This window comes from Methylobacterium sp. TK31 (genome assembly GCF_055361545.1).
The window spans coordinates 1,962,880-2,017,743 of the sequence record NZ_CM143964.1 but is presented as its reverse complement, the minus strand read 5'-3'; the positions used below and the strand labels follow the sequence as shown (position 1 = coordinate 2,017,743).

Here is a 54,864-nt window from a genome sequence, read left to right as displayed (position 1 = left end):
TCCACATGATCCGCCAGAACGCGGCAGGCTCGGTGCATGTCCTGGCCCGGATGCTCGACGTGCTCACCCGCGTCGCCGAGGTCGAACGCTCAACGAACCGGACCGCGGAACTCGCCCGCCACGCGGACCTCGTCATCGCTGCGGCAAGGCGAGACGTCGCCGATCCGCGCGACCTCGCCGACTTGGAGGAACGTCACCGCCGATACCACGCCGGCACCGCCTCGGAATGGATCGCCGGCCGTTCCACGACGTCGTAGGGCCGGGCTCGGGTGATGCTCTCCCCTCAGAGGGCCAGGCCTGCATGCGCCCAGAACAGGTAGTAGGTGGCCACCATCAGCGCCGCGTAGGCCGGCACCAGGAACGCACCCAGCTTGAGCAGGTCGGTTGAGGTCCAGGCCTGACGCTCGCCGCCCTGGAAGACCAGCAGGGCCTTGGAAGAGACCGGCAGCGTCAGGCAGTAATCCATCCCGACATTCGCCAGGAACGCGACCGCGACCGGGTTGAGGTGGAGCGCCTGCGCCAGGAGGAGAAGGGGCGGCAGCAGCGCCGCCACCCGCGCGGTGTGAGAGACCATGTAGAGGTGCGCCGACAGCCCGAGCGCCGTCAGGCCGAGCAGGATCGCGAGGGTCGGGCTGCTGCCGGTGATCCCGCTCGCCGCCAGGGTCGATCCGATGAGCCACTTGGCGGCGCCGGTCGAGATCAGGGCGCGGCCGAGCACTAGCGATGCGGCGATGAACAGAATCAGTGACCAGTTCACGGATTCGACGCCCTCGTCCCAATCGAGCACGCCGACCACCGGCATCGTGAGCAGCACCGCCCCACCAACCGCCACCGTCGCGATGCCGAACGGGTGAAGACCCTCGGTCAACCAGAGGCCGAGCATTGCCGCCACGACCGCGCCCGTCCGCCATTCGGCGCCCGTGAGGGGGCCGGCCGGAGCGTCGACCTCCCCGATGTGGCGGGAGCGCGTCTCGCGGTCGAGGAAGAGGCGACCGATGAGGAAGGTGGTCATCAGGCTGGCGGCGACGCCGAACGGCAGGCCCCAGAGCATCCACTGGCCGAAACCGATGGTTCGGTCGGACAACCGCTCCAGCAGGTCGACGGCGACCAAGTGCGAACCGGCGCCGGTCAGGCTGCAGATCGTCGAGGTGAGGATCACGGCGGGGATCAATAGTCCGACGGCGCGTGCGACGCGCTCGTCGTCGTCGGCCTCGATCAAGCTGCGGTAAAGCGGGAGGAGCACCGTGGCCCGTCCGGAGGTCGACGGAATCAGGAAGGCGAGCGGGATGGTGCCGAGCGTCATGCGCCACATCAAGGCGCCGACCGTCGTTCCGCGTCCGACGATGAGCGCGGTAAGCCGGCCCGCGAGACCGCTCTTTTCGACGGCCGCGCCGAGGACGAAGGTGCCGATGACGAGCCACACCACCTTCGAGCCCAGTCCGTCGATCAGGGCCTGTTGCTCGACCGCCCGCGAAGCGACGAGGGCCATGGCGGCGGCGACCGCGACGTAGGCCCCGCTCAGTCCGGTCATGATCCAGAGGATGGCCGCGCCGCCGAAGGCCAGCAGCGCGGCCCGGGCCGGCCAATCGAGCCCCTCCGGCAGGGACACGGCCGCGCACAGGGTCGCGAGAGCGACCACAACCGATAGAGTCCGTATCCGCATCGCCTCAGTCCTGGCCGGCGCCGACGGACGCGCGTCCTTGTGCCGCCCCCGCAAGGAACGTCCGCATCATCTGCTCGGCGCAGCGCTGGAGCTGCTTCTCGACGTCGCGCATGGCCTCCTCCAGGGACTGGGGCCGGCCGATCACCGAGAAGTACGCGCAGACGCCCTCGTCCAGCACGTCGTCCGAGCGCTCACCCAGTTCGCCCGCCAGTACGATCACCGGCTTGCCCGCGGTCTTGCCCCGCCTGCCGATCTCCGCCGGGATCTTGCCGCGGGCGCTCTTGTAGTCCAGGCCGCCCTCCGCCGTGACGACCAGGTCCGCCCAGGCCACCGCTTCGTCGACGTCGAAATGGGGGAACAGCACGTCGAAGCGCGATCCGAGCCGGGCGCCGAGCAGGGCATGGAGGCCTGCTCCGGCACCCCCGGACGCACCGCCCCCCGGCATCAGGCGGACGTCGATGCCGCAATCGCGCTCGACGACCTCGGCGAAACGGTCGAGCGCCCCGCTTATGGCGAGGACATCCTCCTCGCTCGCACCCTTCTGAGGGCCGTAGACCCGAGCGACGCCCTGCGGGCCGGTGAGGACGTTCTCGATGTTGCAGGCGACTTCGACCGAGACGTAATCGAGCCTCGGATCCCGCCCCGCGAGGTCGATGCGTTCGAGCTCGGCCAGCCCGAGCCCACCTTCCGGAATATCCATGCCCGCGCCATCGAGCAGACGGACTCCGAGCGACCGCGCGAGCCCCGCGCCTCCGTCGTTGACGCCGGAATCCCCACACCCGACGATGATGCGCTCCGCCCCGGCGTCGAGCGCGGCAACAATCAGTTCGCCAACGCCGCGCGTCGTCGTTCGCATCGGATCACGTCTATTGCGGGGGACGCGGCTCAGTCCGGCGGCGGCGGCGAGCTCGACGACCGCGTTCCCCTGAAATGAGCCGCCCAGCATGGCGAAGGACGCCTCCAGCGGCTCGCCGAGCGGCCCCGTCACGTTCTTTAGAATGAGATTGCCGTTCGACATGCGGGCGAGCGTCGCGGCCGTGCCTTCGCCGCCGTCGGCAAGGGCCAACTCCCGCACCTCGACCATGTCTGACGCGCGTCGAAGACCGCTGGCTATCGCGCTCGCGACATGCTCGGCGTCGAGGCATCCCTTGAAGCCCGAAGGAGCCACGAGGACACGGATGCTCATGGCGGTGCGGCTCCCTGCGCTACGTCGCTCGCTGCGTGACGGGCGACTTGCCTATGATGGGAACACGCCGGGATGGTGCCCGGCGGTTCTTCGGGCTGTGGTGGCTGTATCGCTCGGAAGGTTCGGACGCAGGACTGCCATACGACCTCGGCCAGCGTCATGGATTAGTCAGGGGCAGGCATGCCGGGCGCCGTCGTTGCCGAGGTAGGTACCGCTCGATGCGTCGTAGGATCGGAAGCGACGTGCGCATCCGGCCACGGCCTCGGAACTCGCCGCCCCCTGTGCCTGGGAGTTGGCTATGGCTCCGCCGATGATGGCCCCGGCGGCGAGACCGGCCACGCCCGCGCCGACGGCCGCACCGATGCCCGGCCCGCGACGATAGCCATATCCCCGGCCATAGCCACGACGGTAGCCGTAACCCCGCCGGAAGCCGCGGTGCCGGTGTCCGAAGCGCCGGAACTGCACGTAGGTGGTCAGCAAGGTTCCGACCGACAGCGCCTCGATGGGGGCGGTTGCGGGCCCGGCGACCGCCGGCTGTCCGAGCAGGGACGCCGCGACCGCGGCGGCGAGAGTAAACGAGAGCTTCATCGAGACCAGATTCCTGAATGGGCGCCGCATGCGATCCGGCACCGGTGCGGCCGGGGATGCGAGTGATCGAACCGGCGGAAAAAGGATGTCTGTCCGCAGCGGTCCGAAGCTCACAAACACCTGCCCGTCCCGGACGTTCCGGGCAGCCTGTCCCGCGGTCGCTGCGCAGGTCCTCAATGATATCCTGCCGTGCTCTCTTCTGCTCCTTGACCTTCCAACGGTTGGAAGCCCCATCTTGGGTACTTGGCGCTCCGTGCGACGCACGCTGGGAAGCCGACCTCTATCATCGCGTCATCGGGGGTCAGACAACCTGTCCCCTGGCGCTTGCCGAAAGGATTCTCCGATGCTCGACACCACCCGCAGGGCCACCGTCCATCGCATGGTGATGGAGAAGCACGTCTGTCCCTACGGCCTGAAGACCAAGGACATGCTCGAACGCGAGGGCTTTCGGGTCGACGACTACTGGCTCACGACGCGCGAGGAGACCGACCGCTTCAAGGCCGAGCACGGCGTCAAGACCACGCCGCAGACCTTCATCGCGGGCGAGCGCATAGGCGGCTACGACGACCTGCGCCGCCACCTCGGCAAGCCGGTCGCCGATCCGAAGGCGACATCGTACACGCCCGTTGTGGCGGTGTTCGCGGTGACTGCACTGATGGCCATGGCAGCGAGCTACGCTGCCGTCGGCACGCCGCTGACCGTGCGGGCCGGCGAATGGTTCGTCGCCTTCAGCATGTGCGTGCTCGCGATCCTGAAGCTGCAGGACGTCGAGAGTTTCTCGTCGATGTTTCTCGGCTACGATCTCCTGGCCCGGCGCTGGGTGCGCTACGCCTACGCCTACCCATTCTGCGAGGTACTGGCCGGCATCCTGATGGTCGCGGGAGCCTTGAACTGGCTCTCGATCCCGGTGGCCCTGTTCATCGGCACGGTCGGCGCGGTCTCGGTGGTCAAGGCGGTCTACGTCGAGAAGCGTGAGATCAAGTGTGCGTGCGTCGGCGGCTCCGGCAACGTTCCGCTTGGCTTCGTCTCGCTGACCGAGAACCTGATGATGGTCGCCATGGCCGTCTGGATGCTGGCGATGGATCATTGAGGCGTCCGGCTCGATGATGATCCGCGAGGCGATCTCCCAGCCGGGGCAAGCATCATCACCACCGCGTCCGTGGTGGCCTACACCCCGCCCCTGATCCTGCTGGAATACGCGACCACCAAGGCCGGCATCGTCGCCTTTACTAAGGCACTGGCCAAGCAGGCGTTCGCGAAGTGCATCCGCGTGAACTCGGTGGCGCCGGGTCCGTTCTGAACGGCGCTGCAGCCATTCGGGGGCCAACCGCAGGAGGCGGCCGAGAAGTTCGGGTCCAAGGTTCCGTTAGGTCGCCCGGGCTAGCCGGTCGAGCTCGCGCCGATCTACGTCTTCCTGGCGCTCCATGAGGCGAGCCTCGTCACCGGCGAGGTCTACGGCGCCACCGGAGGCAATGGGACGGCGTAGGCCGAGCTCGCGAGGACGGGATCAGGCTTGACCTGATCCCGTAGTGGGACCGTCGGGCGACCATCCCCGTCCTTTGCCAGGCTCATGTGGCGGCCATCGGCGAGTTGACGTGCTTGGCGGGTGCCGCGGTCGGCAGCGCGAACCGGAACGTGGTCCCAGTACCGATGACGCTCGTGACGGTGAGGGTGCCACCCTGTCGCTCGACAAGGTCCCTACACAACAGGAGCCCGAGGCCGCTTCCGCGCTCGCCCGCCGTGCCGTTGGTGGTCGTCCGCCGGTCGAGCCGGAACAGGTCCTCGACCTTGCCCGCCGGCATTCCGACGCCGCTGTCGACGACCCTGATCTCGACGCCGCCATCGAGCCGTTCTGCCGTCACCCTGATCGTGCCGCCGGGCAGGGTGAACTTGACCGCGTTGCTCACGAGATTGCGCAGGACCGTGGCCAGCATATCGCGCTGGGCGCAGGCAAGCAGCCCGGCGCAGTCCATCGAGAGCGTGATACCCTTGTCGGACGCCGCCTCGGCGCTCCCCCGAACCACCTCGCGCGCGACCGCATCGAGGTCGACGTCGGTCAACGTCACCGCCATCGTGTCCATCTGCAGGCTCGCCCAGGAGAACAAGCTCTCCAGCAGGGCGTAGGCCTGGCTCGCCGCATCGTTGATGCCCTTGGCGCGGCGTTCGATCGAGGCGTGGTCCTTGGAGGCGACCGCCATACTCAGGACCTCGGACAGACCGAGCAGGGCCTGGAACGGGTTGCGAAGGTCGTGGGCGATGATCGAGAACAGCAGCGTTTTCTGGCGGTTGAGGGTGTCGAGTTCGAGCGACTTGGCCTCGGCCTCGCGCCGCGCCTCGTCGAGTTCGGACTGGAACCCACGCCGGGCATCGGCGTAACGAATCGCCCGGGCGAGGCTCGATGGCGTCGCCTCCGCCTTTGCGAGGTAATCCAAGGCGCCCGCGCGCATCAATCGGAACGCCAGATCCTCGTCGGCCTCGCCGGTGAGCATCAGCACCGCGTGACCTTCGCCCGGCAGGGCGAGGAGGGAGCCGAGGAGGTCGAAGGTATCGACGTCCGGCAGGCGGTAGTCGAGGAGAACGCAGTCGAATGCGCCCTCCCTCGCCAGGCGCAGGCCGGTCGTGCCGTCCGGCGCCTCGGTCAGGTCGTGCTTGAGCCCCGATTTCTTGAGGGCGCGGCGCACGGATGTCCTATCGACGGCGTCGTCGTCGATCAGGAGGATGCGGGTCCGGGACGCCACGACGGTGTCGCGACCTATTGCGGGAACTCGACCACCTTCCAGAAGTGCTCCAGCATGGAGACGGCCTCCAGGAAGGTGTTGGCCGGATCGCGCTTGACGATGTAGCCGGCCACGTTGTGCCCGTAGGCCCTCATCCGGTCCTCGTCTGCCTTCGACGTGGTGATCATGAAGACCACGGCCGTGCGGAGGTTCTCGTCCCCACGGATCTCCTCAAGGAACTCGATGCCGTTCATCCGCGGCATGTTGAGATCGAGGAGGATGAGGTGGGGCTTGGGCAGCTTCGTGTGCCCGTTCTGGCCCCGGAGGATCTCCAGCGCTTCGATGCCGTCGCGGGCGACCGTGATCGGGTTGCCGATCTTGCTCTTCTTGAAGGCGCGCTTGAGGCCCTGGACGTCGACCTCGTCGTCGTCGACCAGCAGCAGGTTAACCGTCGAACCCATCCGAACTCCCCTTCGCACCGTCCTTCGGCCACGTGAAATGGACCGAGAGGCCTCGTCCCTCGCGACCCTCGGTCAGCCAGACCTTGCCGCCCTGTCGCTCGACGAGTTTCCGGACGATGGCCAGACCCATGCCGCTGCCCTCGACCTCGTCGCGGGGCCGCAGGGTCTGGAACATACCGAACACGCGCTCGCGGAACTGCTCCGGGATGCCGGCACCATCGTCCGTGACCACGAACTCTACCATATCCGCCGCGGGGTGCGCATCGAACCAGACGTGGCCGTCCCCCGGATGGTCATGGTGCTTGATCGCGTTTCCGATCAGGTTCTGGATCGCCTGGGTCAGGGGGGCCTTCGCCGCATTCAGCGTCGGAAGGTCGTCCGCGGCGATGACCGCAAAGCCGTCGGGAGGGCTCACCAAAAGCCCTAGATCCCCGACAAGCGCTTTCGTGTCGACTTCCGTGAAGGCAACGTCGGCGCGACCGGCCCTCGAATAGGCCAGCAGGTCATCGAGGAGGCTCTCAAGGCGTCGGACCCGGCTTTTCAGGAGCTCCATGTTGGTCTGGACGTCGCCGGTCAGCGCGCCTTCGAGGTCTTCCTCGATCCAGCCGACGAGGTTCTCGATGCCGCGGAGCGGCGCCTTGAGGTCGTGCGAGGCGACGTAGGCGAACTGCTCAAGCTCCTCGTTCGTACGGCGCAGGTCGCGGGCTTTCGAGGCAAGCCGCGCCTCCATGCGCTTGCGCTCGGTGATGTCCGTATTTGTCCCGTACCAGCGAACGACGCGCCCCTCCTCGTCGAGGAAAGGGTTGGCGCGAGACAGGAACCAGCGGTATTCGCCCTCTGCACTCCGCAATGGAAAGGTATCGTTCCAGGGCTTGCCGGCCACGAATGCATCCGAGATGCGTGCGACGACCCGGTCGATGTGATCGGGATGGTGGACGGCCTTCCAGCCCCACCCCTGCATCGTATCGATGGTCGTGCCGGTGAACTCGTACCAACGTTGGTTGTACCAAAAGATGTTGCCTTCCGCGTCCGCGATCCAGGCGAGTTGAGGAAGCGTATCCGCGAGATTGCGAAAATCCGCCTCCGAAGGTTCGTGGATGTCGGGGAGCGGCCCACCGGGACGGTCGACGTCGACGCACGGCGTATCAATCGCAGCTTCGACGGCAGCATTCGGGCGCCCGCGGAGTATGTCTGGCCGATGACCGTTCGCCCGCGAGACCCGACGTCCTTCGAACTGCGCCATGACCTGCCCGGCGAGCGCGCGAAGGCATTCTGCTTGTTCGCTCGTCAGCCCGTCCGGGCGGACGACCGTGTCGATGACGCATAACGATCCGAGCGAGTGCCCCTCGGGTGTGACGAGGGGTGCGCCGGCATAGAAGCGAATTTGCGGTCCTCCCGTGACAAGGGAATTTTCCCGTGTCCGCTCGTCGCTGGTCAGGTCCGGGATGACCAAGAGATCCTTCCGACCGAGCGTATGCGCGCAGATGGAGGTATCGAGGCCCGTCTGTTCAAACGGAAACCCGGAGCGTGCCTTGAACCATTGACGGTCCGCGGTGACGAGGCTGATCAAGGCCACCGGAGCGGCGCAGACGGTTCGGGCCAATAGCACGATGTCGTCGAAACCCGGCTCCGACGGCGTGTCGAGGATCTCGTAGCTGTCGAGGGCGGCGAGGCGTTCGGTTGACCAAGGTCCATCTGTCGGGTCAGGGCTGCGCGTCAAGGGTCCGTCCATGTGTTTCCGGCTCCGGACTGCATGCGGCGGCGATGACGCGGCGGAGCATTCGACCGATCTGGTCGGCCGAGTACGGCTTGTGTAGCAGATCGAAACCGTGGTCGTCCTCACGGGCGAGAACGTGGCTGTAACCGGATGCAAGAACCACCGGCAGGCGCGGCCATCGAACCCTGATCGCCTTGGCGAGTTCGAGGCCGCCCATGCCCGGCATCACGACATCGGAGAACACCGCGTCGAAACCCACCCCATCGGTGGTGAGGTGAACGAGGGCCTCCTCGGCGTTCATGGCCCAATGCGTATCGTAGCCGAGGTCCTGTAGGATTTGCGTCGCGAACCGGCCGACTTCGACGTTGTCCTCGACCACGAGGATGCGTTGGCCATCCACGGCCACCGGGGCCTCGGTCTCGTTCTCGCTATGCGACTTTTCGGCGGGCGCGACCGTGATCTGCGGCAGGTACAGCGTGAACCTCGTCCCCTCGCCTGGTTGGCTTTCCACCTCGACGTCACCACCCGACTGCTTCGCGAACCCGAAAACTTGGCTGAGCCCGAGACCGGTACCCCGACCAACTTCCTTCGTGGTGTAGAATGGCTCGAAGATCCGCGGCATCACATCCTGCGGGATGCCCCCCCCGGTATCGATCACCGACACGGCGACGAATGGACCAACCGCCGCTGCGTGGCCTCGGATCGATGGAATCGGCATCCCGCAGGAAACCCGCATCGTCAGGGTGCCGACACCATCCATGGCGTCACGCGCGTTCACCGCCATGTTCACCACCGCAGTCTCGAACTGGTTCAGGTCGGCACGGATGAAGCAGGGTTCGTCCGGGACCTCGATGCAGAGGTTCAGACGGGTTCCCCCCAGGGTATCGAGCATGTCGCCCACGCTGGACAGGCGTTGGCCCGTGTCGAACACCTCAGGCGTAAGCGCCTGACGCCGGGCGAACGCGAGGAGTTGCCCGGTTAGCTTTGCGGCCCGGTCGACCGCCTCGGAGACCGCGTCCATGTACCGGCGCCGACGGTCCTCGGCCAAGTCCGGGCGTCGCAGGAAGTCGACCGAGGAGCGGATGATGGTGAGAAGGTTGTTGAAGTCGTGCGCAACGCCGCCGGTGAGTTGGCCGACCGCCTCCAGCTTCTGGGACTGACGCAGGTCCTGCTCGATTCGCTCGCGTTCGACTGCTTCTGCCTGAAGCCGGAGATTGGCGTCAGCCAACTCGGCCGTGCGGGCGGCGACCTGGGTCTCCAAGGTGGTGCTCGCCTCGCGCAGAAGCGCCGCCTGTGCCTCTAGCTCGGCGTAAAGCGCGACCACGCCCCTATTCGTCTCGGCGAGTTCGCGATTAAGGCGCTGGGCCTCCTCCTCGCGTTCGGCGAGTTCAGCGAGACTTCTCAGGAGTTCGCGGTTCTGCTCACGGAGTGCCAGGATCGGCTCATCCGTGCGTGAACGTCCGACCTCTTCCGCAAGAACCGCCAACGTCTTGCCGCCGAACGTCCCGGTACCTGAAGGAATACGCTTGCCGAAGGTGACGACGGTACCCTGTCCGATCACGGAGTGGATCTCGAAAAGGTCCATCAACCGGCGAGATCCGGTGATGCCTATGCCGAGCCCCGTCATCGAACGGTAGCGGCCCTCCAGGATCGCATCGAGATCGGCTATACCGGGGCCGCGGTCCTCGATGCGAACGGCAAGGGATTGCGCATCCGCTTCTTCGTCCACCCCATACACCACACGGCCACCACCTGCGTAACTATAGGCATTGCGAGCGATCTCGGAGACCGCCGTGGCGATGCGCGTCTGGTCTTGAACGCTGAAGCCCAGATGCGCACCGAGGGCGCGCACGCGTTGGCGTACCGTGATGATATCCTCTTCCCGCTCGATCAGCGTCGTGAGTAGCGGCCATCTCATGGGACCTCGCCCCTCACGACGAGCACGGTAGCATCGTCACGTATTCGGGCAAAGTCGCGGTAGATCACGCCGGCCACGAGGCTGGGATGGGCGGCGGCGAGTCCAGGATATGCTTCGAGAGACCAACTGGTGACGATGCCGTCGGAAGACAGGACAAACAGACCGGCGGCATCGAGTGGATAGTCAAATTCCTGAATGCGACGCGCCACGTGTCCCGCCGTGCCGGCTAGCGATACCGTTCGCTTGGTCTCGCCGCGGGAGACGACGGCCCCCGCCACGTTTCCGATCCCGGCGAACGTTAGCTGGCCCCTATGCCAGTCGTAACGGGCGACAGAAACCGCCCCTCCGCGGGTATGTCGCATTCCACCATGGACCGCGGCGAGGATCTCGCCGGGACGTTCATCTTGGTGCTTGCGGAACAACCTGATCGCCTCCTGGGAGGCTTGCGCCGCGATTGGGCCGTGCCCCAGTCCGTCCGCCAGAATGACGGTCCAGCCATCGGGGCGTTCGTGGACCGCATAGGCATCGCCGTTTGCGATCTCGCCGCGGAGTGGAACCGCCACCGCGCCGAAGCCCGGCAGGGTCGATGGCTGCGGACACGCGCGGTCCGCCGAAAGTCGTGCGGTCACCGCTGTGCCCTTCCCGGGCCAGGAAACCACGTCAAATGCGTCGGACAGGCGCTTGACGGCACCAAGTCCCGTACCTCCGCTCCCGCCGGTGGAATGCCCGTCTCGGAGCGCGTGGACGGGATCGCCGAGACCAGGCCCCTTATCGATGGCGAGCACTTCTATGCCCATCCCAGTCGTATCCGCGTAGGTACCGACGAGGATCTCCCCGGGCACGCCGTACTTGACGATGTTGGTGGCCAACTCGGTCGTCACGATGGCGACGCGCCCGGCGGCCGTTTCGCCGAAGCCGTGACTTTCGGCCATGGCCACGGCACGACGACGCGCCTCCGCCACCTGGCTCGCTTCCGTCACGGTGACCGGGATCATGTTCACTTCCAGCGCGCGATCATGACGCGCGTGCCGACGCCAGGCGTCGACTCGATATCGAACTCATTCGAGAGACGTTTCGCTCCGCCCAGGCCGAGCCCGAGACCGCCGCCGGTTGTAAAATGGTCCGTCAGTGCCTTCTCAATGTCCGGTATGCCCGGACCCTTGTCCTCGAAAGTCAGGCGAAGGCCTTTCCTGGCTCCAACCTTAAGGATTTCGGTCGTGACCTCGCCGCCGCCTCCGTAGTCGAGCGCATTGCGCGCAAGTTCGCTAGCCGCGGTGATGATCTTGGTCTGGTCGACGATGCCAAGGCCAATTTCGACGGCCAAGGTCCGTACCCGCTGCCGGACGCGTACGACGTCGTCACCGCTGCGGATTGGCAGGACCTCAGTCTTCGTGGCGGTCACGGTCGCTCCCGTGACCGAGGGCCTCATCCTCCGACAGCCGAGCCTGGATGATTGCCATGCCCCTTTCGACGTTCAATGCGGTCCTGATACCCGTAAGCTCAAGGCCGAGTTCGACCAGCGTGATCGCAACCGCGGGCCGCATGCCGACGATCACGGTCTCGGCATCAAGGACACGTGCGATGGCGGCGATGTTGTCGAGCATACGACCGATGAAGGAATCGACGATTTCGAGAGCGGAGATCTCGATCAGGACGCCACGCGCGCCGGTGCTCACGATCCTGGTGGTGAGATCCTCCTCCAAGGCGAGGGCGAGGCGGTCGTGCATGTCGACCTGAATTGTGACGATGAGCGCGCCACCAAACTTGAGGATCGGGATACGGTCCATCGGACTACCGTCCGTCCTCGGTTGCGCCAAGCAGCGGTGGCTTCTGGCGGACGACCGTGCGGCCGGTCCGCTTCAGCGCCAGGGCGAATGCATCGGCCAGCGTCGCCTTAGAGACGACGTTCAACTCGACGCCGAGATGCACCATGGTCTGGGCGATCTGGGGTCGGATGCCGGAGATCAGGCAGTCCGCTCCCATTAAGCGCGCGGCGGCGACCGTCTTTAAGAGATGCTGCGCCACAAGCGTGTCGACGGTCGGCACGCCGGTGATGTCGATGATGGCTATTTCCGCCTCCTCGTCGACGATTGCCTGGAGCAGGTTCTCCATCACGATACCGGTCCGGGCACTATCCAGGGTTCCGATCAGCGGAAGTGCCAGGATGCCGTTCCAGAGGCGGACGACCGGCGTCGAAAGTTCGGCGATCTCCTGACCCTGACGCCCGATGATTTCCTCGCGGCTGGCCAGAAACACTTCCATGGTGTGGAGGGAGAGCTGGTCGAGCACCTTGCTCGCCGACCAAGTTCCAGCCGCTACTTGTCCGGCGTCCTCTCGGGACACGCGATTCAGCGCGTCGAAGATCGGCTCCTTGAGCGAGAGCACAAAATTCGCCGTGTCGGTAGGCGTGAAGCCTTGGATCGCCCGCGAACGCGAGATGTCGCCGAGGGTGTCGTGTAACGACGTGAAGGCATCGCCGTTCGCATCGGTCCCACCGGACGCAAGCGCCTCCCGAAACTGTCTGAAAACTGTCTTGGCCTGCGTGGTGAGTTCGGCCTCGCGGATGCGACCTGTCTGGAGCGAACCGCTGGCCTTCAGCAACCCGACCCAAGCTTCGAGGATCGCGCCTTCCTCCCCGGTGACCGCCCTGGTCAGGGCCTCGGTACCGTCCATCCCCATTCTGCTATTCCCTTGGTAGAACCGGCTTCGATTTTGACCGCGTTTTAGCCCACACGGCTCGACCTCGATAGCTCTTTCGGTCGCGCACACAGTCGCGTGGGAGCCTTTTCCCTTGCCGCAGAAACGCTTGTTCAACCATCGAGTTCGTTCCGAGTTGGCAACCAATGCTCCCAGCCTCTGTTGAGAAGCCATGTCGACGAAGCGTTCTCTTCCCACCTCGGTCGTCCTCGTCGTCGAGGATGACGACCTCGTGCGCATGAACGCGGTCGACATGCTCGAAGAACTCGGCTTCCTTGTGGTTGAGGCCTGCCACGCCGACCAAGCATGGCAAATTTTGGAGACTCGGCCGGACATAGGGGTGCTTTTCACAGACATCGACATGCCCGGGTCGATGTGCGGGTTAATCCTTGCACAAAGGGTTTTTGCCTGCTGGCCGCATATCCGCCTCGTCCTGACCTCAGGACGACACCGCCTCTCCGATGACGAAATCCCGGACCATGGCTTGTTCGTGCCGAAGCCCTACGGAACATCGGAGATGGTCGAGGCCATCCATAGCGCATGCTAATGCGACCACTGACGTCGCAAGATTTTCACAACGAAATACATGAATACTTGTTACTCACGAGCTATATGTCGTCGATTTCGTTCGATAATATTCTCGTCTTAGAGGGATTTTATCTACCCGTGTATTTGGCGGACTACGCAGATTCAACGTTGAAATTCTCAACTCCATCACCTTGTCGGAACCGATGTTTCGAAAGAGGACCCGGCTGGCATCAGAAGCCCCCCGCTTCGCACAACTGGTGTGATCGCGCCGTGACGTCGGTCTTTGGACTAGATGAAGAGACGACGTGAAATCATGGCGGATGCAATGTCTGGCCTTGCTAGAGCCGGCGATATCGTAGGGCTCCTGAAGGATCGAGTTTGGTCGGCGGCGTCCCTTGGCCCCCCCGAAACCTGGCCGCCGGCATTGGCGACCGCGGTAAGCCTGATGCTGGGTTCGCAGCAGCCGGTATCGGTGGTTTGGGGGCCCGCACTCACGTTCCTCTACAACGATGCCTATCTCCCCATCGTCGGCACCAAGCATTCGGCCGCGTTCGGCAAGCCGTTCCCGGAGGTCTGGGCGGAGATCTGGGACGAGTACCAACCCATCATCCGAGCCACCCTCGCAGGCGAGGCGCAGCACTTCGTCGACCGTCCCGTAGCCATATCGGGCCGTTCGAAGCCCATCGGTTACTTCACTTTCTCCTACACGCCACTCCGAGACGAAAACGGTGCCGTCGCAGGCTTCTACTGCGCGGCCACCGAGACCACTGATCGCGTGCTTGCGGAAAGGCGCGGAGCTGCCGAGGCCGCACGACAGCGTAAGCTCTTCGAGCAGGCTCCGGGGTTCACGGCCATTCTCGATGGCCCGGAACACGTCTTCACGTTCGTCAACAAGGCTTACCTGCGTCTTGTCGGCGAGCGCGATCTCGTCGGCAAGACCGTGCGGGATGCGCTCCCCGAGATCGCGGGACAGAATTTTTACGAACTTCTCGATTCCGTGTTCTCTACAGGCGAACGCTTCGTCGCGTCGGGCGTGCCAATCCTGCTGCGACGGTCGGGATCGGCCACCGAGGAACGCGTCGTCGATTTCGTCTACGAGCCAGTCAAGGACGAGGACGGCGGGGTCACGGGCATCTTCGTCCAGGGGTTCGACGCGACCGAGGCACATGCGGCCCGAAAGGCTCTGGAGGCGAGCGAGCGGCGCTATCGTACGCTGTTCGAGAACATCGATGTCGGGTTCTGCATCGCCGAGGTGAAATTTGCCGAGGACGGACGGGCCATAGACCACCGCGTGCTTGAGGTGAACCCCGCATTCGGACGGCACACCGGCTTGGTCGACGTGGTCGGTGGCTGGGCGACGGAGGTGGCTCCGGGGATCGAGCAGGAATGGCACGACGCCTACGGGCAGGTGGCGCGGACGGGCCGGCCCCTGCGCTTCGAGCGGGAGGCCAAGCCGCTCGGACGCTGGTACGACGCCCACCTGTTCCCGGCGGGGACGGCCGACAACCACGTGGCAATGCTGATCGTCGATACGACGAGGCGGCAGGAAGCCGATGCGCGACTGCGCGACCTGAACGATACGCTGGAGGAACGGGTCGGGGATCGGACGCGCGAGCGGGACCGACTGTGGCGCAACACCCAGGACATCCAGCTCGTCATCGACGGAGCCGGCGTGTTTAGGTCCGTCAATCCGGCCTTCACCACGATCCTCGGATGGCTGCCCGACGAGGTGATCGGCCGTCCCGTGTTCGATTTCGTCCTCCCGGATGACGAGGCCGTCACCGAGGACGCGCTCCGGCATGCCCGGACCGACGTGCTACCCGTCGTCGAGAACCGCTATCGCCACAAGGATGGCGGCTTCCGATGGATCTCCTGGGTCGCCGCGCCCGAGGGGGACCTGATCTACGCGAGCGGGCGGCATATCACGGCCGACAAGCAACAGGCGGAAGCGCTCGCCGAGCGTACGAACTCCCTGCAGATCGCAAACGCGCGCCAACGCGCGATGTACGACGCGACCCGTCAGCTCATCGGCGTACTCGACCTCGACGGCACCCTTCGCGATGCCAATCGCGCCAGCCTCGATGCCATTGGCGCCGAACATGGTGACGTCGTCGGCAAGCCGTTCGCCGACACGCCGTGGTTCAGCGGCACGCCGGGCATGCCGGACATCGTGCGGGGGGGTATCGCCGCCGCAGGGGCCGGCGAGAGCATCAGGACAGAGCTGGCGCTGCAACTGCCCTCGGGGGAGACGCGGATCTACGATTTCCGGATGGCGCCGGTGCGCGACAGGACCGGCGAGGTCGTCGAGATCGTGCCGGAGGCGACCGACGTCACGGAACTGCGGTCCGCCGAGGAGGCCCTGCGCCAGTCCCAGAAGATGGAGGCCGTTGGCCAACTCACGGGCGGCTTGGCGCACGACTTCAACAACCTGCTGGCCGGCATCTCGGGCAGCCTGGAGCTAATGCAGACCCGCATGGCCCAGGGACGGTTCAACGACGTCGAGCGCTACATGGCGGCCGCCCAAGGCGCTTCCAGGCGCGCCGCCGCGCTGACCCATCGTCTCCTCGCCTTCTCGCGGCGCCAGACCCTCGACCCGCGCCCGACCGACGTGAACCGGCTCGTCAACGGCATGGAGGAGATGGTCCGGCGCACGGTCGGTCCGGCCATCCACGTGGAGACGGTCGGGACCGCCGGCCTCTGGACTGCGCTGGTGGATCCTCCCCAGCTTGAAAACGCGCTGCTGAACCTCTGCATCAACGCCCGCGACGCGATGCCGGACGGGGGTAGGCTGACCATCGAGACCGCCAATAAGTGGCTGGATCGATCCGCGTCGCAGCGGCACGACATCCCCGAGGGGCAGTACCTCTCGCTGTGCGTGAGCGACAACGGCACCGGCATGTCGCCGGAAGTGATCAAACGGGTGTTCGAGCCGTTCTTCACGACCAAGCCCATCGGCGAGGGCACCGGCCTCGGCCTGTCGATGATCTACGGCTTCGCCAAGCAATCCGGCGGGCAGGTTCGGATCTACTCCGAGCTCGGCGAGGGGACCACGGTCTGCCTTTACCTGCCGCGACACCACGGCGAGGGAGAGGCGGAGCGGGACACCGTTCCCTCGACCAGGGTCGCCCGCTCCGAGCAAGGCGAGACGGTGCTGGTGGTGGACGACGAACCCACCGTACGGATGCTGGTGACCGACATCCTGGAGGATCTCGGCTACACCGCCATCGAGGCCGGCGACAGTTTGGCCGGGCTCAAGGTGCTGCAGTCCGACGTGCGCATCGACCTCTTAGTCACCGATGTCGGCCTGCCGGGGGGCATGAACGGCCGCCAGATGGCCGATGCGGCCCGCGAGACCCGTCCCAGTCTTAAGGTGCTGTTCATCACCGGCTACGCGGAGAACTCGGTGCTCGGCAACGGGCACCTGAAGCCCGGTATGGCGGTGATGACCAAGCCTTTCGCGGTCGACGCGATGGCGGCGCGCATCCGCGAGATAATCCTGTCCTAAGGCCCACCGTCCGGTCGCCTCAAACAGAATGTACGAGGCCTTGGCGTGGCGGCACCCAGCTCAGGCGAACGGTCAACGCCGGTATTCGGATAGACCCTGACGTTGAGCCAGGCGGCTATCCTTGAGTGGTGTCGAGCATGGAACCGGCGCCGTTACCTGCCAACCGAGACCGATGATGCGGAATCGGCGGAACCAGCGCGTTCCCGGCTGGCGAGCCGAATGGGAGGCATCCCAACGATGTCGTAGGTCGCGGAGGCGATGCCGATGCCGGCCTCGTCGAAGCCCGCTAGGATGTCCCGGCTCATGGCGTCCTTGGCACCACGGATCTGGTGCGTTCCGAGAATGAAGCGCACGCTCAGTTCCAGCCAGTTGTCGGTGATCCGGTAGTACACCCGGGGCACGAGATCGATGGGCTCGACACCGAAGCGCTCCTGCAGGCGCGTCTTGGCCACCGCCGGCATGGCGTCGGCGTCGATGGCATGCGCCTTGGCAGCCTGCAGCAGGATCGCCTCGGCCCGCGCGCGGTCGTCGGTGTAGGTGATCGGGATGACCATCTCCTCCCAGATGAACGGGAAGTCGCGGGTGTAGTTGTAGACCGGGTCAGAGAAAATCTTCGAGTTGCTCACGGTGACGATGCGGCCGGTGAACTGGCGGCTCTGCACCCACATCGCCGGCGAGGCGCCCTGGACGGACGGCGGCTGGCCCATCTCCATGATGGTGGTTTGGATGAAGCCGAGGCGCATCACGTCGCCGCGGACGCCGCCCATGGAGATGCGGTCGCCCACCGTGAAGGTCGCGCCCCTCAGGATGACGAAGTAGCCGGCGAGCGAAGTGACGACCTGTTGTAGGGCGAAGGCGAGGCCGGCGGAGACGAGGCCGAAGGCGGTGGCGAGCCGGGTTGGGTCGTTGAACCAAATCGAGAGCAGGCCGAGGATCAGCAGGACCGCCGCGAGCAGGCTGATGCCCTGACGCGTCCAAAACTTGGTCTGAACGCTAGAATGGTCGGTCCGGCTGAGGATCAGGCCGACGAGGGCACGCAGAGCGATCCCGCCGCCGACGACGACGGCGATGAACACCAGGGAGAGCAGGAGCTTCTGACCGTTCTCGGCATTCACGCCGACCCAATCGATACCAAACAGATGCACGGTGTCACGGTCCTCGGTTGGGCGTACGCGTCGGCGCGGAAAGCCTGGTCTCGGCCAGGGTCATGCCAACCCCTCGGGGTCGACAGTCGACGATGCTTGGACTTTCGCCGCGACCTTGCGGACCACGGCTTTGGTCCCGGCAGAAAGTGACCGTCATGCCCTGGATATCCGCCGGGCGCGCGCGCTGACCACATCGGCGCGTGCCGGCTGCTCAAGAGACCAGGACCCGGGATGTTCCGAACGCCGGAGACGACCATGGGTCACGATGACGTTGGCGCGACCCCCGGCAACCGTTCGCTCACGCCCTCGTTATGGGCCCGGAGGCGGCACGAGCGCGACCGCCTCGACGGCCCCGGCATCGGCGACCGCCAGCTTACCGCGCACCGTCAGGTCGCTGACGAAGGCGAACTGGTCGCGCATGTCGAACGGATAGGCGCGCAGCTTGTAGTGCGTGCCCCAGGGCTCCTCATGCAGCACCACGCGAACCGGCTTGTCGTAGTTCAGGTAGGGGCTCGTTAGGGCGACGTCCCGGAGCAGCGAGCGCAACAGGGCACCGTCGTGGCGCGGGAGCAGGTAGAAGTCGGCCACGCATTGCAGGGTCTGGGCGCCGTCGTTCGAATTGGTGATCCGGTCGGTCCAGATGGTGGAGTGCGGGACGGTCACCGCGTTGTCGTCCGGGGTCTGGAGCAGGATCGCGCGGAGGCCGACGTTGCGGACCTCGCCGTAGTCGCTGCCGACCTTGACCCAGTCTCCCGGGCGGTAGGGCCGCTCGACGAGCGCGACCACGCCGGCGATCAGGCTGCTGACATAGTCCTTGAATGCGAACCCGATGGCGACGCTCGCCGCGCCGGCGATGACGAGGAAGTTCTGGAGCGTGATGTTGAAGACGATGGGCACGATCCAGACGATGGCCACCACCATCAGCAGCAGCCGGGCGATGGGCACCGCGGCCAGCAGGTAGAGGCGGAGCCGGCTCGGTCCGCGCTCGGCCAAGAACGGGAACGTGCTCCGCACCAGCCAGATTGCGGCCCATGTCCCGGCGACGATGAGGCCGATCTCCCAGAACCGGATGTCCTGGAGGCTGTGGACCAGCTGCACGCCGCCGTCCTGGACGTCCTGTGCCGTCGCCATGCCGTTCATACCTGTCCCAACGGAAAGCCCGCGGCCTCCAGCCCGTCCCGGATGGCGGGATAGGCCGCGGCCCGGCAGGCGAACCGGTCGCCCTGACGCTCCAGGAAGCCCGCACGGACCAGGATCGGGACGACGTTCGATTCCCCCACCACCGGCAGGACGAACCGCAATTCCTCGGGAGTCAGCGGTCCGTGGATCAGCAGCGCCTGCAGGACGTGGAGCGCGGCATCGTCGTCCGTGCCCGGCAGGAGGTATTCGTCGAGGGCGGCCACCCACAGGGTCTGCTCGCTGGCCTGCCCGTCCGTGACCGCCGCCTTGACGTCGTCGGCGACGCCCTCGTCGTCACCCGAGCGCAGGCTTCGCCGCCACAGGTGCCAGGCGACCCAGGGCACGCCGAGACTGCGACCGGCGAGCTTGCGCAGGTAGTCATTGTCCGGGGCGCCGGTCGCGTCGGTGGCGAGAACGTCCTCACCCGTTCCGGGCAGGCGGAAGCGCATCGCGCCGGTGGCCTCGGAGGTCGAGAGCTGGACGAACCACGCATGCAGGCGCGGCGCGTCGAAGGGCCTGATCGTCAACGCATCCGGCAGGAGCGCGTCGGCCCCGGTCGCCTTGCCCAGGAACGCCCAGGCCCAAGCGTTGCAGCCGACGACCACGGGTCGATCCAGGGCGTCGATGGCCGCCAGCAGCGCTCGCACGGCCCTGAGGCCGTCCCGGTGTCGGAGGAACCAGTCCTCCAGCCGGGGGATGACCAGGACGCCCGTCCCGTCGAGTTCGGGCAAGGCCGGCGGCACCGACGCGACGAGTGATTGTCGCGACGGTGCAGCGAGGATCTGATGGCCCGCTTGCATCGCCCACGTTTCGATGACTGCATTCTCGTCGCAGGGAGGAAGCACCACCGTCAGGACGTGGGAGGCCGTCGGAAGGCGGCCCAGCCATCGCTCCGCTGTCGCCTGGATCTCCGCCAGGACGGGACCGCAGGCGGGGGGCGCCACGATCTCGTTGAGCCGCTGCAGGGTCGCCTTGTGCAGCTTGTCGTCGGCGATGAACGGCTCGGACCTCTTTTGATGGAACAGGGCGACCAGCCGTCCGAGGTAACGTCTCGCGATTTCCTCGTTCGGGACCGAGGGCGCTTCTGCGTCTTCGATCGGGATCAGGCCTGCCGTATCGTCCCTCTCCGCCATCGCCTCGCCGTATCCCATGCTCGCGCCTGACAACGTCAACCGCCAAGGTTCGTTGCTAAAGGGACCCTGTCCCGTCCGTACGCGGCGGGCGCCTCCCGGTCTTCCAGACGAAACGGAGCATCAACCGCCCCGACGGGCGCTCCATGTGCCGCTGCAGGTGAACAGGCTGTCCCCTGTCGATCTCCAGGTTCCGGTGCCGGTTCCCTTACGGTCCAGATCGCCTGAGATGCTCGCCGTCATCGTGCCCTTGGTGATGGTCGCCCGTACGCCGCCGCCGGCCGCGACGCTGCCGTCCACGTCGATGCCGTCGCCCGGATAGGAAACGTCGCTTTTCGCGATCCGGACGTCGTAGTTCCGCCCATTGGGACACGGTCCCTCCTTCGTCGCGACCGCGATGGACCAGGAGCCGTCGTAACCGTCGGGAACGTTCAGCTTCTTGTCCCCCGCTGCGGCCGGGACGATGTTGGAGACCAGCAGCGTGAGGGCGATCAAGGGTCGAAGGCGGCGTGTCATGAGGGGCTTCCGCTACGGGTTCATGGGTTAAGGGTCGACGGCGACGGGAGTCTCCGAAGCAGGCAATCGGGTAATCCGTTCCGGTCACACATTCGGATACGTCGCCGATGGCTGAAACGGTCCAAAATCATTTGTGTCCGTCGAACGGCAACCGGCCTGCTGACGGTCAGACGATCCCTGACGGCCCGATCAGCTTCAGAGGCGCGAACGTTCATGGCACCTCGACCGTTGAGGCTTGCCTTGCGAGCTGCCCACGTTCGCGGACGTGGAGACCGTGGATGCCCGCAATCGCCAGGACCGAGTTCTCGACGTCGCATTCCCCGCTGCCCTCCGATGAGGGACATGGCCCGAGGGCAGGGTTCTGGGCGTTGACGCTCGGCTCGGTCGGGGTGGTCTACGGCGACATCGGCACCAGCCCGCTTTACGCCCTGAAGGAGTCCCTGCACGCCGCCGCCGGCGGGGGGCACGCCCCCACCCGTGAGATGGTCTTCGGCGTCGTCTCGCTGATCCTCTGGGCGCTCATCCTCATCGTCACGCTCAAGTACGTGCTCCTGGTGATGCGAGCCGACAACGACGGCGAAGGCGGCACGCCCTCCCTGGTGGCGCTCGCCCAGCGGGCGCTGGGCCACTCCGGCGGGTTCGTCATCGTGCTCGGCATGGTCGGCGTCTCGCTGTTCTTCGGCGACGCCATCATCACCCCGGCCATGTCGGTGCTCTCGGCGGTGGAAGGGCTGAAGCTGGTGACCCCGGCCACCGACCCGTACGTCCTGCCCATCAGCCTCGCCATCCTGATCGGCCTGTTCGCCGTCCAGAGCTTCGGGACGGCAAGGGTCGCGACCTTCTTCGGGCCCCTGACGGCGTTCTGGTTCATCGTCATGGCCCTCGGGGGCCTAAGCCATCTCGTCGACGATCCCAGCATCCTGGGCGCGTTCAACCCGGCCCACGGCGTCTCCTTCATCCTGAGCCACGGTACGGCCGGGCTGCTGGCACTCGGCGCCGTGTTCCTGGCCGTGACCGGGGCTGAGGCGCTCTACGCCGACATGGGCCATTTCGGACGGTCACCGATCCGGATGGCCTGGTTCGGACTGGTGCTGCCTGCGCTTGCCCTGAACTATCTCGGCCAGGGCGCCATGCTGCTCGCCCACCCGGAGCGGATCGAGAACCCGTTCTTCCTGCTCTATCCGGCGTGGGCCTTGCTGCCGATGGTTCTGCTCGCCACCGTGGCGACCGTCATCGCCAGCCAGGCCGTAATCACCGGCACCTTCTCGATCACCCAACAGGCCATGCAACTTGGCCTGCTGCCGCGCATGCGCGTCCTGCGCACCTCCGAGACCGAGAAGGGGCAGATCTACATCCCGCGGGTGAATTGGTGGCTGCTCGTCGCGGTCGTGTTCGTGGTCGTGCTGTTCAAGTCGTCGAGCGGCCTGGCTGCAGCCTACGGCATCGCGGTCACCGGCGACATGGTCATCACCGCCTGCCTGCTCTTCGTCGTGGCCTGGAAGGTCTGGCGCTGGTCGCCTGCGGTCGCGGCCGCGGTCATCGCACCGTTCCTGCTCATCGAGCTGGTGTTCCTCTCGGCCAACGCGCTCAAGATCCTGCATGGCGGCTGGGTGCCGCTGACCATCGGCGCCGCCCTCGTCACGGCGATGTGGACCTGGCGACGCGGATCAGCCCTCATCGCCGCGGAGATCCACCGCCGGCGCGTGCCGCTCTCGGAGTTCACGCGCATGGCCGAGACCGGCTCAATCCAGCGGGTGCGCGGCACAGCGCTATTCCTTACAGGCACGCCCGGGGACACGCCCGGGGCGCTGATGCACAACGTCAGGCACAACCGCGTGCTGCACGCCAACAACTACATCCTGCACGTGGTGACGGAGGACTTGCCGCGGGTCCCGGACGCGGAGCGCGTCGAGGTGAAGAAACTCTCCGACGCCTTCTCGTGCGTGAAGGTTCGTTTCGGCTTCACGGAGCTGCCCGACCTTCCTCGCGCACTGGCGGCCGCAGGCCTGGACAAAGGCGACCTGTCGTACTTCCTGACGCGAAGGGTCCTGGTGGCCTCGCCGGAGACGGGCATGCCGGTGTGGCAGGACCGGCTCTACATCTCGATGGCCCGTGCGGCGACGGACGCGTCCCGCTACTTCCGCATCCCGGTTGACCGAGCCGTCGAGATCGGCGCCCGGATCGATATCTGAGCCTAAGGCCAGACCCTGACGGTGCCGTTTCCTTCTCCATATGCCGGCGGCAACGCATGGAGCGATGCCGCCGGAATTTACTCTAGTTTTCAAAAGTGCGGAACTTTGGGGTACAAAAGCGAAACATTGCGTCGGCCATCATCAAGCAGCAGCCGTATCAGCTCTGCCTACGTGCAGGAGCGCGATGATGTTGGTAATATTCATACCTGGGTTCGCACTAAATGCTGGTGCTTCCTCCTGTGGTTCGCTGATGGCTGCAGATTCATAGCATTCTCCGCCTTCCAGACGAGAGCAGCTGAGTTAGTCGTCTGCCACCCGTCGCTTGTGCCTATGTCTGCTTAGGCACAGCACACCGCCGAAAGCAGCCGGACTGCTCTCCACCCATCCTGGTCGTACGCCTCGGTTTGTGGACAGCCAAGAAGCGGACCTTCCCGACTTCCGCAAAGGGTCAGGAGCTTACGTCTGCCCCCTATCTTTGCTCACGCTCCAAGGAGTTAGGCCAAGGTCGCCGCGGCGCAGATCGCCGCCTCGTTCGAGGGCAGCTCCATCGAGCTCTGTGAAGCCGCCCAGTCCCGCGTCCCGTCGCCAAGCCGTGCCGGATGACGGGCATGAACAGCTAGAGGGCTGGAGCCTGGACCGGCTCCTGGCCGTGGCGGCCTCCCTCGGGCTGTGGGGAGAGATCCGTCTCGTGCCGTTGGCGGACGCATCCTAGACCGGGGACACCGTCCGGCCCCATCGGACACTATCCGGCCCGGACACCATCCGTGTTGTCCATTTCGACGGCCAGGGGGACCATGCTCCGAGACAGGAGCCCCCATGTTCAACATCGAGCCGTTCCCCGCCCCCGACGACGATTTCGCCCGGGGCCTCCCCCCGGCCCCGGAGCCTGACGCATCCGCGTCTCTGGAGACCGCATCCGCCCGCGCCGCCGCCATCCGCCGCTCCGAAGCCGAGCGCAAGCGTGATGAGAGGGCGCAGCGCAAGAAGGACGGCATCCCAGACCCCCGCATGGTGGACGCGGCCATCATCGGCGCCATCGTCGCCGCTTCCAGCCGTCGTGGGCACCCACAGACTATCGCCCAGACGAAGTCCCTCGCGTGCCTGGCCATCACGCTGCAGGACGTCCTCGTCGGCGCGATGAAGGAGCTCGTTGAGGTCAAGGGCATCGGCCAACAGCAGGCCAAGGGCGCCATCCTCGTACGGCTCGGTCTCGCCCGCTGAGGCGGACGGCGTACACCCCACAATTCGATTCAGACAACTGAAGTAACGGGGCGCTAACCCTATTCAAACGGGGCGCCCCGTTCCTGTGTCCGGGCCAGGGATAACCCTTGACGGGTGCTTCACGGCGAGTCTGCGAGCTGAGATCGTGGGGCATCGACCGACCACGGAGGCCCGCCATGACCAGCGCCCACAACATCGCCGGAACCTTCGACCGGGCTGGCCTGTCTCTCGCCGGCGTGGCCGCCTCCTGCATCGAGGATGCCCGTCAGCGCCAGGCCGACGCGGACTACGAGCAGGCCTGCCGGAACATGACGGCCGCCCAGCGCGCAGTCGCCGCCGTCGAGCGCCAGCGTCGCGAGCTCGTCGCCGCCCAGCACGAGACCGCCCGGCTCTGCGCCGAGGCCGTCGCCCTCCGGGACGAGCTTGCCCACATGCGGTCGCGCGCCCTTGAGGCCGAAGGCCGCCTCGTCCGCCTCGCGAAGGCCGCCCGGGCCCGCCGCGCGGCATGACGTCATGCTTCCGTGTGCGCAGAGATGTGCACAGGGCAAGGAACAACAGGTTTCGGCACGATCAGGCGCGGCAGGCTGTCGCAGGTGCGCACAGGCAAACAAAAGGCCCGCCCTCGTGAGGAGGCGGGCCTTGGTCGTTCCGGGGGAAGGCTTCAGGCGGCGACGCGGTAGCCGGGGACGCTGTCCGGGTCACGGGCGAAGTCGGCCCGGACGCTCTCGTAGAGCTCATCGCCGTCGACGCTCGCGAGCTCCAACGAGGGCATCCACTCCGGGCGGACGAGGCACCGGGGCAGGCCCTGGATCAGGTGGCTGCCGGTCATGTGGTCGGAGACGCGGCGGGCGCCGAAATCGAGAAGGCGTCCGCACTCCTGATCGGACAGACCCCGGAGCCACCCCTCGGCGGATTCGTCGAGGATGCGCATGTCGGGCTCGGGCTCGGCCGACAGGCGGGAGACGGCATACGCCCGGGCGACGCGCCCCCATGCGACGAGAGCCTTTTCCGTCTCGGACGGTGTCCGGCTGACGAATGGCTGCGCGACGCGGACGGTGTCCTCGGCCGGGACGGTGTCCGCCGCGGGGGACGGTGTCGGGGCCGCGGCCGCCCGGACGGCGTCCATAGCGTCCTCGATCTCGGCGCCGGCGCCGACGGGCGGAGCGAAGGCGGCCTTGAGGACCCACCGGCTGCCGTCCCAGACGGCCTTGGGGATGGCCAGCATGGCCGCGATGGCAAGGGCGAGGTAGCGAGCGAACGAACGGCGCATGGGGGTGGGCTCCTTTACGGGTGACAGGGGTATTGTCGCCGGGGGCGAGCAAGCGACCAGAGCGGCTCAGGCGGCCTTGGCCTGCCTGGAGGCGATGCGGTCGAGGGCCTTCTGCGTCAGGGGCGCGTAGACAGGTCGGCCCATGCACTCGCGCCCCGGGGCGATCCATCCGTCCTCGACGGCGTGGATGGCTACCCATGCACACCGGTCCAGGCCGAATTCGCCGAAGTTGACCTGGATCTCCGCGAGGGCGGCCGCGCTCCGGTCGGCGGGCTCTTGCACGCCGAGGCGTTCCATTAGCGAGCGAGCGTTGGCTGGGGATATCTCGCCATCGATGACCTTCATCGAAACGGCCTGACCGACGCTTTCCAGGGTCGTGAGCTGCATGCTCGCGGCGAGGCGTTCCCAGCCAGCGTTGGTCGCGAGGTCGACGGCGTGGTGCCAGAAGGCCCCCGATGCCTTCGGGTGCGAGATCGCCCGCAGCCCGGTGACGGCCTCGACGCGCCGGACGTATGGGAGGTCCGCGTAGACGGGTGAGGCCACGAGCAGGTGCGGGGTGCCGTCCCGGTCGCGCTGCAGCGTCACCGGGAATGCGATGCTCCGAGGCCTGTACGGCACGCTCCGATCCTGCAGGGCGTAGCCCATCATCAGCGAGTACCGGTTGCCGAGGCCGGCCTCGATGAGCGCCTCGTCCATTGGGGTGAACCTGGCCCGGACAGGGCCGGTGCCGAATGTCGGCTCCGTCTGGAAGGCGGGCACGTCCTGAACGGCGAACAGGTCGAGTTGGCGGGGGTCGACGCGGCGCGCCACGGTCAGGCCTCCGCCGAGCCGAAGATGCGCGCCCGCAGTTCGGGGCGCACCTGTTTCCGGTGGCGCCAGACCGCCGCCAGCGCTTGGCTTGCCTCGATGACCGAGAGCTCGGTCATCGACCCTAGGACGTGGCCCGAGTAACTGTGGGATTTCCCCCAGCCGACTCTGTTCTCCAGGCTGGCCCGGTCCTCGTCGTAGCTGCAGAGGATCTGCACAGCGGTGAGGACGGCCGCGCGGACGTCGGGGTCCTGCGCCCGGGCAACCCAATCGTGCGCCGGGTCCCGGGCGAGGCGCTCCCGCACCTTGGCGATGGCCTCGTCCACCTGCCGGACGAGCTTCCTGGCCAGATCCGCCATGCTTGGCTTCGGCACGTCGTCGACCTCGCACGGCTCGCGCAGGACCTCCTCGGCGATGACGCGCTTCTTGGTCGGCCAGGCCCAGTGCAGGCGGTCGAGGCTCTCCCGCAGCGCGGCCAGGGCTGTCCGGCTGTCGTCGGCGTCCCGGCGGGCCGCGTTCTCTCGCGCCTCTCGATGCATCTGCTCGGCGCGCGCGATCCGGGCATCGTCCGTCGCGATGGCCGCCTCGGCCGCGTCGAGGGCGCGCTGGGTCACGGCGTCGTCCGCCGGGACGGGCTCCCAACAGCACGGGCGATAGAGAACCCGACCGTCATCGTGGCGCTCATCTGTCGTCCACGAGAACCCGGCGTCCCGGAGCGGCTGGCGGGCGACGTCGTAGGCGCGCAGGAAGAGACTGGCGTCGCCTTCGCCGATCCAGAGCGTCCGCAACCCCTGCTGGGTTTTGACCTCCCGCTTGCGGCGCCAGGCCAGCCCGAGGCCGGCCACGGGGAGCGCCTCGGTCACTGGCACGGGCCGGTGGGAGGCGGAGAGGACCTGCGCGGCGAGGACCGCGAGGCCGAGGAGGATGAGGGCGAGGGTGAACACGGCGGGGAATCCTTGGAAGGCTGGAAGCTGACAGGATGAAAGCACTCGGCCCTGGCTTCATCAAGTAGAAAATCAGGATTCACAAACTTCAAACTTCAAGAAGTTTGAACGAACGAGGCAAACCATGCGTCCTGAGAATGCCTCACCTTTCCGGATGCCAAGGTGACGCAGGTGCTTTACAGCGAGCCGGCCATCCATAAGCTTCCAGCATGCCGGCGGATTCGCCGACCGGTGCCACTAACACTTGCTGCGAAAGTCGAAGGATCGCCCATGTCCATGGAAGCCATGCTGCGGGAGTTCGCCTCCCGTCAGGCCGAAGAAGCCCTCAAGCCGCCCGTCTTCATCGCGCAGGCCCTGCGCGACGAGGCGGCGTTCTACGCCCGCCACGTCCCGTTCCAGGTCGGCGACCTCGTCACCCCGCGGAAGGGGACGACCGTGAACGGCGCAGGCAACGCGCACATCGTCATCGCCGTCATCGAGGAGGCGGAGCACGACCTAAGCCGCGGTGACGTCGGCTCGACCCACCACGGAAACCGGTTCGACATGCGCGTGATGTGCTGGAGCGGAGGACGCTTCGCTCCCTTCTGGGTCGAGAGCCCCGCGTTGGAGGCCTGGCTCGACCCGCACGTCGACGTCGCCGCCCCGGTCGCCGACACCGCCGCAGACGCGGCTTGACCGACGCCGTTAACACGAAGGCCATCCTCGCGCTCCTCCGGGAGCGCGTCGACGCCGCCGGGTCGCAGCGGTCCTGGGCCTCGGCCCACGGGTTGTCCCACTCGTACGTCGGGGAGGTCCTGCGCGGCAGCCGAGCCCCCGGCGCCCGCGTGCTACAGGCCCTCGGCCTGCAGAAGAGCATCGTCTTCACGCCGGTCGATGGAGGCCGCCCGTGAGCGATGCCGCCACGCCGTCCTACTGGTCGCGCGAGCGCGTGGAGGCCGAGGTCGCACGGGGCTTCCCGCGGTTCCTGGCAGAGGCCCGCCTACCGCCGTCGGCGTCTTTCGACCGCTCCGCCCCGCGGGCGCCGCTGGTCCCTCTCGCCCCCGAGCCGCAGTCCGCGCCCGTCGCCGCCGTCCGTCCCGTCGCCCCGATCCGGCCGGCCGGCACCCCGCCTGCCGCGCGCCGCGGCGAAGCCAAGCCAAGCCAAGGGAGCCTGCTCTGATGCGGCCGCGAAGCAACTCCGTCGACATCCATGTCTACAAGCGCCCGAACCCCGAGACCGTCGCGTTCCTCATGGCCAGGGAGGGACTGGAAGCAGCCGCCGAGCGCTGGCACTGGTGCGAGCCGCGCACCCTCGCGGCCCTGGCGCGGATCGGGCGCGCCCAAACCGGCATGGCGCCGAAGGGCACCCGCGTCCGCCGGTCAGCGCTCACTGGCCGGGAGGGCGTCGCCATCGAGGCCGCACTGCTGCTCGGGAACCTCACGGCCGTGGACACCGCCCTCGGGGCACCGGTCAACGCGACGCGGGCGGCGTTCCAGGCCCGCGGGCTACCAGTCCCCCGCAACGAGGCGGCACGCTCCATCGAGGGCCGGATCGGTCAGCGAATCCGGCGCGGTGACGAGACCGCCGTCGCCGAGCGCGCGGCACGCCGGGCTCACGTCGTGGCGGTCTGCGCGGTCATGGAGGCCGCACTCGCGCTCGTGCAGGCGCAGCCCCGCTCCGGGCGGTTCCGCCTGCCGCCCGTCAACGACGCCCTGCGCGCCGCGCTCGCCGGGCTCTCCCCAGCCGCTGTCACCGCCGTCTTCCCCGCCCTCTCAGTTGAGTAACCCGCGCATGGCCGATCTCCACCCCATCGACACCGTGAGCGCGCCGACCCCCGCCAACTCGAACATCTCGGCCACGGAGAGAGCCTGGGAGCAGGCCCGCCGGCCCCGGCTCGTCCATGACGACGGCGCGGACCCGTCCACCGCGGCGCACCTCGCCGCCCGCGCCGCCGTCGCAGCCCGGCGCCGGGATCTCCTCACCGCCATCGCCATCCGGGACGCCGGGGGCTCCGTCCCGTGAGCCGGCCTGACTGGCGCGAGGAGACCAGGCTCGTCGACGCGGTCGCCGATGCCCTCCTCGCCGGGGATGAGGCCGCCGCAGCGCGAGCAGTGGCGGACCTCGACGACACCACGCGAGCCCGGGTCACCGGCAGGGCCCGCTTAATCGTGATGTGGCATCGATTCGCCGGGGAGGACTGATTATGGGACGCCGAGACCGCTTCAAGCCGGACTACCGCCACCTCTACGACCTCCTCGCGGAAGACGCCCTCGACCGCGCGATCCGCTCCCGCACTTACGGGTACCACCGCCGTGACTACGCGGCGGTCGCTAACCTCGCGCTGCTCAGATTGTTCGCCGGCCGCGAACGGCTGACTGTCCCGGACCTGCTCGCCGCCGCAGCTGAGCTCCAGCCCCTGAGAGGGTGGAGCAATAGCTTCGCCGCCGACTACGTGGGAAACCTCGTCGGCTGGGGACGCGAGCTCGGCATCGTTGAGGAGGCGTCGGAAGGCGAGCGGTCGTGGCGCCTACTCCATAGGCTGCCGGTCTACGACATAATCGGCGGCGAATGCGTCCGCGTCCGGGGACTGCCCGCTGCGGAGCAGGCGGTCATGAACCGGAAGCTGGATGCCCTGCAGCGCCGGCGCGCGACCCTGGCCCGGAAGGCGGCCGACAAGATCCGGCGCAGGGTAGGCGACCTGCTCGACCGGCTATCCGTCGCCGACTGGCGCGCCGTCGTGCCGGCTGGCTGGCTCGTCTATCTCGGCGAGCAGCCCACCGGCCTGCAGGTTCGGGAGGCCCGGGATTTCATCCTGGCGGCCCACGACGACTGGGAGCCCGAGGTCACGAAGCGATGGCTCGCCGACGTAGAGGCGACCGTTACCGCCGCGGAGCAGGCCGTCGTCGCCCGCCGGGCGGAGGCCGCCGCTAAGGCCACCGCCGAGGCTGCGGCGAAGGAGGCCGCAGATCTCGCCGAGGACGAGGCCGCGTTCGAGGGTCTCTGACCGCCGCTTGTCGGTTGCTTGCCCCCTCGTAGACTACCTGCATGCGGGATGGCGCTGCCTCCCGCTCAGCAAGGGAAACCGGCATCCATGTCCAAGCGCACACCCATCTCCGACCGAATCGCCGCGCAGGTCGCGGACATCCTCCAGGCCCAGGGGCAGGCCCTCGTCGAGGCCCGGCGCCCCCATTTCGACGTCGCCGAGGCGAACGACGCACTGGCGCCGGACTACCGCGTCGAGGAGCGCTTCGGCCAACTGCGGCTGATCCGCGTCGACATCGACAGGGGCGTCGAGATCCTCCAGCCGACCACGCCGCTGGCGTTCGTCATCCGGCTCGCGGAGATCCACGGGCGCGGCATCAGGATGGGTGAGGGGCGGGAGTGGGACCGCCACCGGGACGCTGCCACCGCCGCCGGACTGAAGGGCCCCTTGGTCAAGCCGCCGGGTTACGTCGCTCCGAAGAGCCGCGCCCGCAAGGCGCCCGAGGCCGAGGCCCCCGCGGCCGGCCCATCACTCTGAGGAGGCCCCCATGGACAGCCGCGAATTCCGCAGCGCATTCGGCCTGATGGCCACGGGCCCCAGCGACGAGCAATGGGCCCGGCTCTGCGCCGAGATGGCTCCGACGCTCGCGAGCCCTGAGGCCGTCCGGGCGGCGTACGACGCCTGCCACGACCTCGACGACGCGACCGAGCTCACCGACCGGCTGCTCTGGGCCAGCCGGGCGAAGGCCCCGGAATGGCTCGATGACCCAGTGGGCATCCTCTACGTCGCGACCCTCGCGAGCGGGGAAGTCCTCTTCCTGTCGCCCGACTGGTTCGGCGAGCAGGTCGACCGGGACATCGTGCTCCGGCGCGGCCCCGGCGCCAAGCCCGAGGTCGTCTGGTCAGCCTGGGCGGCCTACGGGAGGCTCGCCCCATGACGCCCGAGCTCCTCGCCCGCGCCGGACGGGTGCTCGCCGGTGACGAGTGGCGGCGCCCGCTTGCCCGCGCGCTCGGGCCGCTCCACCCTGACGGCCCCCGCGAGGAGCTCGATCAGCGGCTCGTCAGTCGGTGGGCCCTCGGCCAGCGCGAGATCCCCGACTGGGTCCGCCCCGCGCTGGTGGGCCTGCTCTGGCAGCAGGCCCGGGATCTCCACGCTGAAGCGGACGAGGCCGCCCGGGTAGCCGACGAACTGATGCCCTGACGCAAAAGGCCCCCCGGAGCGATCCGGGGGGCCTTTCTCATTCTGCGTCGTCGTCGGCCTCGGGCCGCTGCTCCTCGGGGGGCGTCGGCGTAGCGGCCAAGCGCACCCGGATCTCGCCCAACCCCACCGGCCGGTACCCCCAGCAGTCGACGCCGACGTCCAGGCTCCGCGACGTGCCCGGCAACTTGCCGTGGGAGTGCCCGTAGAGGTGCAGCGCCCCCCTCCACGATCCGTTCCAGGACCGCATCCCGTAGTGGCAGAGCACCAGCCCGGTGCCGTCGAGGTGAACGGTCCGGAGCATCTCGGGCGGGCTCGCCCACGGCAGGCTCAGGTGCCTCGGCTTGTCGTGGTTGCCGACGACGAGGTGCAGGTTGCCCCGCAGCCGGGCGTGGATCTCCTGGCACCGCTCGACCGACGAGTTCATCGCGAAGTCGCCGAGATGGAACACCTCGTCCCCGGGGCGCACCACCTCGTTCCAGGCGTAGATAAGGTCGTCGTCGTGGCGGGCGATGTCGTCCCAGGGACGGCCCTCCATCGCGAGGATGCCCCTGTGCCCGAAATGCGTGTCCGCCGTGAACCAGGTGCGGTGCGAGGAGAACGTCTGGCGAGCTTGCTTGGTGTTCATGAAGGCAGCCTCCTTGGCAGGGGCTGCCGCGCACGGTCACGCCCCGGGGATGGTCTCGGTCTGGCGGGGGGCTATGCGCGGTTTCATGGGGTCCTCGTGGGCGTCGATGGAGGCAGGATCGCAGCTCGCGATTCGTGCGGTCAACGGGGGCGGAGCGGCCATCCCCGGCCGTGGTGAAGGATGGCTTAAGGGGTCGTCTCCGCCAGCGAGCAATTCCATACCCGGAAGCGCCTTCGGGTGTAGAATTGACCGTTTACGCTGCGGCGAGTTGCTCGGCCTTGGCCCTCTCCTCCTCGGCCCTGCGCAGGGCCTCCATCCTGGCCTTGCCCTCGGCCTCGCGCTCCCGGCGCCGGGTCGCGATCTCGGCCCGCAGCGCGGCGCGGTCCGGCAGGGCCACGGCGGCAGCCTGCTCGTCGACCCACGAACACCAGCGCTCCATGAGGGGCGCCTTGAGGTCAAGGCGGTCGTCTTCGGTGTAGTGCCCCTCAAGGACGTCGTCGCTTCGGATACCTTCGTTGTGGTCGATGACCAATTTCACGTCCGAACGCTGGAAGCGGAACTTGCGCTGGCAGGTGTTCGTCAGGCCGCGGCGCAGGTCGTGCGGCGATGCCTTCAGGCCGAGGTCGAGGAGGCGGTGGTTGATGGACGCCGGCGAGAGGTGTCCGTCGGTTGGGCCCTCCTTCCGTCGGGCGCGGATCTGCGGAAACAGATACCGCGAGCCCGCAGCACGGGCGCGCTCAAGCTGCCCTTGGACGAGCTCCCACAGGGCCGGCGGCAGCGGGATGCAGTGCCTGTGCTTATCCTGGCGCCGGTCTGCCGTCTTGCGGTGAAGGGGCCCCATGGACCAGACGCCCCAGCCTGGCGCTTCCTCCCATGGGACGAAGTCCTCGACGAGGGCGCTGCTGATCGGGCGCCGGCGCTGCCCGGTCGCGACGAGGAGATGCATGGCGACGCCCATAGACTGCTCGATGGCGCCCGCCCGGGACACAGCGACGAGGTAGCCCGTCTCGGCTGCCGTGGCGATGTAGCCCCCGGGGATCTTGCCGTTGGGGCGGGGCTTCACGCCGGAGGAGCGCTCCGGCGCCTTCAGGCCGGCCATGGTCGTCTGGACGCCCGACCGCCGCTTGACGTGGTCGTCCGCCAGGTAGTTCCACATCGGCCTCAGGACGGAGGCGAGGTGCTCGGCTTGGCGCTCTCGACCGGTCGCATGGACGTCGGCCACGATGCCGGCGAGCGTCTCGCGGCTGATCCGCTTGACGCGATACGTCTCTGTCAGCGGGGCGAGCTCCTTCATGTGAAGGACGGTGCGGTAGTCGATCCAGGTATCGTGGCGCCGGGTCCGCTTGACTTCGGCGAGGTAGGCCTCGCGCGCCTGATCCCAGGTCCAGAACGGGAGGTCGCCGAAGTCGGCGGCGAGCTCCGCGACGAGTTCGGGGGGCTTGGGCGGCTTGGCCTTCGGCCGGGGCGGCTCAGCGAGGCCAAGCTCGGCGAGACGCTTGTGCAGCCAGTCGAGGTCGATCGGCTCCGAGCCGGTGACAAGGTCGCCCTGAGCCCGGGCAACGATGGAGCGAGCCTGCACGTGCGTCAGCACCGCCGGCGTGCCGAGCTTCAGGCGGTATGTCGTGCCGCCCCGCTCGACCTTAAGGCCCCACGACGCGCCACGCGGCTTGAGGCGCAGGATGAGGCCGGTGCAGCCGTCGTCGATGACATCGCGCGGCTTGAGGCCCTTCACGCACTCGGCGACGAGCTTGTTGACCTTTTCTTGGGTGAGCTTGATGCCCATTCGGGAACGCTCCATGAACCGGGGCGGATCTGGGGCGGCGACCCTGGACGTGGCGGTCCCGAGGGGGCAAGGCTGAACGGCGGCCATCGTTAACAGGTCTCAGAGGGGAAACGGCTATTTCCGGAGCATCGGACGAGCCAATACTGGGGCGGCATGGCCTTGATCACAGGAATCATAATCCTTGTGTCGGGGGTTCAAATCCCTCCCTCGCTACCAAGTTTTTCAACCTGCTAGGTCCATGACTTAGCAGGTTTTTCATTGTCGGGTCCGATCGGCCCGGGCTCCGCGCAGCGCGGCCCAGCCGGGAACGGGATCTTCGCGCGAGCGGGGCGTTTTCCCTGGTCGGGGGCGCTGTGTATTCCAGCCTGGAATACGTCGCGTGTCGCAACGCGCCGGCGGTATGCCACGGCCGGCGCCATCCTGGAGCGGATCGGGATCGTCCACCGGAGAGTCACGCCGGGGCCGACGGGGACGCGCCTGCGGACGGTCAGTCCCGCGTGATTTCCGGCAAAGGGGCTTCGGCCGTGAACACGACCCCGCGCGGCCGGTAATCGATCTCGGCCTTGCCGCCGATCTCCCGGGCCAGGGCCCGCTCGATCATCCGCGAGCCGAAGCCGGTTCGCGTCGGGGGCGAGACCCGGGGGCCGCCCACCTCCTGCCACTGGAACCAGAGCCGGTCCGGACTGGAGCCGTCCACGACGTCCCAGCTCACGATGACGCGTCCGTCGTCCGACGAGAGGGACCCGTACTTCACCGAGTTCGTCGCGAGTTCGTGGATCGCGAGGCTGAAGGCCAGGGCGACGCGCGGCGCGAGACGCAGGATCGGGCCGCCGATCTTGAAGCGATGGTCCTGCTCGACGCCGAACGGATGCAGGGCCGCGATGACCACCTCCGTCAGGGTCGCCCAGTCGCCGCTGCCGCGGGCCAGCATCTCCGTGGCGGCCGACAGCGAGCGCAGCCGGGATTCCATCGCCACCTGCGCCTCTTCCAGCGAAGCGGCGCCCCGCAGCGTCTGCCGGGAGATGGACTGCACGGTCGCCAGGGTGTTCTGGATGCGGTGGTTGAGCTCGCCCGCCAGGAGGTCGCGGTGCTCCTCCGCCCGCTTGCGGTCGGTGATGTCCAGGCTGATGCCGGCGATGCTCAGGGGCGTCCCATCCGCCCGGTACGAGGCCTGTCCGCGGAACTGCAACCAGCGCGTCTCGCCGAGGGCGGTGATGACCCGGATCTCGATGTCGTAGTCCGAATGCCCGGCGATGGCCGCGTCCCGGGCCGCGAGCTTCCGGACCCGGTCCTCGGGGTGGATGGCCGCGAGCATCTCCTCGTAGGTCAGGGGGTCGTTCGGCGAGCGGCCGAAATTCTCCTTGAACCCGTCCGACGCGACCAGGCGCATGACCTCGAGATCGAGCGTCCAGGCGCCCAGGCGCCCGGCCTTCAGGGTGAATTGGAGGCGCTCCTCGCTCTGGATGAGTTCGAGGGAGCGTCGCGCGGACTCGGCCTCGAGCGCGTCCCGGTCCTTCTGGAGAAGGACGAGCCGCTCCTTCTCGAGCGTCACGTCGTATTGCGAGGCGAAGTAGTAGGTGAGCTCGCCGTCGGGCGCGAAGACGGGCGAGACGAGCAGGCGGTTCCAGAAGGACGTGCCGTCCTTGCGCCGGTTCTTCAGGTCGATCTCGATGGTCACGCGCCGCTCGATGGCATCCCGCACCCGCGCGACGTCCCTGGGGTCCGATTCGGGTCCCTGGAGGAAGCGGCAATTGCGGCCGAGGATCTCCTCGCGCGCGTAGCCGGTCAGCTTCACGAAGGCGTCGTTGACGTAGACGATGGGATTGTCGGGCAGCCGCGGATCGGTGATCACCATCGGCATGCGCGTCGCCCGGACGGCGGCGGCGAAGGGGTCGGAACCGACGACGGTGCTGGTGATCTCGGCGTCGATCCGCGCGCCGTCGGCCTGGTCGTTCAAGCTCGGAAATCCCCTTAGATCAGGATCGTTCTAATGAACAATCCCGATCAGGCCAGCGGTTCGAATGTCACACCGCCACCGCGAAAGATGTCGCGCGGGAACCGTATCGCTCCGCATGATTCCCCGATCCGCCGCCGCGCAGCCGTCCCGCCTCGGCGGACCGTGCCCGCGAAGCGCCGGGACGGGGCCATGAACGCCCAGCCTCAGGGTGCCTACGTGCCGCCGCTCGGCGCCGAGAGGCAGGTCCGGACGGAGCGCAGGGCCATCAGGGCGTCCATCTCGCCCAGGAGCGACGCGAAGGCCTCCGTGGCGTCGTAGCCCGTCCGCGCGAGGATCGTGACGGTGGCGGCCTGGGCCGCCGAGGAGACCTCCGCCTCGGCGATGCAGAGGCTCAGTTCCGAGAGGAACGCGGCACGGTCACGGCTCGAAAGCGAAGGCTTCCTCATGGAAAGGCTTCCTCCTGGAACGGACGCGCTCAGGGTCCTGTCGCGCTCGCGGGCCTGTCACGGGCCCGTGAGCGCCGCGCCGTCCCCTGATAGCAGGGTTCGCCCCCTGTGTATGGTTTTATACGTTCGGGCCGCCCATTGGGCCGCGCGGGGAGGCTGCGCACCGCGCGGGGAAGCTGCGGGCCGCGCGGGGAGGCGCCCATGCCCGGCGTCGCGGCGTTCGCGCCGGTCCCGCGGCGGCGAACGTCGCGCGATCACGCGCCGCGAACGACCGGCTTGTGCTGCTCGATACTTCGATCGGGCATGCTTTTGCTTCGAGATCATCTCCCGGAGGGAGATCGTTCTGGTTGACGAACTCGGGGCGGGTACGCCAATCTGCCCGCGCCGGGGAGGCGCCGCCCCGCCGCCAGCGCGGATCTCGTTCGGCGGAGCATGGTCCGGCGGCCGGCGAATGCTCTAGTAGTATCTCAGTTCGAAATTTGGCCCCGAACGGGTGAGCCACGTGTTCCCGTTCCAGTCCCTCGCACGATCCCTCCCGCTGGCATATGCTTGGCGTCGAGCAGGAGGCAGGGATGGGGCACGCGTCCGACAAGCTGGAAATGACCTTCACGCATCGGGGGAGTTGGAAGGGGCATATCTGGAGCCGTGGAGTGATAATCGACACCGTTCCAATTTCATGGACTAAAGGATGGGTAGTCGATAAGCAGAGCAAAACCATCTTCTTAGAAGTATGGTTCCAGAAAGAGGAAGAGCTCTTAGCGGCAATGAAGGCTGAAAATCCGTTTAAAGTAGCTGTGGGTGTAGCGAATGACTATGACGATTTTCCGCACAGCTTCAGAGAATACAGAGGCTTGTTTCTCGTTTTGCCTACGGGGGAACGTATCTCGGACATAAGCATTCAGACTCGCGTGCTTGACCGAGTGAAAGGCACCTGATGCCAATAGGACCTGAAGGTCAAAAGCGTCCCGCCGACTCAATTGGCAACGCCGCGAAGGTGCTACGCATCGCTACCAAGGAAGAGCCGGAGGACTACGGCTCTTCCCCTAAGAGTCCCGCCGTGGCCGCTGGCGTATCCGATCGGCTTTGGAGCATAGAAGACGTGGCGGAATTGGTGGCTGTCGGCGATACCGTTGCCGCCAAGCGCGGCCTCTATAAAAACTGATTGTTAAAAGACTAGAAGACGCAGCCTATTCGGGCTCGTCATCTGCTTTGCTAGGCTTTCCGTTCTTAGCATAACTGCGCATCAGATCTATTGTTAGATAGATAAACTCATCTATTTCAAGATATCTGGCTAATACAAAAAGACCAGCAAACTCAATAGCAACCAAACATATAGGGCTCGCCCAAGTGTTGAAAAAGGTGAAAACATAGGCGTCAAACGCAACTGTGGCGCCAACTATTGTAAGAAATTTATAGGTACTCAAAGCAGCGCGGAGTTTTTCGTTGTCTTTTTCGAGCGCTGCTTTTGCATTAGCAGAACTGGAATTATGCTTTCCTGCTGGATGTGCTTTGGTTCCCCCCTTCACGGCCTTAGATGTTTCAGAACCAATCTCATTACCGCCCATCAGAAAGGTAGCCTTTTATACTCATCCAATATTGCCTTGTTCGGGATCACAACACCATACAAATCTGGATCGTAATACTTATCCCAAGCACCATCAGGCTCGTGAGTTACTTCGACTAGCTCTCCGGGGGTCAAATCCCCGAACTCATCAACCACGCTCCGAATAATTTTATGCTCTTTACGCTGGAGATTTCGATTTACTATAAATATGTCTGGAATTTTTCTGGCGCCGTAAGGCTTAACAAGATGGTACAACGGAGCGATAACGGGACCGTACTTCCACGCCTCGAAATCTTCACTGACAAGAGGCCGCCCCATCTCGCCAAGAAACTTCATGTGAGCTAGATAGAGCAGCTTATGAAGCTCAAGGTTAGTCAGCTTCCACCCAGAAGCTTCACAGGCGGTTTTTGCTGCGGATTTGTACGATATTGTCATAATCGTCGCGAATGGCCAAAACGATAGGGGCCGCGCGCCTCCTGTTGTTGAACCATAGATATAGGACGCTATGAAAATATGTCGAGTTGTCGCATCCTGCGACCCTCAGACTCATATCCCCCCCATGTACGCCGCCCAATTTCGAGCTGAGACATTAGCAACGCTCCCCGGAATGCGCCCATCTCCGGGCCGACACGCTATCCTGACGGGCCCATGAGACACGACACCCTGCGCCTCGGCGCCTTCTTCTACGCCACCGGACACCACGTGGCGGGCTGGCGCCATCCCTCCAGCGAAGCCGATGGCGGGCTCAACCTCGCCCGTTACGTCGGCTGGGCGCAGCGGGCGGAGGCCGCGAAGTTCGACCTCGTCTTCCTGGAGGACGGCACGGGCATCCGCGACACCAACCTGCGCTCCAGCGAGCGCACGGCGCGCTCCGCCCATTTCGAGCCGGTCACGCTGCTCTCGGCGCTGGCGGCCGTCACCAGCCGGATCGGGCTGGTGGCCACCACCTCCACCAGCTTCAACGAACCCTACAACGTGGCGCGCCGCTTCGCCTCGCTCGATCACCTCAGCGGCGGCCGGGCCGGCTGGAACCTCGTGACCTCGACCACGGACGCGGAGGCCGCCAATTTCGGCAACGACCGGATCGCCCGGCACACCGACCGCTACGAGCGGGCCGAGGAATTCGCCGACGTCGTCCTGGGCCTGTGGAACAGCTGGGACGACGGGGCCGTCGTCATCGATCGGGAGAGCGGCCAGTTCTCGAAGCCGGACGGGTTCCGCCCGCTGAATCACCGCGGGACCCATTTCGAGGTGCGCGGACCGCTCAACATTTCACGGACGCCGCAGGGCCAGCCGGTCCTGGTGCAGGCGGGCTCGTCCGGGCCCGGCAAGGACCTGGCGGCCCGCACGGCCGAGATCGTCTTCACCGCCAACCAGACCCTGGCCGAGGCCGTGGAGTTCTACGGCGACCTCAAGGCGCGCCTGCCGCGCTTCGGGCGCACCGCGGACGACCTCAAGGTGATGCCGGGCCTGTTTCCCGTGGTGGGCCGCAGCGAGGCCGAGGCCCGGGCCAAGTTCGAGGCGCTCCAGGACCTGATCGATCCGGTCGTCGGCCTCGCCCTCCTGGAGCGCATGGTCGGCAGCTTCGATCTGTCCGGCTTCGATCCCGATGGCCCGGTGCCGGAACTGCCGGAGGCCGAGGGCGCGAAGTCCCGGCAGCAGCTCATGTTCGAGCTGGCCCGTCGCGAGGGCCTGACCCTGCGCCAGCTCTACCTGCGGATCGCGGGCGCGCGCGGCCACTCGCAGATCATCGGGACACCGGCGCAGATCGCCGACGAGATGGAGGAGCGCTTCCGCGCCCACGGGGCGGACGGCTTCAACATCATGCCGGCGACGCTGCCCGGCGGCCTCGACGACTTCATCGAGCTGGTGCTGCCGGAACTGCGCCGGCGCGGATTGTTCCGGGAGGCGTATGAGGGCACCACCCTGCGCGCCCATCTCGGCACGCGGCCACCGCCCGGCTTCGGTCGCGCGGCGGCGGCCCCGATTTCCGAGCGCTGACGAGCGACCCACTCCACCGAGGAGCGACCATGAGCCGGGACCGCCGCCTGCATCTCGGGGCCTTCATGCGCCCGGCCGGGATCCACACCGCCTGGTGGCGCTATCCCGGCGGCTATCCGGACGCGAACTTCAGCCTCAAGCACCTGGCGCATTTCGCGCAGCGGCTCGAGGCGGGCCGGTTCGACGCCTTCTTCATGGCCGACCACCTCGCGGTGATGAACATGCCCGTGGCGGCCCTGCGCCGCTCGGCCACCGTGACCTCGTTCGATCCCCTGACCCTGCTGCCGGCGCTCGCCGTGCTCACCGAGCGCATCGGGCTGATCGCCACGGCCTCCACCACCTACAACGAGCCCTACCATGTGGCCCGCAAGTTCGCCTCCCTTGACCACATCTCGAACGGCCGGGCCGGCTGGAACCTCGTCACCTCGGGCAACCCGGACGAGGCGCTGAACTTCGGCCGCGACGCGCATGTCGACCACGCCACCCGCTACGCCCGGGCCCGCGAGTTCTTCGATGTCGTGACCGGCCTGTGGGATTCCTGGGCCGACGACGCCTTCCTGATGGACCCGGAGAGCGGGCTGTTCTTCGACCCCGCGAGGCTGCACGTCCTCGACCACCAGGGCGCGTTCCTGAAGGTGAAGGGGCCGCTCAACGTCGCGCGCCCCGTCCAGGGCTGGCCGGTCATCGTGCAGGCGGGCGCCTCCGAGGCGGGCCGCCAGATCGCGGCCGAGACCGCCGAGGTGGTCTTCGGCGCGGCCTCCACCCTGGAGGCGGCCCGAGCCTTCTACGCCGACGTGAAGGGCCGCATGCCGGCGCTGGGCCGCGATCCGGACCACCTCAAGATCCTGCCCGGCGCCTTCGTGGTCCTGGGCGAGACCGAGGACGAGGCCCGGGCCAAGAAGGCGCGCCTCGACGATCTCGTCCACCCCGACAGCGGCCTGGCCAATCTCTCCGTGCGCCTCGGCGTCGACGCCTCGGGCTTTCCCCTCGACGCGCCGCTGCCCGAGATCCCCGAGACGAACGCGAGCAGGAGCGGACAGGCGCAGATCGTCGACTACGCCCGCCGCACCGGCGCGACGGTGCGGGAACTCGCCCGCAAGGTCGGCGGCTATGGCGGGCTCCAGATGATCGGCACGGCCGCCCAGGTCGCCGACCGGATGGAGGAATGGCTGGAGACCCGCGCCTGCGACGGCTTCAACGTGATGTTCCCGTTCCTGCCCGAAGGACTCGACGATGTCGTCGACCGGCTGGTGCCGGAGCTGCAGCGGCGCGGCCTGTTCCGCCGGGACTACGAGGGGACGACGCTGCGCGACCATCTCGGCCTGCCGCGCCCGGCCAACCGCTTCTTCGCCTGATCCGTCGCCCGCGGGCGCGGGCCGTCGGCCGGGATCGGCGGCAGGGATTTCGACGGCAGGGATTTCGACGGCAGGGATTTCGCTGGCATGAGTTGGTTGGCATGGGTGTGATCGAGGCCATGGAGGCGGTCGAGGGACCGCCCCCTTGGTTTCGCGTGCGGCGGACCTTCGTCGGGCGCTGTCGGCCGCCCGGGCCCCTCGTTCAGGGGCGCGCCGTCGCCGCGGCCGGCCGGAGACGGGGGGACAGGACCAGCATGAGCGGCACGACGGCGAGGGCCGTGGCGGCGGCGGCCAGCATCGCCGTCTGGGCGCCGGCGGCATCCCCGAGGGGGCCGTAGAGCAGGGGGGCCGCCAGGGCGCTGCCGCCCAGGGTCCAGGTGTAGAACACCGCGAAGGCCCTCTCGACCCGGCCGCCCGGCGCGAGGTCCGGCACCGTCCCGTAGAGCACGGAGGAGGTCCCGTTCAGCATGAGGCCGAGCACGGGCAGGAGCCCCAGCACGGCCCCCAGCGGAAGCACGGTGACGGCGAGGATCGCCAGCGCCGTGCCGGTCTCGGTCAGGACCACGGTCCGGGTCACGCCCAGGCGCTCGCCGAACCATCCGCAGACCGCCTTGCCGAGGGCGCCGCCGAGGAAGACGGCCGAGAGGGCGAAGCCCACCGTGGTCAGGCCGGCGCCCTTCTCCCGGAGCAGGAAGGGCAGGTAGAGCAGGAAGGCCGGGCGCGCGGCGTTGTCGAGGGTGCCGATGGCCACGAGCAGGCCGAAGCCGGCGCTCCCGGTGCCGTCGCGCCCGGCCGCGCGCCGGGCCTTCTCCGGCAGCCCGTCCCGTGACGCCCGGTCACGCGGCAGCAACCGCAGCAGGCTCAGCGCCACCGCGAGGCCGAGGGCGGCGATCAGCCAGAGCGCCGTGCGCCAATCGGTCAGGCCCAGCAGGAAACCGAGGAGGGGCGGCACGCTGGCCTTTCCGAGGTCGCCGGTGAAATTGTAGGTGCCGAGCGGTCCGCGCGCCGTCCGGCCATAGGCCTCGGCGATCACCGCGGAGGCGAGGGGATGCTGGGTGCTGCTGCCGATGCCCCCGAGGGTGAGGGCGAGGCAGAGCCCGGCCAGGCTTCCCGAGAACCCGGCCAGCGCGTAGCCGCCGGCGCTGAGCAGGGTGCCGAGCACCAGCACGGTCCGCGCGCCGAGGCGCTGCGCCAGCCGGGCGGCCGGCATCTGCAGGGCGGCGAGGGCGCCGTTGTAGAGGCTGCGCAGCAGGGCGAGGGCGGCGTAGCCGAGGGCGAACTCCGCCTGCCAGACCGGCAGGAGCACGTAGATCAGGTCCGTATAGCCGTCGTGCAGGGCGTGGTTGAGCCCGACCGCAGCCAGGATCCGCGGCGCCTCCGGGCGGGGCGGGGCATCGACGGCGCCGGCGCCGGCAGGCGCGGTCGGGTTCTGTGCGGGCGGCATGCGGAACGGGTCCTGTTTTGCCGCCGCAGGATCGCCCGCTCGTCCGCGCCTGACAAACGCCTTATGCTGACGCTCGCGTGAGGAAACCTGACCCGTGCTGCGCCGCCTGCCGCCCCTGAACGCCCTGAAGGCTTTCGAAGCCGCCGGGCGCCATGCCAGCTTCACCCGGGCCGCCGAGGAGCTGCGCGTCACCCACGGGGCGGTGAGCCGGCACGTCCACGCGCTGGAGGCCTGGCTCGGCCAGACGCTGTTCGAGCGTCACAACCGGCGCGTGGTCCTGACGGAGGCGGGGACGAGCTATCTGGCCGAGATCGGCGCCGCCCTCGACCGCATCGCCCTGGCGACGACGCGCCAGGTGGAGCGCGGCCGGCCGCGCCTCCTGCGGGTGAACGCGCTGGCGACCTTCACCCTGCGCTGGCTGATCCCCAGGCTGTCCGCCTTCCAGCGCGCCAACCCTGCCGTGGAGGTGCGGCTGACCACCTCCAACGTACCCCTGGCGAACCTGGCCGAGCCCTTCGACGTGGCCATCCGGGGCGGGCCGGATGGGCGGCCGGGCCATCTCGCGCGGCCCTTCCTGTCGGAGCGGCGCCTGCCCGTCTGCAGTCCCGCCCTGCTGCGGCGCCAGCCCCTCGCGGAGCCAGGCCAGCTTCGGAACCACACGCTCCTGCACGCGGCGACGCTGCCCGGGGTCTGGCCGCAATGGCTCGAGGCCGCGGGCGTGCCCGGCCTGGTCCCCCAGGCCTCGGTGACGTTGGAGCACTTCTACCTGACGCTCCAGGCCGCCCTCGACGGCCTCGGCGTCGCCATGGGCCCGGAGCGGCTGATCGCCGACGATCTCGAGGCCGGCCGGCTGACCTGTCCCTTCCCCGGTCCGTCCCTGCCGGCCCGGAGCTACTTCACCTACGTGCCGGAGGCCCGGGCGGACGATCCCTCCGTCCAGGCGTTCTGCCGCTGGCTCGCGGCGGCGGCCGGCCCGTGAGGCGGGCCCCGTCCGCCCGGGCTCAGCGGCTGGTCGCGGGCCGGGTCCGGCGGGCGGCGGACAGGGCGGCGGCCTTGCCGGCGGCGGCGTAGAGGTTCAGGCGCGCATACACGCCGATGGCCGATCCGTCGTCCAGGAAGCCGCCGCCCGGCCCCTGCGTCTCCGTCAGGATCGCGTTCGCCTCCGCGAGGTCGAGCGCGGGGAAGGCGGCCGTGAGCAGGTGCCCGGCCTCCGGGGCGACCCGGCCGACATCCGCGGGCTCTCCCGCGCGCTCGGGATGCACCACGGGCAGGCCGTAGGTCTGGGTCGCCTCGTAGAGGGCCGCGTTGGCGGCGGCATCGCGGAAGCGGCCGGTATCGGCGCCCGCACAGGCGGCGACGGTGCCGCCGCATTCCGCCTGCAGGACGGCGGTCAGGTCCGTGCGGGCGGCCTCGAGGGCCGCGCGGTAGTCGGTGACGGCCACGGCCGTGTTCGTCGCGCGGCTCATCTCGTTGACCACCGCCGGGTTGCGGCGGAGCTGGCCGACATAGGCGGGATCGTTGGCCAGCAGATGGGCGACCGCGTGCAGGGCGACCGCGCGTCCGCCGAGCACGTCCATGGCGTAATGCGCCCCGACGATGATGCGGTTGGTGCCGTACTCGGCGGCGCGCGCGATCATCTGCTGGTAGCGCTCCGGCACCAGGATCGCGAGGACGACGGACTCGGTGTAGCCGTAGGTGGTGTGGCCGCTGGGATAGGAGGGGCTGTCGGTCAGGTCCTGGCGCGGGCCCCTGAGCCAGTCCAGGCTGTGGGACGGCCGGCCGAAATAGTCGCGCCCGCGATAGGCGAACAGGCTCGGCAGGGTCTGGAACGGGCGGGCATTGCCGTAGCGGTCGGCGCCCGGCGTCCCGGCCGGGCGGTCGTAGGCCTTGCCGAACGCGTCCGCCGTGCCGCCGCGCTCCGTCAGGATCGCGGCGGCGGCCTCCGAGACCGGCGCCTTGCCGTTGGTGGTGGCGTTGGCGAAGAAGTACTTGCCGGCGTTGGAATCGGACTTGGCGACGTTGTTCGTGTAGCCGAGGAGGTCGGCGACGGACGGCGCCACGTTGGTGAACGATTCGTCGGCGGCGTAGCGGGCCTTGGCCTGATAGACCTCGCCGAGGCGGCTGCCGAGGCCGTCGGCGAGTTCCGTCGCGTTGCCGTCGGTGATGAAGGCATCGCGCAGCGCGAGCTGGCGCTGCTCGGCCAGCGGCAGGAGCAGCGGCGGCAGGGCGGTCCCGGACTGGATCGCGCCGGTGACGGCGAGATTGGCGTCGAGGGCGGCCCGTCCCGCCTCGCTCCCGCCCAGGACGCTGACGGAGGCGAGGCCGCGGAGCGCCGAGAGGTTCGGGGCGGATTGCGCGGCCGCCGGCAGGGGGGCCGGGAGGCAGGCCAGCGGATAGGCCAGCGGATAGGCCAGGAGGCACAGGGCCGTCATCCGCCCTCTCGGCGTCCGCGTCATGGCATCGTCTCCGCTGCTCGTCGCTTCGTGTCCATGGATCGGGAATCTACCGCATGACGGCTCCGCGATGCCGTCGACCGCTCAGGCCGATCGGCCGGAGGGGATCGACGCGTCGCGGTCGGCGTCGAGCTGGAGCATCAGCTCGGCGAGGCGCGGGTCGAGGGGCTCGTCGATGACGGGCTCGTAGAGGGCTTGCAGCTGGCGACCGAGACGAAGCCGGGTGGCCTCGTTCAGGGTCGGCGGGGATAGCTCCCCGGGACGGCGATGCCGTTCGTGCTCAAGATCGCTGGCCATACGCCTCATGTGGCGGACGAACGGTCCGCGGCAATGGGCGGGGCCGCCCGTATCCCCAGCCGTTCGCTCCGGCCCCAGGCAGAACACGCGTCCGGGCAAGACTCGGGTCCGGGCAAGATTCGGGGCCGGCCAAGACTCGGGCCCCGGCAGGAACCCCGCGCGCCCGCCTTCGGTTGGCCGTTCACGACAACCGGAGGAGTCCCCCATGAAGACCCGTCTCGCCTGCAAGGCCGGCCTCGCGCTTGGCCTGAATCTTGGCCTGGTTCTCGGCCTGGCTCTCGGCCCCGTGACCCTCGCGGGTCCCGCCGAAGCCAAGGGCTGCATCAAGGGCGCCATCGTCGGCGGAGCGGCCGGGCATCTGGCCGGGCACGGGAAGATGGGCGCCGCCGCCGGATGCGCGGTCGGGCACAGCAAGGCGAACAAGAAGGACGCGCAGCAGGGCGGGGGCCAGCAGGCGCCGCAGCAGAACTGAGGCGCCGGCACCCGCCGCGTCGGCCCTGAGACCAGGACCAGACCCGGGGAGCCGCGCAAGCATCCGAGGCTTGCAAGAATCCTGGGCTCGCAAGAATCCGAGACTTACAAGAATCCGAGACTTGCAAGAGTGGGAAGCTTGCAAGATTCGAGGATCTGCAAGCATCGAGGATTTGCAAGACTTGTCGCGGCGCCGTCGCGCCGCGCCGGAAGTCCGGGGAACATCATCTCCAAAATATCGGTTCCCGGTGACGTGCCCTCAGCTGCACGTTGCTGCCCGGGTGCACCCCTGATTTCCTGGAGCACCCCGATGCATCGTCGCGACTTTCTGTTCGGCATGCTGACCGCCACCGCGGCCCTGGCCGTCACCCGCACGGCGGTCGCTCAGCCGACACCCGCCGGGGCCATCCCGACGCCCGTCTACCTCGACATGGCGACCAAGGGGGGCCTGTTCCTCGAGAACACCGCCCGGGACGCCTTCGACAAGACCCGCAATCCGCGCGTGAAGACGTTCTCCCGGGCCGAGGTGGTCGAGCAGGTGAACCTGTCCCGGAAGCTCGCGCCCTATACCGGCGGCGTGGCGGCCGTGGGGGCGGGGGCGCCGCCCGGCCCGGGCGGCCTGATCGGCGGCCTTGTCTCGGCGCCGCTCGCGGTCGCCGGCGGCGTGGCCGGGGCGACGGCGGGCGCGGTGGGGGGCGCTCTCGGTGCGCCGCCGTCCGGCGGCATGACCTCCGACGCGCAGAAGGCGCAGATCCTGTCGCAGCTGTCCGGGACGCAGCCCGGCCCGCAATACGACGCCGCCTTCGTGAACGCCTCGCTGCAGGGCCATCAGGAGGCCTACGCCATCCATGGCTCCTATGCGGAGACGGGGGAGGACCCCCAGCTCCGCCGCATCGCCCGCGGCGCCATTCCGCTCATCCAGCGCCACATCTCCCAGCTCACCCGGATGCAGGGCATGATGGGCGGCCGGGCCGGCTGAGTCCGGCCTCGCTCCGGGGGCGCGGCGGACGCCGCGCCCGTCCGCCGCGATGCGGCTACCCAGGCGCACCGCCGTGGGCTAGCGTTTCGCGGCGCGAGGGACGGAGCGCGGGGCGAGGGGGGGAGGCGGCATGGCCGTGACGACCGAGGTTCAGCCCGCCGCCGCCCCGGGGGCGGCCGTGGCGATCGAGGATACCAGCCTCACCGGGTTCTACGCCGACATGACCACGCCCGAGCGGCGCACCTTCTGGGCCTGCGCGGCCGGATGGGCGCTCGACGGCATGGACTTCATGATCTACCCGCTGGTCATCGGGACGATCATCCAGCTCTGGAACGTCGATGCCGGCACGGCGGGTCTCGCCGGCACGGTCACGCTCCTCGCCTCGGCCCTGGGCGGCTGGGGCGCGGGCTATCTCGCGGACCGGATCGGCCGCGTCCGCACCCTGCAGTTCACCATCCTGTGGTTCTCGTTCTTCTCGCTGCTCTGCGCCTTCGTCCAGGACTTCCACCAGCTCCTGATCTGCCGCGCCCTCCTCGGGCTCGGCTTCGGCGGCGAGTGGGCGGCGGGCGCCGTGCTGATGGGCGAGACGATCCGCGCCCAGTATCGCGGCCGGGCCGTCGGCTCGGTGCAGTCGGGCTGGGCGGTGGGCTGGGGGCTCGCCGTGCTGGCGCAGGCCGGGCTGTTCTCCCTCCTGCCGGCCGAGCAGGCCTGGCGCTGGATGTTCGCCCTCGGCGCCCTGCCGGCGCTGCTGGTGTTCTACCTCCGGGCCTATGTCGAGGAGCCGGCGGTGGCCGCCGAGACGCGGGCGCGGGCGGCCGCCGCCGGGGACCGGCCCGCCCTGTGGGAGATCTTCACCGGCCCGATCCTGAAGACGACGGTCCTGGCCTCCCTGGTCGCGACCGGGTGCCAGGGCGGCTACTACGCCATCACCTTCTGGGTGCCGCGCTTCCTGACCACGGAGCGCAAGCTCTCGATCGTGTCCTCGACCGGCTATCTCGCCGCGCTGATCGCCGGCTCCTTCACGGGCTACCTCGCCGGGGCCTGGTTCGCCGACCGCTACGGACGCCGAAGCCTGTTCCTGGTGTTCTCGCTGGGCGCCATCGCGGTCATCCTCGTCTACACCCAGGTGCCGCTCTCGAACGAGATCCTGTGGGTTCTCGGCTTCCCGCTGGGCTTCTTCGCCTCCGGCTACTTCTCCGGCATGGGTGCCTTCCTCACCGAACTCTACCCGACGCGGCTGCGCGGGTCGGGGCAGGGCTTCTGCTACAATTTCGGCCGCGGCGTCGGTGCGCTGTTCCCGTTCCTGGTCGGGGCCCTGTCGCAGACCACGACCCTCGCCAACGCGATCTGCCTGTTCGCGGTGGGCGCCTACATCCTGTTCTTCGCGGCCGCCTACGCGCTGCCCGAAACCCGGGGCCGCGTCCTCCATGCCGATGCGTGAGGCCGTCCCCTCCGTCGACGAGGCCCCGGCCTGCCCGGGGCCGCAGGCCCACCCGCGCGGGCCGACCCGCTACGCCGTCCCGCCGGGGGCCGTCGACACCCATGCCCACGTCATCGGGCTCCCGCCGGAGCATCCCTTCGTCCGGCCGCGCAGCTACACGCCGCCGGCCGCGACGGCGCGGGACTACCTCGCGATGCTCGATGCCACCGGCATGGCCTACGGCGTCCTCGTGCAGGTCAGCGTGCACGGCACCGACAACCGCCTCCTGCTCGAAGCCCTGCGGGCGCAGCGCCGGCGCCTGCGCGGCGTCGCCGTGATCCCCCTCGGGCTGCCGGACCGCGAACTCGCGGCGCTCAAGGAGGCCGGAATCGTCGCGCTTCGCCTCAACGTGCTGTTCGGCGGCGGCGTCGGCCTCGCCGACGTCGAGGCCTACGGGCAGCTCGCCCGCGAGATGGGCTGGCACCTGCAGTTCCTCCTCGATGCCCGCGACCTGCCGCCGGTCGCGTCCCGCCTGGCGCGCCTGCCGGTCCCGGTCGTCATCGACCATATGGGCCACGTCCCCACCTCCGCCGGCCTCGACGATCCGGGCTTCCGGACGCTCGTCGAGCTCGTGCGCGACGGCGCCTGGGTGAAGCTCCAGGGCGCGTCCCGCACCTCGACGGCGGGGCCGCCCTACGCCGACACCATCCCGTTCGCGCGGGCCCTGAACGAGGCCGCGCCGGACCGCTGCCTCTGGGGCTCGGACTGGCCGCACGTGGCGACCTGGGGGGAGATGCCGGCCATCGGCGACCTGCTCGACCTGATGGTGGACTGGGTTCCGGACCCGGAGCGGCGGCGCAAGCTCTTCGTCGACAACCCGCACCGGCTCTACGGATTCGGTCCGGACCCCGCGTTAAGGGTCGCTGCAGCCGCGCCGTGATAGGCTCCGGGAATGCGCTACCGTCCGGCCGCCGGCCTCATCCTCTGCACCCTGCTCCCCGCATCCGCGGCATCGGCCGGGCCGCTCGACCTCCTGATGGGTGTGCCCGACAGGCCCGGCGTCGTCGCCGGCGGCTCCTTCGGACCGAGCGGGAACGACTATTACGGCGACATGCGCCTGGATCGCCCATATCCGCATCGGACAGACCTGAAGCGGCCACCCGCGGCCCGCTACGCCCGGGTCAAGCCGCGCCACGCCAAGGCCGACAGGCCGTTCCCGAAATCCTGACGCGAACACAAGAAACCCGCCGCGGCCGGAGCCGGGCGGGTGGAGGTGTTCGCCTTGGGAGGAAAGCGTCCGTCCTTCCTACCGGGTCCGCCGGCCGGCACCACTTCGCCGGGCGCGGGTCTGGTATGCCAGGATGGTGGCCCCGCCCGAGCCGCCGTCCCGCCCGCCGAGTCCGGCGGCGCCGGAGTCACTCCACGGTGACGGACTTGGCGAGGTTGCGGGGCTGGTCCACGTCCTTCCCCATGGTCACGGCCGCGTGGTAGGCGAGGAGCTGGATCGGGACGGCGTAGAGGATCGGCGCCACCGCCGGCTCGACCTCCGGCATCATCACCGTCGCCAGGGTGTCGAGGCCGTGCGCGGCCGCGCCGGTGGCATCGCCGATGAGGACGATCCGGCCCCCGCGGGCGGCGACCTCCTGCATGTTCGACACCGTCTTCTCGAACACCGCGTCGTGCGGCGCGATCACGATCACCGGCATCGCCTCGTCGATCAGGGCGATGGGGCCGTGCTTGAGCTCGCCCGCCGCGTAGCCCTCGGCGTGGATGTAGGAGATCTCCTTCAGCTTCAGGGCGCCTTCGAGGGCGAGGGGATAGGCGGTGCCGCGGCCGAGATAGAGCACGTCCCGGGCCTTCGCGATCTCCTGGGCCAGGCCCTGGATCTCGGCCTCCTGGTGCAGCGCCTGCGCCATCAGGCCGGGGACGGCGATCAGCGCATCGACGAGGCGGCGTTCCTCGGCCTCGTCGAGATGGCCCCGGGCCCGGCCCGCCGCGATGGCGAGGCAGAGCAGCGTCGTGAGCTGGCAGGTGAAGGCCTTGGTGGAGGCGACCCCGATCTCGGGGCCGGCGAAGGTCGGGAGCACCGCGTCGGATTCCCGCGCCATGCTCGAGGTCGGCACGTTGAGGACCGCCAGGATGTGCTGGCCCTGGGCGCGGGCGTAGCGCAGGGAGGCGAGGGTGTCGGCGGTCTCGCCCGATTGCGAGATCACCAGGGCAGCCTCGCCGCGGCGCAGCGGCGCCTCGCGGTAGCGGAACTCGGAGGCGACGTCGATCTCGACGGGCAGCCGCGCCAGGCGCTCGAACCAGTACTTGGCCACGAGGCCGGCATAGTAGGCCGTGCCGCAGGCCGTGATGGACAGGCGCGTCAGGTCGGCGAAGTCGAAGGGCAGCGCCACGGGCAGGCGCACCCGGCTCGCCGCGAGGTCGATGTAATGGGCGAGCGTGCGGCCGACGACCTCGGGCTGCTCGTGGATCTCCTTGGCCATGAAGTGGCGGTGGTTGCCGCGGTCGACCCGGTAGTTCTGGGTGACGATGGTCTGGCGTGCCCGGGTGGCCAGCGCGCCCGCGGCGTCGCGGATCTCGGCGCCCTGGCGGGTCAGCACGGCCCAGTCGCCGTCCTCCAGGTAGGTGATCGAATCGGTCAGCGGGGCCAGCGCCAGGGCGTCCGAGCCGAGATAGGTCTCGCCCGCACCGAAGCCCACCGCCAGGGGGGCGCCGTGGCGGGCGCCGATCAGGAGGTCGGTCTCGCCGGCGAACAGGAAGGCGAGGGCGAAGGCGCCGCGCAGCTGGGGCAGGGTGGTCGCCACCGCCTCCACCGGGTCCAGGCCGCGCTCCATGTGCCAGCTCACGAGCTGGGCCACGACCTCGGTGTCGGTCTCGGTCTCGAAGGCGACGCCGTCGGCCTCCAGCCGGCGCCTGAGCGTGCGGAAGTTCTCGATGATGCCGTTATGGACCACCGCCAGCCGGGCGGTGGCGTGCGGGTGGGCATTGGTCTCGTTCGGCCGTCCATGGGTCGCCCACCGGGTGTGGCCGATGCCGATGGGGCCGGTCAGCGGCGACTGGATCAGCTTGAGCTGGAGATTGACGAGCTTGCCCTCGGCCCGCCGCCGCTCCAGCCGGCCGGCCTCCAGGGTCGCCATCCCGGCCGAATCGTATCCGCGGTATTCGAGGCGCCGCAGGGCCTCGACCACGGGGCCCGCGACCGCCTCGCGGCCGACGATTCCGACGATTCCGCACATGGCTGGTCTCCTGAAGGGTTGGGAGGAGGGCGCGATCCGCCGGGATCAGGCGGCGCGCGGGGGAGCCGTCAGCATCGCGCCGGCGGCCTGGCGCAGGTCGCGCCGCGGCGGCTTCGCGCCGAGGGCGGCCAGGGCGTCGGGCGAGCCGACGATGACCCGGCGCTCGCCGCGGCGCAGGCGGGCGGGGTCGCGGGCGATCGTGATCGGCTTGCCGGAGGCCGCGATCATGCCCTCCAGCAGGTCGCCGAGGCGGGTCGGCACGCCGGTGCAGAGGTTGACCACCCCGGACGCCGCCGGATTGGCGGCGAGTTCGGCCAGGGCCCAGGCGACGTCCTCGACGAGCAGCATGTCGCGGCAGACCTCGATGTCGCCGGTGGTCAGGGTTCCGCCGCCGGGACCGATCGCGTCGATCTGGCGGGCGAAATCGCCGAGCGCGAGGTGGCCCGGCAGCCCGCGCCCGATCGGGTTGAAGATCCGCGCCACGAGCACGCGGATCCCGGTCTCGGCCGCGAAGGTGAGGGCGGCCCGGGTCTGGGCGAGCTTGCTCCGGCCGTAGGCCGTGAGCGGCGCGCAGGCCGCGTCCTCCCGCACCGGCACCCCGTCGACCACGGCGTCGCCGTACTCGGCCGCACTGCCCGCCAGGATGACGGTCGGGCGCTGCCCGGTGCGGCGGAGGGCGGCGAAGAGCGCCTGGGCGAGGCCGAGATTGACCGCCTGCAGGCCCTCGGGCGACCCCTGCGTCGCCCCCGCGAGGTGGAACACGGTGGCGGGCCGGAAGTGGTCGAGGGCCTTGCCCCAGGTGGCGACGCTCCAGTGCCCGGGCGCCACCGTCCAGTGCTCGGCCCGGACGTCGCGCCGGGTGCCGACCGTGGCGACGGGCAGCCCGCGCCCGTCGAGATGCGTGGCGAGGACCCGGCCGATGAAGCCGCCCGCGCCGCTGATCAGGATGCCGCCACCCGGCTGGTGCGACGCCATCGGCTCACGAGGCCAGGAACAGGCTGCGGTCGGAGACGAACATCTGCTGGGCGAGGGCGAAGTCGTCGGGACGCCCGATGTCGAGCCAGACGCAATCCTCGTGGAAGCAGGCCACGTCGCCGCCCTCCGCCTTCACCTTGGCGATGAGGTTGGGCATGTCGAGGTAGGTGTTCGGCACGAGGTGCTGGCGCACCGCCTCCCGGGACAGGGCGTAGACCCCCATGCTGACGAAATGCGTGCTCCTGGGCTTCTCGCGATAGGCCGTCATGCGGCTGCGCTCGTCGATCTCGATCAGGCCGAAATCGATCTTCACCTCCCGCTCGAACACGCCGATGGAGATGTCGGCCCCGGCCTCGCGGTGGGCGGCCATCATGTGCTTGAGGTTGAGGGTCGTCAGGAGATCGCCGTTGGTGACGAAGAAGGCCTCGTCGAGGTCGTCCAGCATCGCCCCGAGGGCCCCGGCGGTACCCAGCGGCTGGTCCTCCAGCCGGTAGCGGATGTTGAGGCCCAGGCGCTCGCCGTCCCGGAAGAAGGCCTCCAGGAGATGGCTGAGATGGTTCACCGCCAGGATCACGTCGGTGATGCCGGCGCATTTCATCTGCCGCAGCAGAAGCTCCAGGACCGGCATGTCGTTGAGCGGCATCAGGGGCTTGGGAAACAGCGCCGAGTAGGGATGGAGCCGGGTGCCCTTGCCGCCGGCCATCACCACCGCCTGCTTGATCGCCGGCGCAGGCGCCCCGTGCGGCCCCAGCCGCTCGGATGCCGCGCCGTAGAAATCCGATTCATGCACGGCCTCGGAAGATCTCATGTGATGATCCGCCCGGCCCGGAACGACTTCAAGCATCGCGCCCTCCTGAATTCCTCAATTAAAACTGAATTTGCTTCAGACGAATATTGTTCACACGAGGAGGATTAACGGATTTTTAAGACTTTCTGGCAACCGCCTTGGTGGGCTTAGCGGCAGCACCCAAGAGGGAACGTGCTCTAATCCGATCGCGCTACGGCGCAGGACCCGTCGGGGGAAGGTTCGCGCAGGCGCGACTCGGTGCGGGTCGAAGGCACGGGGCCGTCCGTCGCCGCGGCGGCCTCACCGTCGCGGCGCATCCACGGCCACCGGGCGCGGGCGACGCTGCCGAATCACCCGCCCGGCCGAGGCCGCCGCCGCGATCCGCGCGGCGGCGCACCGCGACGGCGCGCCCGCCGACGAACGACGAGACCGGCCTCCGCTCGGAGGCCGGTCTCGTCGTCGATGACGGGCCGATGGGTAGAGGGCCAGCCGGCAGGGGCGGCCGCTCGGGGCGGGGCGCCCGCCGGGCCCGGGCCCGGTCGCTAGGGCGCCACCGCGTCGCCCCGGGGCGGGGCGGCCTCGGCGGTGACGCTCCGGGTGCGCTCGTCGCCGCCGGGATCGAGCACGACCTTGAGCACGTCGCCGGGCTCGAGGCTGTCGATCTCGGTCGCGGGGAGGATCTGGGGGCCGGCGGCGCCGCTCCTCACGATGCGGTAGGCGAGGGCGGGGTCGCGCGACCAGCCGGCACTCATCGTGGCGCCGACCACGGTGGCCGTCGACAGGGCGCGCTCGGCCGCCGCGATCTCGGCATCGATCAGGGCGATCTCGCGCTCGGCGGCGAGCCGCTGTCGGGCGCCGCCCTGCTCCACCGCCTCGCGCGCCAGGCGCTGGCGCAGTTCCGCCTGCAGGATGCCGACCTCGTACTCGCGCCGGCGCCCCTCCATGTCGATGAAGTCGCGGCGGACGTCGGCGACGCGCTCGCTCTCCACCACCTGGCGGGAGAACAGCGCCTCCATGGTGCGCAGGCGGTCGCCCCGGGCCGCGATCTGGGCGCCGTAGGTCTCCAGGCGCTTGCGCAGGAGCTCGACCTCGGTGCCGGAGGCCTCGGCTGCGGCCCGGCGCGATCCCTCGTCGCCGGTCTGCAGGTTCGCCTCCAGGCGCACCACCTTCGCCTCGGCTCCGAGGAGGGCCGCGGCCTCCTCGGCCCCCGCCAGGCCGCGCAGCTGCTCCTGCGTCTCCGTGCTGGTCCGGCCCGCCGTCAGGGCGGCCTTGCGCGCCAGGGCGCGCTTCAGCCGGGTGCGGGCGCCGTCCTCGCGCTCGCGCTCGCGCAGGGTCTCCACCACCCCCGAGAGGGTGGCGGGATCTCTGTCGCGCCCGCCCGCGAGGGCCACCGCCTGCAGCACGATCATCCCGCCCGCATAGGGATAGGCGCCCGGCGTGCGGACGGCCCCGACGACGAAGACGGGGGCGCGCTGCACGACCCCCACCGTGACCCCGCCATGCCGGCCGAACGCGGTC

The 54,864-nt window shown here is 68.6% G+C and carries 56 protein-coding genes and 1 pseudogene (2 of these 57 cut by a window edge); 26 read left to right on the top strand and 31 right to left on the bottom strand.

Translation table 11 applies throughout. The annotated features are described in order from the left end of the window. A protein-coding gene (locus tag ACXJY8_RS09215; RefSeq protein ID WP_463779081.1) for a DUF2254 domain-containing protein crosses the window boundary here: on the top strand, positions 1-257 show its end. The gene continues 1,060 nt to the left of window position 1, outside the view; 257 of the gene's 1,317 nt are visible here — the last part of the coding sequence; its start codon lies beyond the left edge, outside the window; its stop codon occupies positions 255-257. A gap of 26 nt (positions 258-283) precedes the next feature. Here ACXJY8_RS09215 and ACXJY8_RS09210 read toward each other — a convergent pair whose 3' ends face one another. The 3 genes from ACXJY8_RS09210 to ACXJY8_RS09200 form a co-directional block, all read right to left on the bottom strand. Next, entirely contained in the window at positions 284-1,663 is a 1,380-nt protein-coding gene (locus ACXJY8_RS09210) for an SLC13 family permease (RefSeq protein ID WP_463779078.1), read from the bottom strand. Positions 1,664-1,667: 4 nt separating this feature from the next. Next, the gene (locus tag ACXJY8_RS09205; protein WP_463779075.1) at positions 1,668-2,849 is read right to left on the bottom strand and encodes a glycerate kinase family protein; all 1,182 of its coding nucleotides are present in this window, start codon (positions 2,847-2,849) and stop codon (positions 1,668-1,670) included. Positions 2,850-3,017: 168 nt separating this feature from the next. After that, positions 3,018-3,437, bottom strand: a complete 420-nt coding sequence (locus ACXJY8_RS09200; protein ID WP_463779072.1) for a BA14K family protein — start codon at positions 3,435-3,437, stop codon at positions 3,018-3,020. 343 nt (positions 3,438-3,780) lie between these two features. Here ACXJY8_RS09200 and ACXJY8_RS09195 point away from each other — a divergent pair, with 343 nt between their 5' ends. Both ACXJY8_RS09195 and ACXJY8_RS09190 read left to right on the top strand, forming a co-directional pair. Then, a complete protein-coding gene (locus ACXJY8_RS09195; RefSeq protein ID WP_463779069.1) occupies positions 3,781-4,527 on the top strand; it encodes a glutaredoxin family protein in 747 nt (248 codons plus the stop codon). A 33-nt stretch (positions 4,528-4,560) separates the two neighbouring features. Next, a pseudogene (locus ACXJY8_RS09190) lies at positions 4,561-4,923 on the top strand (SDR family oxidoreductase); the annotation flags it as partial. 82 nt (positions 4,924-5,005) lie between these two features. Here ACXJY8_RS09190 and ACXJY8_RS09185 read toward each other — a convergent pair. The 8 genes from ACXJY8_RS09185 to ACXJY8_RS09150 are packed head-to-tail and all read right to left on the bottom strand — an operon-like array spanning position 5,006 to position 12,923. Next, positions 5,006-6,175, bottom strand: coding sequence for a sensor histidine kinase (locus tag ACXJY8_RS09185; protein WP_463779067.1), 1,170 nt, complete (start codon positions 6,173-6,175; stop codon positions 5,006-5,008). 14 nt (positions 6,176-6,189) lie between these two features. Then, the gene (locus ACXJY8_RS09180; RefSeq protein ID WP_463779065.1) at positions 6,190-6,615 is read right to left on the bottom strand and encodes a response regulator; all 426 of its coding nucleotides are present in this window, start codon (positions 6,613-6,615) and stop codon (positions 6,190-6,192) included. Further along, the gene (locus ACXJY8_RS09175; RefSeq protein ID WP_463779063.1) at positions 6,599-8,347 is read right to left on the bottom strand and encodes a GAF domain-containing sensor histidine kinase; all 1,749 of its coding nucleotides are present in this window, start codon (positions 8,345-8,347) and stop codon (positions 6,599-6,601) included. The genes ACXJY8_RS09180 and ACXJY8_RS09175 overlap by 17 nt, the downstream gene beginning before the upstream one ends. Further along, the gene (locus ACXJY8_RS09170; protein ID WP_463779061.1) at positions 8,319-10,250 is read right to left on the bottom strand and encodes an ATP-binding protein; all 1,932 of its coding nucleotides are present in this window, start codon (positions 10,248-10,250) and stop codon (positions 8,319-8,321) included. Before ACXJY8_RS09170 ends, ACXJY8_RS09175 begins: the two co-directional genes overlap by 29 nt. Beyond that, positions 10,247-11,245, bottom strand: a complete 999-nt coding sequence (locus ACXJY8_RS09165; protein ID WP_463779059.1) for an ATP-binding protein — start codon at positions 11,243-11,245, stop codon at positions 10,247-10,249. The genes ACXJY8_RS09170 and ACXJY8_RS09165 overlap by 4 nt, the downstream gene beginning before the upstream one ends. Positions 11,246-11,247: 2 nt before the next feature. Beyond that, entirely contained in the window at positions 11,248-11,652 is a 405-nt protein-coding gene (locus ACXJY8_RS09160) for an anti-sigma regulatory factor (RefSeq protein ID WP_463779057.1), read from the bottom strand. Further along, a complete protein-coding gene (locus tag ACXJY8_RS09155; protein ID WP_463779055.1) occupies positions 11,633-12,037 on the bottom strand; it encodes an STAS domain-containing protein in 405 nt (134 codons plus the stop codon). The genes ACXJY8_RS09160 and ACXJY8_RS09155 overlap by 20 nt, the downstream gene beginning before the upstream one ends. A 4-nt stretch (positions 12,038-12,041) precedes the next feature. Beyond that, positions 12,042-12,923 (bottom strand): STAS domain-containing protein, encoded by an 882-nt coding sequence (locus ACXJY8_RS09150; RefSeq protein ID WP_463779053.1) that lies wholly within the window; start codon positions 12,921-12,923, stop codon positions 12,042-12,044. Between the two features lie 196 nt (positions 12,924-13,119). On the opposite strand from ACXJY8_RS09150, the gene ACXJY8_RS09145 reads away from it, so the two are divergent. Next, the gene (locus tag ACXJY8_RS09145) at positions 13,120-13,494 is read left to right on the top strand and encodes a response regulator (protein ID WP_463779050.1); all 375 of its coding nucleotides are present in this window, start codon (positions 13,120-13,122) and stop codon (positions 13,492-13,494) included. Positions 13,495-13,920: 426 nt separating this feature from the next. Next, positions 13,921-16,980 carry a PAS domain-containing protein gene (locus ACXJY8_RS09140; RefSeq protein WP_463779048.1) on the top strand — a complete coding sequence of 1,020 codons (3,060 nt, stop codon included), beginning with the start codon at positions 13,921-13,923 and terminating at the stop codon, positions 16,978-16,980. A 152-nt stretch (positions 16,981-17,132) separates the two neighbouring features. On the opposite strand, the gene ACXJY8_RS09135 is transcribed toward ACXJY8_RS09140, so the two are convergent. From ACXJY8_RS09135 to ACXJY8_RS09120, 4 genes are all read right to left on the bottom strand, one after another. Then, positions 17,133-18,125 carry a mechanosensitive ion channel family protein gene (locus ACXJY8_RS09135; protein ID WP_463779045.1) on the bottom strand — a complete coding sequence of 331 codons (993 nt, stop codon included), beginning with the start codon at positions 18,123-18,125 and terminating at the stop codon, positions 17,133-17,135. Between the two features lie 309 nt (positions 18,126-18,434). Beyond that, on the bottom strand, positions 18,435-19,256 hold the full coding sequence (locus ACXJY8_RS09130) for a mechanosensitive ion channel family protein (protein ID WP_463779043.1): 822 nt from the start codon (positions 19,254-19,256) through the stop codon (positions 18,435-18,437). 5 nt (positions 19,257-19,261) lie between these two features. Further along, positions 19,262-20,437, bottom strand: coding sequence for a hypothetical protein (locus ACXJY8_RS09125; RefSeq protein ID WP_463779041.1), 1,176 nt, complete (start codon positions 20,435-20,437; stop codon positions 19,262-19,264). Between the two features lie 120 nt (positions 20,438-20,557). Further along, positions 20,558-20,950, bottom strand: a complete 393-nt coding sequence (locus ACXJY8_RS09120) for a heme utilization protein (protein WP_463779037.1) — start codon at positions 20,948-20,950, stop codon at positions 20,558-20,560. Positions 20,951-21,228: 278 nt separating this feature from the next. On the opposite strand from ACXJY8_RS09120, the gene ACXJY8_RS09115 reads away from it, so the two are divergent. From ACXJY8_RS09115 to ACXJY8_RS09105, 3 genes are all read left to right on the top strand, one after another. Then, a complete protein-coding gene (locus ACXJY8_RS09115) occupies positions 21,229-23,142 on the top strand; it encodes a potassium transporter Kup (protein WP_463779035.1) in 1,914 nt (637 codons plus the stop codon). 816 nt (positions 23,143-23,958) lie between these two features. Then, positions 23,959-24,363, top strand: coding sequence for a hypothetical protein (locus tag ACXJY8_RS09110; RefSeq protein ID WP_463779033.1), 405 nt, complete (start codon positions 23,959-23,961; stop codon positions 24,361-24,363). Between the two features lie 176 nt (positions 24,364-24,539). Next, entirely contained in the window at positions 24,540-24,872 is a 333-nt protein-coding gene (locus ACXJY8_RS09105; RefSeq protein WP_463779031.1) for a response regulator receiver protein, read from the top strand. A 152-nt stretch (positions 24,873-25,024) separates the two neighbouring features. Here the strand turns inward: ACXJY8_RS09105 and ACXJY8_RS09100 are convergent, their stop codons facing one another. From ACXJY8_RS09100 to ACXJY8_RS09090, 3 genes are all read right to left on the bottom strand, one after another. Next, positions 25,025-25,633, bottom strand: coding sequence for a hypothetical protein (locus ACXJY8_RS09100; protein ID WP_463779029.1), 609 nt, complete (start codon positions 25,631-25,633; stop codon positions 25,025-25,027). A 66-nt stretch (positions 25,634-25,699) separates the two neighbouring features. After that, entirely contained in the window at positions 25,700-26,443 is a 744-nt protein-coding gene (locus ACXJY8_RS09095; RefSeq protein WP_463779026.1) for a hypothetical protein, read from the bottom strand. Between the two features lie 2 nt (positions 26,444-26,445). Beyond that, on the bottom strand, positions 26,446-27,384 hold the full coding sequence (locus ACXJY8_RS09090) for a hypothetical protein (protein ID WP_463779024.1): 939 nt from the start codon (positions 27,382-27,384) through the stop codon (positions 26,446-26,448). Between the two features lie 270 nt (positions 27,385-27,654). Here ACXJY8_RS09090 and ACXJY8_RS09085 point away from each other — a divergent pair, with 270 nt between their 5' ends. The 9 genes from ACXJY8_RS09085 to ACXJY8_RS09045 all read left to right on the top strand — a co-directional run bounded on the left by ACXJY8_RS09085 (position 27,655) and on the right by ACXJY8_RS09045 (position 31,547). After that, positions 27,655-28,059, top strand: coding sequence for a hypothetical protein (locus ACXJY8_RS09085; protein ID WP_463779022.1), 405 nt, complete (start codon positions 27,655-27,657; stop codon positions 28,057-28,059). Beyond that, the gene (locus ACXJY8_RS09080; protein ID WP_463779020.1) at positions 28,056-28,274 is read left to right on the top strand and encodes a hypothetical protein; all 219 of its coding nucleotides are present in this window, start codon (positions 28,056-28,058) and stop codon (positions 28,272-28,274) included. The genes ACXJY8_RS09085 and ACXJY8_RS09080 overlap by 4 nt, the downstream gene beginning before the upstream one ends. Further along, the gene (locus tag ACXJY8_RS09075; RefSeq protein ID WP_463779018.1) at positions 28,271-28,543 is read left to right on the top strand and encodes a hypothetical protein; all 273 of its coding nucleotides are present in this window, start codon (positions 28,271-28,273) and stop codon (positions 28,541-28,543) included. Before ACXJY8_RS09080 ends, ACXJY8_RS09075 begins: the two co-directional genes overlap by 4 nt. Further along, complete coding sequence (locus ACXJY8_RS09070; RefSeq protein WP_463779015.1) at positions 28,543-29,148, top strand: hypothetical protein; 606 nt, start codon at positions 28,543-28,545, stop codon at positions 29,146-29,148. Before ACXJY8_RS09075 ends, ACXJY8_RS09070 begins: the two co-directional genes overlap by 1 nt. 7 nt (positions 29,149-29,155) lie before the next feature. Continuing rightward, the gene (locus tag ACXJY8_RS09065) at positions 29,156-29,386 is read left to right on the top strand and encodes a hypothetical protein (protein ID WP_463779011.1); all 231 of its coding nucleotides are present in this window, start codon (positions 29,156-29,158) and stop codon (positions 29,384-29,386) included. Positions 29,387-29,567: 181 nt separating this feature from the next. Then, entirely contained in the window at positions 29,568-30,368 is an 801-nt protein-coding gene (locus tag ACXJY8_RS09060) for a hypothetical protein (RefSeq protein WP_463779008.1), read from the top strand. 87 nt (positions 30,369-30,455) lie between these two features. Beyond that, positions 30,456-30,884 carry a hypothetical protein gene (locus tag ACXJY8_RS09055; RefSeq protein ID WP_463779006.1) on the top strand — a complete coding sequence of 143 codons (429 nt, stop codon included), beginning with the start codon at positions 30,456-30,458 and terminating at the stop codon, positions 30,882-30,884. A gap of 10 nt (positions 30,885-30,894) precedes the next feature. Then, positions 30,895-31,284, top strand: coding sequence for a hypothetical protein (locus tag ACXJY8_RS09050; protein ID WP_463779003.1), 390 nt, complete (start codon positions 30,895-30,897; stop codon positions 31,282-31,284). Further along, positions 31,281-31,547: a hypothetical protein gene (locus ACXJY8_RS09045; protein ID WP_463779000.1), complete on the top strand. Its 267-nt coding sequence runs from the start codon at positions 31,281-31,283 to the stop codon at positions 31,545-31,547. Before ACXJY8_RS09050 ends, ACXJY8_RS09045 begins: the two co-directional genes overlap by 4 nt. Positions 31,548-31,584: 37 nt before the next feature. On the opposite strand, the gene ACXJY8_RS09040 is transcribed toward ACXJY8_RS09045, so the two are convergent. From ACXJY8_RS09040 to ACXJY8_RS09025, 4 genes are all read right to left on the bottom strand, one after another. Next, positions 31,585-32,172 carry a metallophosphoesterase family protein gene (locus tag ACXJY8_RS09040; RefSeq protein ID WP_463778997.1) on the bottom strand — a complete coding sequence of 196 codons (588 nt, stop codon included), beginning with the start codon at positions 32,170-32,172 and terminating at the stop codon, positions 31,585-31,587. A 253-nt stretch (positions 32,173-32,425) separates the two neighbouring features. After that, the gene (locus tag ACXJY8_RS09035; protein ID WP_463778994.1) at positions 32,426-33,970 is read right to left on the bottom strand and encodes an integrase; all 1,545 of its coding nucleotides are present in this window, start codon (positions 33,968-33,970) and stop codon (positions 32,426-32,428) included. A gap of 472 nt (positions 33,971-34,442) precedes the next feature. Next, a complete protein-coding gene (locus ACXJY8_RS09030; RefSeq protein WP_463778991.1) occupies positions 34,443-35,912 on the bottom strand; it encodes a PAS domain S-box protein in 1,470 nt (489 codons plus the stop codon). A gap of 212 nt (positions 35,913-36,124) precedes the next feature. After that, positions 36,125-36,358, bottom strand: coding sequence for a hypothetical protein (locus tag ACXJY8_RS09025; RefSeq protein ID WP_463778988.1), 234 nt, complete (start codon positions 36,356-36,358; stop codon positions 36,125-36,127). Positions 36,359-36,903: 545 nt separating this feature from the next. Here ACXJY8_RS09025 and ACXJY8_RS09020 point away from each other — a divergent pair. After that, entirely contained in the window at positions 36,904-37,293 is a 390-nt protein-coding gene (locus tag ACXJY8_RS09020) for a hypothetical protein (protein ID WP_463778985.1), read from the top strand. A gap of 252 nt (positions 37,294-37,545) precedes the next feature. Here the strand turns inward: ACXJY8_RS09020 and ACXJY8_RS09015 are convergent, their stop codons facing one another. Both ACXJY8_RS09015 and ACXJY8_RS09010 read right to left on the bottom strand, forming a co-directional pair. Beyond that, a complete protein-coding gene (locus tag ACXJY8_RS09015) occupies positions 37,546-37,923 on the bottom strand; it encodes a hypothetical protein (RefSeq protein ID WP_463778983.1) in 378 nt (125 codons plus the stop codon). After that, positions 37,923-38,357, bottom strand: a complete 435-nt coding sequence (locus tag ACXJY8_RS09010; protein WP_463778977.1) for a Panacea domain-containing protein — start codon at positions 38,355-38,357, stop codon at positions 37,923-37,925. Before ACXJY8_RS09010 ends, ACXJY8_RS09015 begins: the two co-directional genes overlap by 1 nt. A 213-nt stretch (positions 38,358-38,570) precedes the next feature. Here ACXJY8_RS09010 and ACXJY8_RS09005 point away from each other — a divergent pair, with 213 nt between their 5' ends. Both ACXJY8_RS09005 and ACXJY8_RS09000 read left to right on the top strand, forming a co-directional pair. After that, positions 38,571-39,923 carry an LLM class flavin-dependent oxidoreductase gene (locus ACXJY8_RS09005; RefSeq protein ID WP_463778973.1) on the top strand — a complete coding sequence of 451 codons (1,353 nt, stop codon included), beginning with the start codon at positions 38,571-38,573 and terminating at the stop codon, positions 39,921-39,923. A gap of 29 nt (positions 39,924-39,952) precedes the next feature. After that, on the top strand, positions 39,953-41,278 hold the full coding sequence (locus ACXJY8_RS09000; RefSeq protein ID WP_463778969.1) for an LLM class flavin-dependent oxidoreductase: 1,326 nt from the start codon (positions 39,953-39,955) through the stop codon (positions 41,276-41,278). 202 nt (positions 41,279-41,480) lie between these two features. Here the strand turns inward: ACXJY8_RS09000 and ACXJY8_RS08995 are convergent, their stop codons facing one another. Then, positions 41,481-42,722, bottom strand: coding sequence for an MFS transporter (locus ACXJY8_RS08995; RefSeq protein WP_463778965.1), 1,242 nt, complete (start codon positions 42,720-42,722; stop codon positions 41,481-41,483). A 94-nt stretch (positions 42,723-42,816) separates the two neighbouring features. Between ACXJY8_RS08995 and gcvA the strand changes: the two genes are divergently transcribed. Further along, positions 42,817-43,701: a transcriptional regulator GcvA gene (gene gcvA / locus ACXJY8_RS08990; protein WP_463778961.1), complete on the top strand. Its 885-nt coding sequence runs from the start codon at positions 42,817-42,819 to the stop codon at positions 43,699-43,701. A gap of 22 nt (positions 43,702-43,723) precedes the next feature. Here gcvA and ACXJY8_RS08985 read toward each other — a convergent pair whose 3' ends face one another. Together ACXJY8_RS08985 and ACXJY8_RS08980 are read right to left on the bottom strand one after the other, a co-directional pair. Next, the gene (locus tag ACXJY8_RS08985) at positions 43,724-45,154 is read right to left on the bottom strand and encodes a phosphatase PAP2 family protein (protein ID WP_463778958.1); all 1,431 of its coding nucleotides are present in this window, start codon (positions 45,152-45,154) and stop codon (positions 43,724-43,726) included. A gap of 105 nt (positions 45,155-45,259) precedes the next feature. After that, positions 45,260-45,472 (bottom strand): hypothetical protein, encoded by a 213-nt coding sequence (locus ACXJY8_RS08980; protein ID WP_463778955.1) that lies wholly within the window; start codon positions 45,470-45,472, stop codon positions 45,260-45,262. A gap of 205 nt (positions 45,473-45,677) precedes the next feature. On the opposite strand from ACXJY8_RS08980, the gene ACXJY8_RS08975 reads away from it, so the two are divergent. The 5 genes from ACXJY8_RS08975 to ACXJY8_RS08955 all read left to right on the top strand — a co-directional run bounded on the left by ACXJY8_RS08975 (position 45,678) and on the right by ACXJY8_RS08955 (position 49,570). Then, positions 45,678-45,944, top strand: a complete 267-nt coding sequence (locus ACXJY8_RS08975; protein WP_463778951.1) for a hypothetical protein — start codon at positions 45,678-45,680, stop codon at positions 45,942-45,944. Positions 45,945-46,253: 309 nt separating this feature from the next. Further along, a complete protein-coding gene (locus tag ACXJY8_RS08970; protein WP_463778947.1) occupies positions 46,254-46,922 on the top strand; it encodes a DUF4142 domain-containing protein in 669 nt (222 codons plus the stop codon). Between the two features lie 130 nt (positions 46,923-47,052). Then, positions 47,053-48,363, top strand: coding sequence for an MFS transporter (locus ACXJY8_RS08965; protein ID WP_463778945.1), 1,311 nt, complete (start codon positions 47,053-47,055; stop codon positions 48,361-48,363). Continuing rightward, the gene (locus tag ACXJY8_RS08960) at positions 48,356-49,282 is read left to right on the top strand and encodes an amidohydrolase family protein (RefSeq protein WP_463778943.1); all 927 of its coding nucleotides are present in this window, start codon (positions 48,356-48,358) and stop codon (positions 49,280-49,282) included. Before ACXJY8_RS08965 ends, ACXJY8_RS08960 begins: the two co-directional genes overlap by 8 nt. Positions 49,283-49,294: 12 nt before the next feature. Beyond that, positions 49,295-49,570, top strand: a complete 276-nt coding sequence (locus ACXJY8_RS08955; protein WP_463778940.1) for a hypothetical protein — start codon at positions 49,295-49,297, stop codon at positions 49,568-49,570. A 187-nt stretch (positions 49,571-49,757) separates the two neighbouring features. Here the strand turns inward: ACXJY8_RS08955 and glmS are convergent, their stop codons facing one another. From glmS to ACXJY8_RS08935, 4 genes are all read right to left on the bottom strand, one after another. Beyond that, on the bottom strand, positions 49,758-51,584 hold the full coding sequence (gene glmS / locus ACXJY8_RS08950) for a glutamine--fructose-6-phosphate transaminase (isomerizing) (RefSeq protein ID WP_463778936.1): 1,827 nt from the start codon (positions 51,582-51,584) through the stop codon (positions 49,758-49,760). 45 nt (positions 51,585-51,629) lie between these two features. Next, on the bottom strand, positions 51,630-52,559 hold the full coding sequence (locus tag ACXJY8_RS08945; RefSeq protein ID WP_463778932.1) for an NAD-dependent epimerase/dehydratase family protein: 930 nt from the start codon (positions 52,557-52,559) through the stop codon (positions 51,630-51,632). Positions 52,560-52,563: 4 nt separating this feature from the next. Next, positions 52,564-53,367, bottom strand: a complete 804-nt coding sequence (locus ACXJY8_RS08940) for a sugar phosphate nucleotidyltransferase (protein WP_463778929.1) — start codon at positions 53,365-53,367, stop codon at positions 52,564-52,566. 521 nt (positions 53,368-53,888) lie between these two features. After that, a protein-coding gene (locus tag ACXJY8_RS08935; RefSeq protein ID WP_463778927.1) for a polysaccharide biosynthesis/export family protein crosses the window boundary here: on the bottom strand, positions 53,889-54,864 show its 3' portion. It continues 329 nt past the right edge of the window; only the last 976 of its 1,305 coding nucleotides appear in the window; its start codon lies off the right edge, out of view; its stop codon occupies positions 53,889-53,891.

Coding starts and splice junctions, on each gene's coding strand:
- ACXJY8_RS09210 (WP_463779078.1), bottom strand. CDS start 1,663: ATGCGGATACGGACTCTATCGGTTGTGGTCGCTCTCGCGACCCTGTGC.
- ACXJY8_RS09205 (WP_463779075.1), bottom strand. CDS start 2,849: ATGAGCATCCGTGTCCTCGTGGCTCCTTCGGGCTTCAAGGGATGCCTC.
- ACXJY8_RS09200 (WP_463779072.1), bottom strand. CDS start 3,437: ATGAAGCTCTCGTTTACTCTCGCCGCCGCGGTCGCGGCGTCCCTGCTC.
- ACXJY8_RS09195 (WP_463779069.1), top strand. CDS start 3,781: ATGCTCGACACCACCCGCAGGGCCACCGTCCATCGCATGGTGATGGAG.
- ACXJY8_RS09180 (WP_463779065.1), bottom strand. CDS start 6,615: ATGGGTTCGACGGTTAACCTGCTGCTGGTCGACGACGACGAGGTCGAC.
- ACXJY8_RS09175 (WP_463779063.1), bottom strand. CDS start 8,347: ATGGACGGACCCTTGACGCGCAGCCCTGACCCGACAGATGGACCTTGG.
- ACXJY8_RS09170 (WP_463779061.1), bottom strand. CDS start 10,250: ATGAGATGGCCGCTACTCACGACGCTGATCGAGCGGGAAGAGGATATC.
- ACXJY8_RS09165 (WP_463779059.1), bottom strand. CDS start 11,245: ATGATCCCGGTCACCGTGACGGAAGCGAGCCAGGTGGCGGAGGCGCGT.
- ACXJY8_RS09155 (WP_463779055.1), bottom strand. CDS start 12,037: ATGGACCGTATCCCGATCCTCAAGTTTGGTGGCGCGCTCATCGTCACA.
- ACXJY8_RS09150 (WP_463779053.1), bottom strand. CDS start 12,923: ATGGACGGTACCGAGGCCCTGACCAGGGCGGTCACCGGGGAGGAAGGC.
- ACXJY8_RS09145 (WP_463779050.1), top strand. CDS start 13,120: ATGTCGACGAAGCGTTCTCTTCCCACCTCGGTCGTCCTCGTCGTCGAG.
- ACXJY8_RS09140 (WP_463779048.1), top strand. CDS start 13,921: ATGCTGGGTTCGCAGCAGCCGGTATCGGTGGTTTGGGGGCCCGCACTC.
- ACXJY8_RS09130 (WP_463779043.1), bottom strand. CDS start 19,256: ATGGCGACGGCACAGGACGTCCAGGACGGCGGCGTGCAGCTGGTCCAC.
- ACXJY8_RS09125 (WP_463779041.1), bottom strand. CDS start 20,437: ATGGCGGAGAGGGACGATACGGCAGGCCTGATCCCGATCGAAGACGCA.
- ACXJY8_RS09120 (WP_463779037.1), bottom strand. CDS start 20,950: ATGACACGCCGCCTTCGACCCTTGATCGCCCTCACGCTGCTGGTCTCC.
- ACXJY8_RS09115 (WP_463779035.1), top strand. CDS start 21,229: ATGCCCGCAATCGCCAGGACCGAGTTCTCGACGTCGCATTCCCCGCTG.
- ACXJY8_RS09110 (WP_463779033.1), top strand. CDS start 23,959: ATGTTCAACATCGAGCCGTTCCCCGCCCCCGACGACGATTTCGCCCGG.
- ACXJY8_RS09105 (WP_463779031.1), top strand. CDS start 24,540: ATGACCAGCGCCCACAACATCGCCGGAACCTTCGACCGGGCTGGCCTG.
- ACXJY8_RS09100 (WP_463779029.1), bottom strand. CDS start 25,633: ATGCGCCGTTCGTTCGCTCGCTACCTCGCCCTTGCCATCGCGGCCATG.
- ACXJY8_RS09085 (WP_463779022.1), top strand. CDS start 27,655: ATGTCCATGGAAGCCATGCTGCGGGAGTTCGCCTCCCGTCAGGCCGAA.
- ACXJY8_RS09070 (WP_463779015.1), top strand. CDS start 28,543: ATGCGGCCGCGAAGCAACTCCGTCGACATCCATGTCTACAAGCGCCCG.
- ACXJY8_RS09065 (WP_463779011.1), top strand. CDS start 29,156: ATGGCCGATCTCCACCCCATCGACACCGTGAGCGCGCCGACCCCCGCC.
- ACXJY8_RS09060 (WP_463779008.1), top strand. CDS start 29,568: ATGGGACGCCGAGACCGCTTCAAGCCGGACTACCGCCACCTCTACGAC.
- ACXJY8_RS09055 (WP_463779006.1), top strand. CDS start 30,456: ATGTCCAAGCGCACACCCATCTCCGACCGAATCGCCGCGCAGGTCGCG.
- ACXJY8_RS09050 (WP_463779003.1), top strand. CDS start 30,895: ATGGACAGCCGCGAATTCCGCAGCGCATTCGGCCTGATGGCCACGGGC.
- ACXJY8_RS09045 (WP_463779000.1), top strand. CDS start 31,281: ATGACGCCCGAGCTCCTCGCCCGCGCCGGACGGGTGCTCGCCGGTGAC.
- ACXJY8_RS09040 (WP_463778997.1), bottom strand. CDS start 32,172: ATGAACACCAAGCAAGCTCGCCAGACGTTCTCCTCGCACCGCACCTGG.
- ACXJY8_RS09035 (WP_463778994.1), bottom strand. CDS start 33,970: ATGGAGCGTTCCCGAATGGGCATCAAGCTCACCCAAGAAAAGGTCAAC.
- ACXJY8_RS09025 (WP_463778988.1), bottom strand. CDS start 36,358: ATGAGGAAGCCTTCGCTTTCGAGCCGTGACCGTGCCGCGTTCCTCTCG.
- ACXJY8_RS09020 (WP_463778985.1), top strand. CDS start 36,904: ATGCTTGGCGTCGAGCAGGAGGCAGGGATGGGGCACGCGTCCGACAAG.
- ACXJY8_RS09015 (WP_463778983.1), bottom strand. CDS start 37,923: ATGGGCGGTAATGAGATTGGTTCTGAAACATCTAAGGCCGTGAAGGGG.
- ACXJY8_RS09010 (WP_463778977.1), bottom strand. CDS start 38,357: ATGACAATATCGTACAAATCCGCAGCAAAAACCGCCTGTGAAGCTTCT.
- ACXJY8_RS09005 (WP_463778973.1), top strand. CDS start 38,571: ATGAGACACGACACCCTGCGCCTCGGCGCCTTCTTCTACGCCACCGGA.
- ACXJY8_RS09000 (WP_463778969.1), top strand. CDS start 39,953: ATGAGCCGGGACCGCCGCCTGCATCTCGGGGCCTTCATGCGCCCGGCC.
- ACXJY8_RS08995 (WP_463778965.1), bottom strand. CDS start 42,722: ATGCCGCCCGCACAGAACCCGACCGCGCCTGCCGGCGCCGGCGCCGTC.
- ACXJY8_RS08985 (WP_463778958.1), bottom strand. CDS start 45,154: ATGACGGCCCTGTGCCTCCTGGCCTATCCGCTGGCCTATCCGCTGGCC.
- ACXJY8_RS08980 (WP_463778955.1), bottom strand. CDS start 45,472: ATGGCCAGCGATCTTGAGCACGAACGGCATCGCCGTCCCGGGGAGCTA.
- ACXJY8_RS08975 (WP_463778951.1), top strand. CDS start 45,678: ATGAAGACCCGTCTCGCCTGCAAGGCCGGCCTCGCGCTTGGCCTGAAT.
- ACXJY8_RS08970 (WP_463778947.1), top strand. CDS start 46,254: ATGCATCGTCGCGACTTTCTGTTCGGCATGCTGACCGCCACCGCGGCC.
- ACXJY8_RS08965 (WP_463778945.1), top strand. CDS start 47,053: ATGGCCGTGACGACCGAGGTTCAGCCCGCCGCCGCCCCGGGGGCGGCC.
- ACXJY8_RS08960 (WP_463778943.1), top strand. CDS start 48,356: ATGCGTGAGGCCGTCCCCTCCGTCGACGAGGCCCCGGCCTGCCCGGGG.
- ACXJY8_RS08955 (WP_463778940.1), top strand. CDS start 49,295: ATGCGCTACCGTCCGGCCGCCGGCCTCATCCTCTGCACCCTGCTCCCC.
- glmS (WP_463778936.1), bottom strand. CDS start 51,584: ATGTGCGGAATCGTCGGAATCGTCGGCCGCGAGGCGGTCGCGGGCCCC.
- ACXJY8_RS08945 (WP_463778932.1), bottom strand. CDS start 52,559: ATGGCGTCGCACCAGCCGGGTGGCGGCATCCTGATCAGCGGCGCGGGC.
- ACXJY8_RS08940 (WP_463778929.1), bottom strand. CDS start 53,367: ATGAGATCTTCCGAGGCCGTGCATGAATCGGATTTCTACGGCGCGGCA.